The sequence below is a fragment of the Arthrobacter oryzae genome, assembly GCF_030812315.1.
In the GTDB taxonomy this organism is placed as follows: domain Bacteria; phylum Actinomycetota; class Actinomycetes; order Actinomycetales; family Micrococcaceae; genus Arthrobacter; species Arthrobacter oryzae_B.
This window is the reverse complement of the sequence record NZ_JAUSSM010000001.1, coordinates 398,806-456,476: the sequence shown is the minus strand read 5'-3', so window position 1 is coordinate 456,476 and position 57,671 is coordinate 398,806. Positions and strand designations below refer to the sequence as shown.

Here is a 57,671-nt window from a genome sequence, read left to right as displayed (position 1 = left end):
GCTGTTTACGGCGAAGGCGCCTGGCAGGATGCCGACGGCCGGATCTTCTACCCTGGGCAGCGGACGAGCGAAACCCTCGACAAAGCACAGTGGGATTTCCCGGACGCCTCGCCCGTCGCCATGAAAGCGTCCGAGACGTTCCCGGCGCCCGTGAGCGTCTACGGTGCCACCAAGCTTGCCCAGGAACATGTCCTGCAGGCGTGGGCAAAGTCCTACGGCGTCGAGACGGTGATCCTCCGACTGCAGAATGTCTACGGTCCGGGCCAGTCCCTGATCAACCCGTACACGGGCATCATGAGCCTCTTCTGCCGGATGGCAATGGGCGGCAAGTCCATTCCCCTGTACGAGGACGGCGAAGTGCGCCGTGACTTCATCCTGATCGACGATGTGGCCTCTGCCATCGTTGCCGGCGCTGTCTCCCCCACCGTCCAAGGTGAACCGATGGACATCGGATCGGGCGAGTTCCAGACCATCGGCACCGCCGCAAAGCTGATCGCTGAGCACTACAACGCTCCTGAATCGCACGTGACCGGCCAGTACAGGCAGGGCGATGTGCGGCATGCGTGGGCTGACATCACCGCCGCCGAAAAGGTGCTGGGCTGGACACCGCAATACAACCTTGCCCAGGGAATCGAACGGCTGGCCACGTGGATTGACGCGCAGCCAGACGTCAAGCCTGCCTGATCCGGCAAGCGAATGACGTCCAACGCGACCACTGCGGTTGTCAGCCTGTTCAATGCCGACCAGCACGTCCTGGCCAACGCCGCGGCACTTCTGGCTCAGGTGGATCGTGTGGTGGTCGTCGACGACGGCAGTCCCCAGGACCCCGGGCCGATCCTGCGCCAGCTGCGGGACCTAGGCTGCACCGTCGAGCGGCTCACCGAGAACTCCGGCATCGCAGCCGCGCTCAACGCCGGGATTGCAGCGGCGCTCGCGTCCGGGAAACGGCCCTCGTTTATCCTCACCATGGATCAGGACAGCCTGCTCGACGGCGGCTACGTTGCCGCCCTTGAGGAAGCGGCACGTGCCGCTGAACAGGCCGGAGTCAGGGTCGGCATGGTCGCTCCGGCCTCCATCCGGGGCCTTCCGACCCGGCGTGCCGGGGTAATGAACGGCGTCCAGCTAGGGGGCGAGCCGATCCAGTCGGGTCTGCTTCTGCCGGTTCCCGTCATTGAGGAGCTCGGGACGCTGCAAAGCGACCTGTTCATCGACGGCGTTGACACCGAATACTTCCTACGTTGCCAGTCAGCCGGGTTCAAGACCGTCGTCGCGCCGAAGGCCGCCCTTGACCACGCCCTGGGAAGCATGGCGCCAGCCCGCGTTTTCGGGGCGGACCTGGCTTTCCGTGGCCGGCAGATCAAAGTGCGGACGGCAGCCTCATGGCGCTACTACTACCTGTTCAGGAACCGCATCCTGCTGGCCAGGAAGTACGGACGCCGACACCTGTGGTGGGCCGTCAAGGGCTTCCTGGCGGACTATCGGCACCTGGCCATTGTGACATTGCTGGCACCGCACCGGTTCGAACGCTTGTCCTCCGCCGCTGCCGGGATTGCCGACGGCCTCGCAGGAAAGGCCGGAAGGCGCCGCGTCAGCTAGATTTGGCGGGGCGTCCATGTGGATGTTCCGGGAGTGACGCTGCTTTGCCTCCGGGCCCGGTCGTTCGCTGCACTTGGTGGTACGGGGGGAACCGCGGCAGAAATATGATTGGGGACAGGTCAGTGAGCACACGGTTGAAGCGGGCTACGCCTCCTCCACGCCGGGTTGCCGGAGCAAGCGGGAAGAGCTCCGCGACAAAGACTGAAAAGACCCTTCGGTTGCTACGCGGACCGGCTGCGTTTGTCATAGTGACATCGCTGGTCGTCGTCCTTCGCCTGAACGGCGTGCTCGACGGCATCCTTGGCCTGTGTTTTGGCGCCGCGCTGGTGCTCCTCTTTCCAACTGCGCGGCGCCTCTCTTTGAGACTGCTCTTGACTGGCCTTCTGGTGATGGGATTCGCGCCCCTGACTTGGTGGGTCCCGGATCGGATCCTCGGGACCGACCACGGCACGCTGCTTATGGCCCTGTCCGCCGGAATTCTTTCATGGTGGGTTCTTTCGACCAGGCCTGCAGGGCCAAGGCTCCGGCGCCTGATGCCGAAGGCGGAGTGGATCGACGCTGTTCCGTTCCTGGCCGGAGGGCTCGCCGCCAGCTCCCTCGGGACCATGCTGACGGTGAGGTCGTCCCTGGATGCCTTGTCGTTGATGACCAGCAAATGGGATTACCAGTCGCACTTCAACATCTACTTCATGATCCGCAATCACGGAGGGGTCATTCCGACCATTCCCCTCCCCTCGTCCGGCGGCACCTGGGGATTCTCCGAGTATCCCCAGGGGTTCCATGCCCTGCTGGCAACGCTCGCGGACCTGATTCGGCCGGATAACATCACGTTGGACGCCGAGTTGGTCTCGTACGTCAACCTCCAGGCGGTTGTCTGTGTCCTGACTGTTGTGCTGGTCGTGGCAGGGCTCTGTGCCCTGCCTGCGGTCCGTCGGCGTCCGGCGGCGACGGCTCCGGCCATTGCCGTAGCCGCAAGCGCCTGGATCTTCGGTCCGGGCTCGCTACCCGTGTACGACGGCTTCGCCAACTTCTACCTTGCATGTGGCCTGGCTACTGCCACGGTGCTGGCGATTCTGAACTTTAACCGCCGGATCCCGCTCTGGGGACTGGCTGCCATCGGCGCGGGACTCGTCGGCATCGCCAATAACTGGGTCCTTCTGATCAGCCTCGTTGCGGTGGTTTGCATCGGCAGGTTCTGGCATATTCTTCGGCGACCGGGGAACTATACCCGGTCCTGGTGGAGGCCGGCGTTCGTCGTGGCGGCAATTACAGCCGCCGGCGTGCTGCTGCCGGTAATCCAGATCTCCCCGCTGGTCCAACAGAGCGAGCAAATACTCGGTCTGACCGGAGGCATTGAACTTCCCGACTTCGGGATGGCCCTCGCTGTCGTCGCTCTGGTCGTTGCCCTCGGCTTCGCCAATATCGCGGTGCCCGCGGCCGATCCCCGGTTCGGAGCGGAGCGGCGTGGCACTGCCTTGGCATCGTTCGGGCTCTTCGTTCCCATCGGCCTCTGTCTGTGGCTGGCCATCTCGCAAAGCGCCAGCAACGGCGCCGTCTCCTACTACTTCTACAAATACGTGATTGCCGTGCTGCTGTTCGCGTGGCCGGTCGCCGTGGCCGCGGTAGCTTCGATCCTGCCACCGCGTTCAGCAACCGGGTTCACCAAAAGTAGGCGCAAGGGCCTGACCGCGGCACTATGCGTCCTGACTTTGGCGGCGACCCAGTTCTTCGGTTTCTCGGCGACAGGCCTGGCTGGCGCCGGACTTCCGCCGACAGCCCGGGCAATCACTGAAATGGAAAAGCAGGCAGCACGGCTAAAAACCACGCCGGATTACGTTGCGCGGCTCCTGACCAGTGCACACCAGACGCAACCGGAAGACTCCATCTACGTCGTTGCCCAAGGCACGATGGACAGGGTACTCGCCGCCCGGTGGCACTGGAGCATGCGCGGAAACTCCACTTCAAAGACCACAGCATTGAGCCCGGCGATCGGTGAAATCTACAGGGACTACAGCCGCGCACCCGAAATCATTGCCCAACTCCTGGCTGAGGATCCGGCTGCCTCAGTGATCGTCGACCCCGAACTCTACGAACCGGTCCGACAGCGCCTGGCGGAAGAGGGACTTGAAGGACGGCTGTTACGGCTCGCCGGAACCTAGAGGCATCAGGGTTGCAGCGGCGCCCGGACCCTATGGGCGGTATGGGTCCGTGGCGACGCAGCAGGTGTTAGACGCTCTTCTTCGCCCGCCGCATAACCGGCCGTTCGATGAACAGCCAGCTGGCGGCCGCCAACGGAACAGTGCAGAGTGTCGCGGCGATGGTGAACCACCAGACGCCCCAGTGGTAGGCCCCGAAGACGGCCAGCAGCTGCTGCACGGGAAACGCGTAAATGTAGGCCCCGTAGGAGATGTCATTCTTTGCGACGATGGCGGGCTGAGGCAGCCACGTGGAAATCCACAACAGCCCGTAGGCAATGAACGGCGCCGCGAGCTGGCCGCCGAACCCGGGAACCCACAGGACCATCGCGGCTGCTATGGCGAGAGACACTGGCCCGGCCACCTTATGGATACCGAGGCGTGAGCTCAGCACCTGAACCACAGCGCCGCCGAGGAAGTACGGGATCAGGCGGGCCGCCAGCTCAAAGTCCAGGTTGGACTGCATGTACGGCTTGAGCAGCCCAATATTCGCCCACAGGACAACGCTCAGTCCAAAGGCGACAACAATGGGCCACGGGGTCTTCTTGACGATGGGCAGGAAACCAAGGAAAGCCACCAGCAGGTAGCACATGAACTCGAAGTACAGCGTCCACAGGGAGCCGTTCCAGGCCCCCGGGTACGGGACCCCTGCGGGCGTGCCCGCAATGTCGTAGCTGACAATCCTGAGCGACAGGTTGGCGAAGACCGAGTTCAACGGCGTCGTGGGCGTGGACATGAAGCCCAGAAGGTTGCCGCGCTGAACCAAATAGGCGATCGGAGCAAACACAAAGGCCATCACAACGAGGCACACGATAAAAGCGGGGAAGATCCTGGCCACTCTGTGCACCAGATAGGGGCCGATCCGGTTACTGAACCTGCTGGCTGTGATCAGATAGCCGCTGATGCCAAAGAACCCTGCGACGGCCCACCCTCCCAGGTTCTCGCCCCGGAAGGTCGGCCCGTTGCCGGCGCCGACGACGTGCCAGCTGTGCGCGAACAGCACCGCCAACGCGAGAACCAGGCGGATGAGGTTGAGGCTGTTTCCCCTGGGGTCGAGTGCCCGCCCCAGTTGGGGCGCCGGAACGGCCTTGGGTTTCAGAGTGAGAGTGCTCAAACCATTGCTTCCTTTGGGTTTCGGCAGACGGTCCATTCTACAGCGTTTGGTGTCTCGGCCTTCGGTACGGGAGGATGGGGAGCATGCGTGGAATTATTTTGGCCGGCGGAACTGGGTCCCGGCTGCACCCGATTACTCTTGGCATCAGCAAGCAGCTCGTCCCTGTTTACGACAAGCCGATGATCTACTATCCGCTTTCCACGCTCATTCTCGCTGGCATTCGCGACATTCTCATCATCACCACTCCCCACGACGCAGATCAGTTCAAACGGCTGCTTGGCGACGGGTCCCAGTTCGGTATCAACCTTACGTACGTGGAGCAGCCCTCTCCTGACGGTCTTGCGCAGGCGTTTATCCTCGGCGCGGATCACATCGGCGACGAAACCGTGGCGTTGGTCCTGGGCGATAACATCTTCTACGGCCAGGGCATGGGCACCCAGCTCCGCCGCCACGCCGATATCAAGGGTGGCGCGGTCTTCGGCTACTGGGTCAATGATCCCAAGGCCTACGGCGTGGTTGAGTTCGACGACGACGGCAAGGCTCTCTCGCTCGAGGAGAAACCGGAAAAGCCGCGCAGCCACTATGCCGTGCCCGGACTGTACTTCTACGACAACGACGTCATCGACATTGCCCGGAACCTCAAGCCCTCCCCGCGCGGCGAGCTCGAAATCACCGACGTGAACCGCGCCTACCTGGAGCGCGGAGATCTTCAGGTGGAAATCCTCCCCCGTGGTACAGCATGGCTGGACACAGGAACGTTCAACGACCTCAGCGACGCCTCGAACTTCATCCGCACGGTTGAAAACCGCCAGGGGCTGAAGATCGGCGCCCCCGAAGAAATCGCCTGGCGCCAGGGGTTCCTGACCGACAACGAGCTCCGCGAACGCGCAGAACCTCTGGTCAAGAGCGGCTACGGTAGCTACCTTCTGGGCCTCCTGGAGGGCTAGGACGTCTCCGGCCAGCTGGCGGGACTACCGCCGTCGTATTTTCGAGTGGAGTCTCAATGAGTTGGTTTTCTACCGTGCCCGTCGTTCTGGCGTGCCTGGTTCTGCTGTTTGCACCGGGTACTCTCGTCCTCGCGGCGCTCGGTCTGCAGCGTTGGTCCTACGTAGCTGTCGCCCCGGTCCTGACCGTCAGCCTCGTCGCAGTCACAGCAATCGCCGCTCCTTATCTGGGAATCGGCTGGTCGCCCCTTCCAGTTCTGGTAGCCACCATGCTCGCCTCCGTCCTGCTGTTCGGCGTGCGCCTGGTCCGGCAGCGCCGTTCGGGCTCTGACGCGGCGCCCCGGGCACGTTGGGCCCTGCGTCGGCCCGCGAAGGCCGACGTCGTGGCTGCCGTAGGCTTCCTCGCGGGGTCGGCTGCCATCGCGTGGCAGCTCCACCGGGCCTTCGGCAGGCCGGAAAACATCTCGCAGACGTTCGACAACGTATTTCACCTCAATGCCATCCGGTACATCCTGGATTCGGGGAACGCGTCGTCCCTGACGCTTTCCGGCATGACAAGCGGTGACAGCCCGCCGTATTTCTACCCTGCCGCCTGGCACGGAATGACCTCCCTCCTGGTGCAAGTGACCGGCGCCCAGATCAGCGTAGCCGTCAACGTCCTGAACCTCTGCGTTGCGGCCGCTGTCTGGACCGCCGGCTGCATGTTCCTGGCCCGGACCGTCATCGGGCCAAACGCCTATGCCGTGGCCGCCGCTGGTGTCCTGGCTGCCGGCTTCGGCTCCTTCCCGCTGCTCCTGCTGGACTTTGGCGTGCTGTACCCGAACTTTCTTTCCGTCAGCCTGATCCCGGCCTCACTGGCCTGCGTCAGCATGTTTTTTGGCGTCAGCGACGCACCGGGATCAATGGGCATGGCCCGCTACATCCTGGCCCCTGTAGCCGCCATTGGGGTGGCTATAGCCCATCCGAACGGGCTCATGTCGCTCCTCGCCCTCTCGATCCCCATCCTTGTCGTCTCCTTCATCGGGTTCTCGTTGGCACGGTACAGGGGCGGCCACGGCCACACCGGCTCACTCCTGATGGGTGCTGGTTTGCTCGGCATCCTCGGCGTAGTGGCGGTGATGTGGAAGTACATTCGCCCGCCGGCTGCGGCGGCAACGTGGCTGCCTTTCCAGACGCCAGGCCAGGCCGTTGGTGAGATCCTCACCAACTCCGCAATGCAGCGTCCGCCCGCCTGGGCCGTCAGCATCCTGCTGGTCGCCGGAGTCGTGGTCCTGTGTCGCCGTCACAAGCGGATCTGGCTCCTGGGTTCGTTTGCCGTCATCGCCGCCCTCTTCATTGTGGTCTCTGCAGGCCCCACCGGCTGGCTGCGCAATACGCTGACCGGCGTCTGGTACAACGACAGTTACCGCCTTGCGGCCCTGTTGCCTGTCGCCGCCGTCCCGTTGGCCGCCGCTGGTGCAGGCTGGCTTGTCGGAAAGCTTCAGCACATCTGGGTCACGCAGCGTGACTCGCTGAGGTTCCTCCCGGGAGGACTGCGGAAATCCCGCGTCATGGTTACCGCTGTTGTGCCGCTGGTGATCCTCGCAGCGGTCCTGGTGGCCCAAACAATCCCACTCTCCGCTTCCATTCAGTCCGCAAAGGTCAACTATTCGACCACCCCGGAATCCGCGCTGGTCAGTTCCGACGAGATGGCCCTGATCGAGGAGCTGGATAGTTTTGTTCCGGCCGATGCCACGATCGCCGTAAACCCGTGGACCGGAGGGGCAATGGCCTTCGCTATTGCCGACCGCAACACGACGTCCAAACACACGCTGACCACGTACACGAAGGCCACGGAGCTGCTGAACGACAAGCTCCGGGAGGCCAGCACTGATCCCGCTGTGTGCCCCGCAGCACGGGCCGACAACGTCCGGTATGTGCTCGACTTTGGAACGCGGGAAGTGCACGGCGGAAACCACGGCTTCCAGGGTCTTCAGATTCCGGACGAAACGCCGGGCTTTGAACTGCTTGCCCGACATGGTGAGGCCAAGCTTTTTGAACTGACCGCCTGCAGCTGACTCGACACCTGACGCCACACCGTTGGCGGTGACCGCTCCATCCCTCGGCTGCCACCTGGAGGGCGTCGCTGCAGCATGTTTCCCAGCTACAGGCGAAGCATCCTGGCGAGGGGCGCAGCGAGTGTCCGGGCAAAGCTGTTGGTCATGTGGTTGTCCCGGTAGACCAGCACGTTGCCAACCACTGACGGGCAGGCGCCCTCGGCGCAGAAGTAGGGGTAGGGGTCGACAACCTCAACTCCGGGAACCCTTGCGGCAGCTGCGGCCAGCGGATCCTCCGGACGGTCCTCGGCGCGCTGGCGCCCCCGGCATGTGTCGGAGGTCGGACCGTGCGACTGGACGCAGTCCGGAACCGCAAAGTCAGGATAGGGAGTATCCATCACGACGGCGACCCTGATACCGGCGTCCCGGAGCGGCTTCAGCATGGCAACATACCCGGACACGAGCGCCTCCGGATCCTTCCATCCCCACTGCAGGGCCCTCCGGTAACCTGACGGCGTCATTCCGGACACCACCACCAGGTCGGGCTTGCGGTGGAGGATCCGCTCGAGCGACACACGGTTCTGGTTTGGGCAGTTGTGAAAGACCGTATCCGCGGATTCGGGCGGAGCAGCCGAAAAAGGACAGCCGTTCCGGACCATCGCCTGAACGTTCCAGCCGGACTGCTCCCCCACCAGCACCAGCGGGTCCACCAGCTGGGCCGCATGCGAGTCGCCCACGACGACCATCGTCTTCCCGGCATCCGGGCTGCCGTAGCGGCACGTCTCCTCCCCCATGGTCGACGGATCGAACGCTCCGCATTCGTTGCCGCCCGTGAGCGGAACGTCCTTCATCGCAACAGCAGGGTCGGGCCGCACTGCGAGCCCGGAGGGAACTGGCGCCGGCCGTTCCCTGTCGAGCGCCATCGCGCCCGGATACTGGCGGAGATTGAGTGCACTGTCCAGCTGCTGCGATTTCGCTTCGACGATTCCCCAGGGTGCGACAGCGGCAAGTACGGTCGCGGCCACCAGGCCGGACGCCAGGACAAACGCTCCCCGGTGCAGGCGCTGGCCGCGGCGGCCCTCTGCGGCACGTCGGCGGGGGTGCCGGAACCGTTGTTCGACGAGATGGTAGGACGCAACGGCGGCGGCCAGGCTGACGAGGGCTATTACGGACCCGTGAAGTAACCCCGGTGGCCTGCCCAGGCGGAAAACGTAGAAGACGACCACTGGCCAGTGCCAGAGGTACAGGGAATACGAGATGTCCCCCACGTACTTGGCCGGCCCGACGCCGAGCAACGCGGACGCGCCGAAGCGCCCGGCGTCGTCTGTCTTCTTCGGTGCGGTTCCAGCCGCCAGCACCAGGACAGTTGCCGCGACGGGCAGGACCGCCACATAGCCCGGAAAATCCATGGAGGTGGAGAAGGTAAATGCGCACCAGAAGACCGTCGCCAGCCCGGCCCATCCCAGAAGCCGCCCCATCCGCTCCCCCAGTTGCATCCGGAGGGCGGTCAGGGCCAGGATGCCGCCCAGGCCGAGTTCCCAGATGCGGGTCGTTGTGGCGAAGTACGCGACGTCATGATCGGACGCCGTGAAGGCAACGCTGTGGACAAATGACGCCGTTGACAGCGCAATGATGAGGTAGAGGCACACCGTTTTACGGGCCAGTCCGGACCTTCGCGCCCAGGCCGCCGCGGCCATCAGGCACAGCGGCACCATCAGGTAAAACTGTTCCTCCACGGCCAGCGACCAGTAATGCTGGACCGGCGACACGAGGGCAGTGGCTCCTTCATAGCTGCCGGAGCCGAAGGCCTGGTTCCAGTTCTGGACCTGCAGTGCCGCCATGACCACGTCAAAAGAGATTGATTGCCAGCGGCCCTGCGGGAGCAGGAACACCATCGCTGCCAGTGTCGCCAGCAGTACCAGGGTGGCCGCCGGGAGCAGCCGTCTGATCCGCTTCGCATAGAAGGACCCCACGGCGATCCGCCCAGTGGTTTCGACTTCCCGGACAAGCGATCCCACGATCAGGAACCCCGAGATGACGAAGAAGACGTCAACGCCGACAAAGCCGCCAGGCAGAACCTGCGGCCAGATGTGATAGATGATGACCAGGCCCACGGCCACGGTCCGGAGGCCTTGGATGTCGCGCCGCGGCGCTGGCCTTTTCGACGTCGGCGATGGGGCCTCCGGCCGATCCGGGACGGGAGCGACGGTGGCTGCGGGCACAGGCAAAGACGACACAACTATCCCTTCGGTTGAGAGCGACAGTTGTCCGCTCCGTTGCTGGACGAACCCTCCCGAAGGAGCGATGCCGCTAGGACCGCAGCAGCGCCACGGCGTCGTGAATCGAACCGTCGAACTTTACGTTGCCATGCTCCAGCAAAATGCCGCGGGCACAGATGCGGGAGACCAGGTCGAGATCATGGCTGACCACGACGAGAGTCTTACCGTTCCGCGCCAGTTCCTGAATCTTCTCGATGCATTTCCGCTGGAAAGGCTCGTCACCTACAGCGAGGATCTCGTCGATGAGGAACACTTCCGGATCCGTGTGGACGGCGACGGAGAACGCCAGCCTCAGGTACATACCAGAGGAGTAGAACTTGACCTCGGTGTCGATGAACTGGCCGATCTCGGAAAACTCGACGATGTCGTCGAAGCGTTCGTTGACCTGCTGCTCGGTCATGCCCAGGATGGCACCGTTGAGGTAGACGTTGTCGCGCCCGGAAAGATCCGGGTGGAAGCCCGCCCCCACCTCAATCAGTCCCGCTACGCGGCCCCGCGTCCGTACCGTGCCGGAGTCCGGCAACATCACGCCTGAAATGTGCTTGAGAAGCGTGGATTTGCCGGAGCCGTTCAGTCCCAGAAGGGCGACCGTCTCGCCCGTCTTCACATCCACCGAGACGTTCTTCAAGGCGTGGAACTTCTCGGACAGGTCGCCCTTCCGTCCCTTGGCGAGCCAGACGACGGCTTCCTTGATGGACCGGGTATGCCGCAGCACAAACTGCTTGCTGATGTCAGAGACTTCGATTGCGTTGACCACTCACAGCTCCTGGGCGAAGCGGCCCTCGAGCCGCCGAAAGGTGAATTGGCCCAGGACCAGGACCAACAGGGCAATTGCCAGGCCCACGGGTGTCCAGAGGCTGAACAGATTCGGAGGTATGGCCGCGGACCCGTCCGTCGTTGGGAACCAGAAGGCATAGTGGAAGAGTTCGACGCCGATTGTCACCGGGTTGGCCTGGTAGACGGCGAAAGCCGTGGCTCCCAGCTTTTCCTGCACCATGGTCCAGGCGTACATCACCGGCGACGCCCAAGTGGCCACCATCAGCAGCATGTCCACCAGGTTTTCGGAGTCGCGGAAATAGACGTTTGCTGCGCCAAACAACAGTCCCAGGCCGGTTGCCAGCAGGCCGACAATCACAAAGCCTGCGACCGCGGCGAGGAGCTGCAACCCGTTCGGATGCCATCCTGCGACGAGGCAGCCAGCCACCAGCACTACTAGTTGCGGGAAGAAGTGGACACCTGAAACCCACACGGACGCCACGGGGAACAGTTCGCGGGGAAGATAAATCTTCTTGATCAGGTTTCCGTTGTTGACTATCGACCTCGCCGCATTACCCAACGCCTCGGAGAAGAAGTTGATCAGGACGATGCCCGAAAAAAGGTATACGGCGTAATTTGAAAGCCCCTCGGGGTTCCTCGGACTGCGCTCCAGTCCGAGGAAGACCCCCAAAGCCACATAGAAAACGATGAACTGCACGCCGGGCTTCACGTAGGACCACAGGAGGCCAAGAACGGAACCGCGGTAGCGGACCTTGAGTTCCTTGCGGACCAAGAGTTTCAGCAGGAAGCTCGACTGGCGGAGATCGCGCAGGCCGCCGCCCAAACCGGGCGTGGTTAGTTCTGCAGGACTGGTCCCACTCACTTGATCTCGTTCTGAGTGTGCTGCTCGAACGTCTTCCTCCAGGACTCAATCGACGTGAGGTCGTTCATTGCAGCCTTGTACTTCTTGCTCAGCGCAGGCCAGTCCTTCAGGAGTTCGGCGTGAAGGCGTGCGCTTTCAGCCAGCATCTTCCGAAGCTGTTTCGGATCGCGCCGGTACCAGGACGCACCCGTTCCCTCAGCGTTGGACACGACGGCACTGTCATACTGCGCCATCCGCCACCAGCGGTTGTCCTGGTGGGCGACAGTCGCCTGCGGCCGCTCGGCGCTGGAACCGCTTACCGGGCTGGCAAGCTGCCGGATGACGGTTTTTGCGGCCCACGGCAGGAGCGACACCTTGGACGGCTGCGCGATCCCGTGTCCCCGACGAGGGGGCTTGTCCATTTTTGGTGCAGGAAATTCATCCGGGTCAGGGCGGAACACTGAATCCGAATAGCCGGACATCATTTCGCGGATCTGCGGCAGCTTGGACGGGAGCAGTTCCCGCAGTGCCTCAGGGCCCTTCAGGATGTCTTCGAGCGCCCAGCCACGGCCGTGTGCTGTGGCATACTGCATCGAGACCAGGTGTTTCACGTCGATGTACTGGGACTCGCGGACCACGCGTCCGCCATGTTCATAGGGGCTGTGCAGCAGGGCCGCAATGACACGGTTGCGGGCGTGGAAGTAGGCCTGCCAGCCCACGAGGTCGTCCTTGTCGATCCAGGAGACATGCCACACGGCTGAACCCGGCAGGGAGACCGTCGGAAAGCCGTGGGCCTTCGCCCGGAGTCCGTATTCGGAATCGTCCCACTTGATGAACAGCGGAAGGGAGAGCCCGATTTCGCGAATCACCTTCGTCGGAATCATGCACATCCACCAGCCGTTGTAGTCCACGTCGCAGCGGCGGTGCAGCCAGGAGGTCTGGCGGAGGTTTGACGACATGAAGTCGTGTCCGAGGATCATTTCCTCGCTGGGCAGCGACGGCTGGAACCGGTAGGGGTTCACGGTTTCACCGAACGTGTGCAGGACGGTCCGGTTGTACAGGTCGAACATGTGTCCGCCGACAATGGTCGGCGTCTTGCAGCGGTCCGCGAACGTCAGCAAACGGATGATGCTTTCGGGCTCGACGACGACGTCGTCATCCATCAGCAGGACGTAATCGCTGCCGTTCTCCACAGCCTCGAACATCCCCCGGGCAAACCCGCCGGAGCCGCCGAGGTTGGATTGGTTGATAATCCGCAGTTTCCCCTGCAGGGAATCCCGGACCTCCTCGAAGCCTTCCGCGTCCGCAACCTTCTGGGATCCCTGATCCACGATCAGGATTTCCTTGACGTGATCCAGTGCCTCCCCGTTTTCAGCGAGGAGCCGCAGGTTGTTGAGGCAGAAGTCGGTCTTGTTCAGCGTCGTGATCTGGAGCGTCACCGAACCAGGCTGGCTGTCGGACGCCGGGCCCTGCCATTCCGCGTCCAGCATGACGAGCGGTTCGGAGCCGGCCACGAGGTCGAACCAGTACCAGCCGCCGTCGCCGAACGGTGCCAGGGACAGATCGAAGAAGTTCTCCGAAATCCCTTCAACCCTGCGGGTGTCCACGCGCTGGAGCGATCCGCGTGCATTGGACTTGTAAACGATGACGGACCCGACACCCTGGGTGCGGACATGAAGGCGGATTTTCTCCACCGTGGTCCACCGCCGCCAGTAGCTGGCAGGAAAGGCGTTGAAGTAGCTGCCGAAGGAGACCCGTTCCCCGGATCGCACTGATGTGGAGAAGCGGGACAGGAAGTCCTCGACGTGCGCTTCCTTCGTGGGACTGCTGAAGGCCTGGGGCTTGCTGGCCTTTCCGTCACGGTCGCCAACCGTGGGCAGCTGGATGCCGGTGGCGGTGCCCATGTCCATGTACAGCGGCACCGTGTCCATTTGGCTGGAACTGGGCAGGATAACGCGCTGGAGCGTGTCCCAGCGCTGTTCGCCCGCTTTGGGGCTTTCGGTGCCCTTCGGGCTTTGGGTTGAGACACTCATGCGTCTACACCTCCGCTTTCAAGCTTCGCTCCACCCTCAAAATGCGGCCGGATCTGGTTGTCAAACATGGTGAGGGCAGAGCCGATCGCCATGTGCATGTCGAGGTATTTATACGTACCCAGGCGTCCGCCGAAGAGGACATCCTGCTCCGCAGCCGCGAGGTCGCGATACTTGAGCAGGCGTTCGCGGTCGGCGGCGGTGTTGATCGGGTAGTACGGCTCATCACCCTTCACTGCGGCCCGCGAGAACTCCCGCATGATGACGGTCTTCTCCGTCTGGTACTCGCGTTCCGGGTGGAAGTGGCGCGGTTCGATGATGCGCGTGAAGGGGACGTCGTCGTCGTTGTAGTTGACGACTGACGTTCCCTGGAAGTCGCCGACGTCGAGGACTTCCTCTTCGAAGTCGATGGTCCGCCAGGACAAATCGCCTTCCGAGAAGTCGAAGTAGCGGTCCACCGGGCCGGTGTAGATCACCGGGATGTTGCCGACAACTTTGTTCTTGCTGTATTCGTGCGACTCATCAAAGAAGTCTGTGTTGAGCCGGACCTCAATGTTCGGGTGCTCCGCCATCTTTTCGATCCACGCGGTGTAGCCGTTGGTCGGCAAACCCTCGTACTTGTCGTTGAAGTAGCGGTTGTCGTAGTTGTAGCGCACCGGGAGCCGGGAAATGATGCTCGCCGGCAGGTCCTTGGGATCCGTCTGCCACTGCTTGCCGGTGTAGTGCTTGATGAAGGCCTCATAGAGGGGGCGTCCGATGAGCTGGATGCCCTTGTCGTTGAGGTTCTGGGGATCCGTGCCCGCCAGCTCGCCGGCCTGCTCCTTGATGAGGTCCTGAGCCTCCCCCGGGGTCAGGTTCGCGCGGAAGAACTGGTTGATCGTTGCGAGGTTAATCGGCAGGGAGTACACCTCGCCCTTGTGGACGCCGTAGACCTTGTGAACGTAATTCGTGAACGTCGTGAACCGGTTGACGTACTCCCAGACGCGTTCGTTGGACGTGTGGAACAGGTGTGCCCCGTAGCGGTGCACCTCGATGCCGGTTTGCTCTTCCTTTTCGCTGTAGGCATTGCCGCCGATATGGTGGCGGCGGTCGAGGACAACGACCTTCAAGCCCAGCTCAGTGGCGGCCTGTTCTGCGATTGTCAGGCCGAAAAAGCCCGACCCTACGATGACGAGGTCAGCGGTCACAAAATCTCCTGATTCGAATGCGGGCAGCCCAATGTTGTGCATTGGCTGCTGCTCTAGCCTACCCGAGACTATGCCGGCACTCGTGAATCCAGGGTACGGACCGGGCTTATCCACATAGTCCGTTGAGGACGGTGCCCACGGGTTGGACCCGCCGGTAGCTTAGGCAGAAACCGACTCCTTCCCAAGGGAAAGTTCCCGATGACGCTCCACTGCACGCTGGTTCGCGGACCCCATGCCGGCAGCCCTGGCCCGCAGCTCGAACTCACTATTGAGGCCGGGCATGGAGCAGCTGGCCTCCTGGTGCAGCAAGCCATCGCGGAGCAATACGGTGCAGGGGAACTGACCGTACAGGGGGTGCCCTTGTCCGGTCTGGCCGTCGGCGTTCCTCCGTTTGTTACCGGGGCGGTCATCGTGGACGGTGAGGGAGATCGTCCGTCGGAACCCGGCGACGGCACGGACGCCGGCCTGCTGATCGCCGTACACAGCGGACCCGCCGCCGGGACTGTACTGCCCCTGCGGCGCGGCAGGTATCGGATCGGCCGGAGCGGAACTGAAATCGCCCTGCCGGATGCTGCCCTCTCCCGCGAGCATGCCCGGCTCGACGTGACGGACACTGCGATCACCATCACGGACCTTGGCAGCGCCAACGGAACCCTCGTGGACGGGAAGAAGGTAGGCCGCTCCGCCGTTTCGACAAATTCGCTGATCAGTTGTGGCAATTCAACGCTGTCCATCGTCTTTGGCCCTCCCCCCGCAGGACAGATCACCGAGTGGGAAGCTTCCGGATCCAGCGTCAAGGAGCCCTTGAAGGTCCCGCACAAGGCCGACGGCGGCAACCGGGGCGTTCTGCTTCTCACCGCGGCGCTGCCGCTGCTCATCGGCGTGGGCCTCGCCGTGATCACCGGAATGTGGATGTTCCTGGCCTTCACGGCGGTTTCTGCCGTTTCCGTGCTCGTTCCCTTGGTGGCTGGCCGCCGCCAGCGCCGCCGGCTCAAGGCATCGGTGGCCGCCGCCGTTGAAGAAGACAAGGAACGACGACGCCGGTCCGCACCATCCGCCGCCGCGCTCGTCCTCAGGGGATATCCGGAACACGCTGTCCGGCCAGGAGAAACTGCCGCGCCGGACCATCCTGGGCTGCGCCTCGGGCTGGCGGATCAGCAGGCAAACATCAGCCTGGACCCCGCCGACCCTGACTTCGAGCCACCCGCGGCCGGCCGCCTGCCGTTCATCCTGCATCTTTCAGACCTGACATTTGTCCGCGGGCCCAGGCAGGACGTCGCCGGCCTTATCCGGTTCATGGTCATGCAGCTCACAAGCGACGGGAATGCGGCACGGACGCGGATCCTGCTGCACGGCCGGCCCGGGTTCCTGCCGTTGGCGGCCCGCTATCTCACCCCGGTGTCGCTGTCGTCGAATGCGACAACGACGGCCGAGCTACTGGACCGCGGCATCGACCGGAGCCGGGACCGGGGCGTGCTGATGCTGATTGATGGCGTCGACGATGAGGCGGGATTTTCCGGTCTGGCTGGCACCGCAATCCGCCGGGGCTGGCACGTTCTTGACTGCACCCGGGATGGCTCCGCGGAGGCGGGCGCAGTCATCGAACTCGGCAGAAACGCCGCCCGGCTCTGCGCCGCGGACTCCGCGAAAGACTTCCTCCCTGACCTTGTTCCGGAGCGCGTGTTCGACCGGTACTGCCGGGACATGGCACCGGCGCTTGAACGCCGCCCGGCTACCCAACCGGCAGTGCCGCTGAATTGTTCACTGGCCGATGTCCTGCCGGCGTCGGCAGCGGACACGTCGGTCCGCTGGCTTATGGGACGCCGGGCGCCCGGCCTGGCAGTACCCATCGGAATGGCAGAACAAGGACCCCGCATGCTCGACCTTGAATCGGACGGTCCGCATCTGCTGGTGGCGGGAACCACCGGTTCCGGAAAATCCGAACTCCTCCGGAGCCTGGCGGCCGGGCTGGCGCTTAGCTACCCGCCGGACCGGATCAACATGCTCTTTCTTGATTTCAAGGGCGGATCGGGCCTGGGACCGCTGACGGGCCTGCCTCATTGCGTGGGGATGCTCACAGACCTCACGCGGGATGAACTGGACCGCTCGCTGATTTCCCTGCGCGCCGAAATCCGGCGCAGGGAGGAATTGCTGTCCGCCGTTCAGGCTCCGGACCTGGCTGGCTACAGGGCGGCGGGTGCCGCGGGCGGTCCGCTCCCCCATCTGGTCCTCGTTATCGACGAATTCCGCATGCTCGTCGAAGACGCCCCCGAAGCACTGGCGGAACTGATGCGGATCGCGGCCATCGGACGGTCGCTGGGCATACACCTGATCATGGCCACGCAGCGACCCCAGGGCGCCCTCACCGCGGACATCCGCGCGAACGTCACCACCAGCATTGCGCTGCGGGTCCAGTCTGAGATGGAATCGGTCGACATCATCAATTCCAGGGTCGCCGCCGGCATTGCGGTGGCCAATCCCGGGCGCGCGTACCTCGCCCGCGGGACGGAAGACCCGGTCGAGTTCCAGACGGCGTCGCTGACCGGTGCTCCAGCTGGGCTCACCGCGTCCGGTGTCAGGGTCCGCCTGACCGCCGAGGCGCTGGGGGACGCCGCAAGGGAACCTCAGGGGCAACCGGACCCCGGGCTGCAGCCGTCTCCGGCGCAGGCTGCAGCCCCCATTATTGAATCGATCGTGGAACTTTGGAACGGCATGGGAGGCACGGCTCCGCACCGCCCCGTGGCCGCACCGTTGCCCCGGACGGTTTACCGCCCCGGGACCCGGGCCCCGGCCGATGGCGGGACAGCGATTCACCCTGAAGCCGAACCGTTGGTGGTGAATGCGGGCGACCCCTCTCCCGGTCTCTGGTCCGTCCAGCTCGGCTTAGTGGATGAGCCCGACCGGCAACGGATCTCCCGGTTAACGTGGCAGCCCTCAGGTCATGGCCATCTGGCACTGGTTGGCGGGACAGGCAGCGGGTCAGACGACGCAGTGGCCCTGGTCCTGCAGCAACTGATCGAACACGTCGAGGAATCGCACCTTTATATCCTGGATGCCTGCAATTCGTTCCACGCCGCACGCCCGGAGCCCCGTGTGGGCGCAGTGGCAGGCCCGCATGAACTGCGTCGGGCCGTTCGCATCCTGGAACGTATTGTCGTCGAACTATCCCTGCGGCTCAGCCGTCCTGCAGAAGCGCGGGCCCCGCAGCTCGTCCTGGTTCTTACCGGCTGGGGCTCGTGGGTCTCTGCGTTCCGGGCCGGCCCCCTGGCCTGGGCGGAAGACCTGATCCAGGACATCGTCCGCGACGGCGCAAGGGCAGGCGTCACGGTGCTCATTTCCGGGGATCGGGAAGTTGTGACGGCGCGGTACTTCGCGGCCGTCCCCAATCGGGCTTTCTTCCCCAAGGGGTCTACCGAAGAGAGCCGACTGGCGTGGCCACGGATCCCGGTCGTTGCCCGGATCCGCGGACGGGCGCTGGTATTCGGCCCGCTCACGGGGAGCCCGGGGTCGGTGGCCCAGTTCTATGCAGAAGCCGCGGCGGCAACGCCCCGGACAGAATCGCCGAAGGAACCGGCGATCCGGCCTTTCAGGATCGAGGCGCTGCCCCCGCGCCTGAGTGTGTCCGACGTCCAGGCACGCACGGCAGCGTCACCCGTGGATGCAGGTGCTGGCACCGGATGCGGAACAAAACACCGCAAGATCGTCATCGGCATCGGCGGCGACGAACTCGTTCCTGCAACTGTCCGGTTTCCGCCGGGAAGTGTCCTGCCGGTTCTGGGCGGTCCATCATCCGGCAAAAGCTCACTACTTGCAGCCCTTCCCCAGCTGAACCCGCACGTGACCGAGTGGCTCTCCCCCGGTATCGATGCGGCCGCCGACAGTTACTGGGCACGCATCCTGTTGAGCGCTGAAACCGGCACACTCAGCAGGGACGCGGTCCTTCTCGTGGACGATGCCGACATGCTGACACCGGAGGCCACCCGGCATCTTGTGGAACTGCATGGTCTGGGGTGGACGGTACTGCTCACCGCCGGGTTTAGCCCGACACTCGTTCAGCGGGTGCCGCTGGCGGCACACGCACGCGGGCACGGCACAGGAATCCTGATCGCGCCGCGGAACATCATGGACGGCGATTTCTTCGGCGTTCGTTTTGAAGTGGATCCCAGCCCGCCGCCCGGAAGAGCGGTCGTCATTTCCGGGGGCCGGGCCGTGCCGGTGCAACTGGCAGCTGGTTCCGACGCCGGCGTCACAGGGCGGGGGGTGCCCCACCAGCACGCGAAGCAAAGCTGATCACGCTCTTGTTGAACAGCAGGACCAACGCGACCGCGGCCGGAACCAGCATGGCAAGGCCAGCCACAATATAACCGCCGGTAAGCGTCGGAAATCCGATCGTCATCACAAACAACTGGGCAACCAGCGCCCCAGCCCGGGGCCAGCGGAATCCGCGGAAGAGAAAATGGGCAACGGCAAAAAGCCAGGCCGAAAAAGAAAGTAGGAGCGCCAGTGTAAACACAGCGCCCCAAAACGAAAGCACTGGCGCCCCGGTGGTCAGTTGAATGGCGTACCAGCCCGCTGCCACCAGAAGGGCCGTTGCTTCAGCCGCGACGATCAGGCTCAGCGCACTCACCGCGCGCGGCCGGGCGGCCGGAACACGCCGGGAAACGGAGCCGGGGGAAGCATCCGAACCATCTGCGGAACCTGTCCCGCTGGGCTCAGGAGTGAGGTCGGAGGGGTTCTCTGGGGGTCTTGACACACTGGCACCCTACCGGACATAGTCGACTAGCGGGGAGGGCGCTGGCGACCTATGTGACGTATCGCTCACGCTTAAGAGGCACTTCTTAGACGATTACCCCTTGTTTACACAGCGTTAACATGACACGCTTAATTCAGATGACCAAGGGGACCCGGCAGGGTCCCTTTCTTATGTAGCCTCTAGTGAATATTTTCACAAGTCGGCTTTCAACGAGTTCCCAGGAATGGAGTGACTGATCAGCATGGATTGGCGTAACCGCGCAGCGTGCCTCGACAAGGACCCGGAGCTGTTCTTCCCAGTAGGAAACACCGGGCCTGCTCTCCTGCAGATCGAGGAAGCCAAAAGTGTGTGCCGCCGTTGCCCGGTGGTGGACACCTGCCTCCAGTGGGCCCTCGAATCCGGACAGGACGCCGGCGTTTGGGGCGGCATGAGCGAGGATGAGCGTCGCGCCCTCAAGCGCCGTGCCGCACGCGCACGTCGCGCTTCCTGACCGGACAGCTCCTGGCTTAGAAAAGTTTAGATAAATACGAAGCGGCCGCGGACTTAACAGTCCGCGGCCGCTTCGTATTTAACGGTGCTGCTTTGTGCCTCCCGCTTACCGTTTCTGCAGGTTCAGGACAATCTGCACAGCGGTTCCGCCGCCCTCACGGGGCTTCCACTGGATGCTACCGCCGAGTTCACTGGTCACAAGAGTCCGGACAATCTGCAGTCCAAGGCCCTCCACATGGGGTGTCTCCGGCAACCCGACACCATCATCAGCCACGGTCACGGTCAGGAGCTCGTCCCCGTCGTCGCCCTCCGAACGGTCGGCCAGAAGCCAGACAGTTCCGGTCCGCCCCTCCAGACCGTGTTCGACGGCGTTCGTCACAAGTTCGTTGATCACCAGGGCAAGCGGGGTAGCGAAATCGCTGGGCAACTCCCCGAACAATCCGGACCGTGCCGTCTTGACCTGCTGGGACGGCGAGGCGACTTCGGCAGACAGCCGGAACTGGCGGCCGATGAGTTCATCGAAGTCGACGCTTTGCGTCAGCCCCTGGGACAGGGTCTCGTGGACAAGGGCAATGGTGGCGACTCGCCGCATGGCCTGCTCGAGACCCTGCTTGGCTTCATCGCTGACCATCCGGCGCGACTGCATCCTCAACAGGGCAGCAACAGTCTGCAGGTTGTTCTTCACCCGGTGATGGATCTCCCGAATCGTGGCGTCCTTGGTCACGAGTTCCATTTCGCGCCGCCGGAGCTCGGAGACGTCGCGGCACAGCACCAGGGCCCCGAACCTCTGCTGTTCGTCGCGCAGCGGGATCGCCCGAAGGGACAGGCTCACTCCGCGGGATTCGATTTCGCTGCGCCACGGCATCCGGCCGGTCACCACGAGCGGCAGCGTTTCGTCCACCATGCGGCGGTCCCGCAGCAGTCCCGCTGTTACTTCGGCGAGCGACCTGCCTTCGAGGGATTCACCGTCCCCGAGGCGCCGGAATGCGGACACACCATTGGGACTGGCGTACTGCACGATTCCGTCGGCATCGAGCCGGATGAGGCCGTCACCCACACGCGGAGCTCCGCGGCGGGATCCGGTGGGCGATGCAAAGTCGGGCCACAGGCCCAGTGTTCCCATCCGGAGCAGGTCGTAGGCGCATTGGCGGTAGGTCAGCTCGAGTCTGGAAGGCATCCGTGAACTGGACAGATCCATGTGGGTTGTCACAACGGCCAGCGTCCGGCCATTCCTGACCATGGGGACAGCTTCAACCCGGAGCGCCATGTCGCTGCTCCAGTTGGTTTCGCTGGACCGCTCAATGGTCCGGCTGGCCCAGGCCTTATCCACGAGCGGCTGCAGGTCCGACCTGATCCCCTCCCCCACGAAGTCGGCATGGAACACCGTATGCGTGGTGGAGGGGCGGACGTGGGCCAGCGCCACGTACCCGAACTCAGGATGCGGAAACCACAAAGCAAGGTCAGCGAAGGCAAGGTCGGCGACCATTTGCCAGTCGCCCACCAGGAGGTGCAGCCATTCGGCATCCCCCGGCCCAAAATCAGCGTGTTCCCTGATGGGGTCCGTAAAGATTGCCACTACACCTCCAGATTCGACGCTTGGGACGGGTCCCTAGCGTCGGACGATTGACCTCAAGAGCCTCAATGCTACCGACAGTGACGCCATATCGTCCGCTTCGAGCGAGTTCACCTCGTCAAACATGCTCCTGGCACGGCCGAGCTGCTCTGCGTTCAAGCCTTCCCAGCCCAGGACACGGTCCTCCGCGGGTGTTCCGGACGGCGTCGATTCAAGGACCGACATCGTGATGTCCGAAATGGTCGAGTAGAGGTCGTCTCGGAGGGCGGCGCGGGCCAGCGCCTGCCAGCGGTCCCGCCTCGGAAGCTTTGTAATCCGCTCCAGGAGGGAATCCGCATGGAAGCGGTCGAATATCGTGTAGTAGACGTGCGCGATGTCTTCCACCGGCTCCGCGTTGGCGTGGGCGATCTTGGCGATGTCCAGCAGCACGAAGCTTTCGAACAGTTCGGCCCAGCGGTGGGCGAGATCCTCCGGAAGTTCCCAGCTGCGGGCCTTTTCGAGCCATGAGGCAACGCGGTCGCGGTCCTCTCCGCGCAGGTAGTCAAGGAGACGGGCGCGCATCGGATCCATCAGCGGTTTGAATTCGCCCACGATCTCGGAGATCGGCCGGGAGCCGCTGCCTTGGCTGAGCACCCACCGGACAGCACGGTCCAGGAGCCGCCGGATGTCCAGGTGGACGGTGCTCCAGTGCTCCGTCGGGAAGGACGCAGGCAGTTCGTTGAGCTCGCCCACCATGACGTCAAGCTCATAGATTTCGCGAAGGGCGACGAAGGCCTTGGCAACCGCGGCTTCGTTGGCTGAGGTCTCTTCGATGGTGCGGAACGCAAACGTGATGCCGCCTAGGTTGATCATGTCGTTGGCCACGACGGTTGCGATGATCTCGCGCCGCAGCGGATGCGTGTCAAGCTCGGCGTCGAACTTCTCCCGGAGCTGCTTGGGGAAGTAGGACCGGAGGGTTTGTTTGAACCACGGGTCGTCGGCGAGATCGCTCTCGCGCAGTGCCGTCGCGAGTTCGATCTTCGCGTAGGCCGCCAGCACGGAGAGCTCCGGCGAGGTAAGCCCCTGGCCCTGTTCAAGGCGTTCCCGGAGCGTTGCGGTTGTTGGCAAGGCTTCCAGTTCCCGCTTGAGGTCTGCGGATTTCTCCAGCCAGTCCATGAGCCTCTCGTAACTGGGGCTCCACTCGGCAACACGGATGCGGTCGTTGAGCAGAAGGATGTTCTGGTCAATGTTGTCTTCCAGCACGAGGCGTCCGACTTCGTCCGTCATGGATGCCAGGAAGTCCGCCCGCTCGGCGGACTCGAGCTTGCCGGCCGCGACCATCCGGTCAACAAAGATCTTGATGTTGACTTCGTGGTCCGAGCAGTCGACGCCGGCCGAGTTGTCGATGGCGTCCGTGTTCAGGATGACTCCTTGAAGAGCGGCTTCGATACGTCCGCGCTGGGTCATGCCGAGGTTTCCGCCTTCACCGACCACCTTGACGCGAAGGTCGCGGCCGTCGACGCGGATTGCGTCGTTCGCCTTGTCCCCTACCTCCGCGTGCGTTTCGGTACTTGCCTTGACGTAGGTTCCGATGCCGCCGTTGTAGAGCAGGTCCGCAGGCGCCAGCAGAATCGCGCGCAGGAGCTCCGGCGGGCTCAACTCGGAGGTGCCGTCCGGCAGTCCCAAGGCAGCCCGAACCTGGTCGGAAACAGGAATGGACTTTGCCTGCCGCACGAAGACGCCGCCGCCTTCGCTGATGAGGGATTTGTCGTAGTCGTCCCAGGAGGAGCGGGGCAGTTTGAAGAGCCGTTCACGCTCTGCGTAGGACACGGCCTCGTCGGGGTTCGGATCCAGGAAGATGTGGCGGTGGTCAAACGCCGCGAGCAGCCGGATGTGCTTGGAAAGGAGCATGCCGTTGCCAAAGACGTCGCCGGACATGTCGCCGACGCCGACCACTGTGAACGGCTCCGATTGCGTATCGAGGTCCAGCTCGCTGAAGTGTCGCTTGACCGATTCCCAGGCGCCGCGGGCAGTGATACCCATCGCCTTGTGGTCGTAGCCCACCGAGCCGCCTGAAGCGAAGGCATCCCCCAGCCAGAAGCCGTATTCGTCCGACAGCCCGTTGGCAATGTCCGAGAACGTCGCCGTTCCCTTGTCTGCCGCAACGACCAGGTAGGAGTCATTGTCGTCATGACGAACGACGTCGGCCGGCGGAACCACAGCTTCCCCGTCGGGAGTTGTGATCAGGTTATCCGTGAGGTCCAGCAGGCCGCGGATGAAGGTCTTGTAGCTTTCCACGCCTTCCGCCATCCAGGCTGCCCGGTCGGCGGCAGGGTCGGGGAGCCGCTTGGCGAAGAATCCGCCCTTGGCGCCGGTGGGCACAATGACGGCGTTCTTCACTGTCTGTGCCTTAACAAGGCCCAGGATTTCGGTCCGGAAGTCCTCGCGGCGGTCCGACCAGCGCAGCCCGCCTCGGGCCACCTTGCCGAAGCGCAGGTGCACGCCCTCCACCCGGGGCGAGTAGACCCAGATTTCAAACATGGGACGCGGGAACGGAAGGCCGTTTATGGCTGCCGGATTCAGTTTGAAACTGAGGTATGGCTTCTGCTGGTAGAAGTTGGTCCGCAACGTGGCCTCAATGAGGTTCGCAAAGGTCCGGAGTACTCGGTCCGCGTCCAGAGTGGCAACCTGTTCGATGGCGGCTGCCAGCTCCGCACGGACTGCTGCCTGCTGCTCCGCCCGGACGTCGTCCCCGAGGGAGGGGTCAAAGCGGGCCGCGAACAGGGCACTGAGTGCACGTGTCACGTCGGGATTGCCCAGCAGGGTGTCGGCAATGAATCCAAACGAATTCGTGTTGCCCATCTGGCGCATGTATTTGGCATAGGCGCGCAGGACCACGATCTGGCTCCAGTGCATGCCCTCGCGCAGGACAAGCCGGTCAAAAGCGTCAGACTCCACTGCACCGGAAACGGCGGCGCCAAACGCTTCCGCCAGTAGCTGGCCCGTCGCGAGAGGGGCCACGCCCGCAGGATATTTCAGCCCCAGGTCGTAGAGGAAATAGTCCCGTTTGTCCGCGGTTTCGATTTCGAAGGGCCGTTCATCGAGGACTTCAAGACCGAGGTTGTGGAAGTACGGGAGGATTTGGCTGAGGCTCTTGGGCTCAAGCATGTACAGCTTGACGCGCGCGTCCTCTTCGAGCGTGGCTCCCGCCCCCTCCGGCAGGTAGACGTGCACTCCCGGCCGTTCCTGCTTGGCCCCCTCTGCCCGCTCGGCGGCTGCCCCGTATTTCTCGAAACGGGCAATATCTGCCAGGGCATCTTCGACCTCGTAGTCGACGCGGTAACTGGCCGGAAACGCCTCCGCCCACGCCGAAGCCAACGACTTGCTCTCTTCGTCGGCGGCATTCGCCCGCAGGACCTCCGTGATGCCCTCGCTCCACGACCGCGCTGCCCGGACAAGCCGCTTCTCCAGCTCTTCGACGTTGACGTCGCTGACGTCGGCATCCTTGGGCAGCCGGATCCGGAAGAACAGCCTGGCCAGCGCGGATTCCGTCATCCTGGCTTCGTAGTCGATAGACACGGCGTGGAAGGTCTCGCGCAGTTCCTGTTCGATGCGGAGGCGGACGTTTGTGGTGTAGCGGTCACGCGGAAGGTAGACCAGTGCGGACAGGAACCGGCCGTAGATATCAGGCCTCAGGAACAGCCGGGTGCGACGCCGTTCCTGCAGCCGCTGGATCCCGGTCGCCGTCGCAGCAAGGTCGGAAACCTCGATCTGGAACAGCTCATCCCGAGGGTATGTTTCGAGAATACCCAGCAGGTCCTTTCCGGAGTGGGAGTGCGGCGGGAATCCGGCTTTGCGCAGGACGGCTTCGACCTTCTCGCGGACGATCGGAATGTTGCGGACGGATCCGGCATAGGCGCTGGTGGCGAACAGGCCGATGAAGCGCTGCTCGCCGTTGACGTTTCCGGCGGCATCGAAGCTCTTGACGCCGATGTAGTCGAGGTAGGCCGGCCGGTGCACTGTGGAGCGGGAGTTGGCTTTGGTAATGACCAAGGCGCGCTTTTCACGTGCCTTCTTGCGGCCGGCAACGGTGAGGTGCTGGACGTGGTGTCCATCCGCACCGCTGCGCAGGAGGCCGAGGCCGCTTTCCTCCCGGAGTTCCAGGACGTCCTCCCCGGATTCATTCACCAGGTCGTATTCGCGGTAGCCAAGGAAGGTGAAGTTGCCCTCGTCGAGCCACCGAAGGAGGTCCTGGGCCTGGCGTAGCTCCTCGATCTGCGAAGGATTGGCCACGTTGTCCAGGTCCTTGGCGATCTGCAACGCCTTATTACGCATCTTCGGCCAGTCCTCGACAGCCGCCCGCACGTCCCCAAGCACACGTTCAATGCCTTCGATCAGCTGTCCATGCATTTCCTCGCTGGCAAGGTCGATCTCGACCGCGATCCAGGACTCCATGTGGGAGGCGTTGTCGCCCTGGGCAATCAAATGGGACAGGCTCGGCATTGCGGCGGTGTCGCCGCTGGAAATGCCAATGCTGGACGGGACCCGGTCCACTTTGGTCAGTTGCGCGGTTTCCCGGTTGCGTGTCACGACAAACAGCGGGTGGAGGACAAGGTGGATTGCAGAGTTCTGACGAACGAGCTCGGCGTTGACTGAATCCACCAGGAAGGGCATATCGTCCGTGACGATATACACGACGCTCCGGTCGGTTTCGTCCACGATTCTGATGTTGGCCGTTCCCGGAACGCGGACCGCGGCCACTTCGCGGTGGGTCTCAGCGCGGGCGGCCAGGAGGTCAGGCGAATAGGCCCGGGAGTCCTCCTCCGCAAGGTGCTCGTAATAGTCTCCGAAGTACCCCTCACGGGCTCCGAGTAAAACGGACTGATCCTCCACGCTGGACCCAGACGACATCGACAAACGCCTCCATCACAAGTTCATAGCTGCTTCTTTGCAGCCCTTATGGCGAGCCTAGCCCTTTAGTCGACGCTTCGCTGTGGAAGATAAGACAGAGGATCTGCGATTTCGCTGGGCGGGTGCACAAACCAAATCTGCGATTGCGAGTCGCAGTCCCGAGTGGGGTGCAGCCTCAAGCAGGAGGCACCCCGACAACAACGCCGAATCGCTTGCTGCGCTGTCTGAAGGCAGGAAGGCGGCGATGGGCGCTGCCGGTCCGTACCTTTCCCAGGCGTCCCTGAGCTGGCGTTCCGGGGACCGTCCTGCGGCCGAGGCACGCACCTTGTTCAGGATGACTCGTGGAGCGGCCTGCGGCACCGCAACCTCAAGCTCCGAAAGGCCCCGGACCAGTCGCGGCACCCCGATGGAGTCAGCCGACCCGATTGCATAAACGGTGTCTGCCAGTTCCAGGCTCCGGAGGGTGGCGGCGTTCCTGCGCGGAGCCATGGTGTCAAAACTGAGTTCCTCGTCTGCCTCGAGGCAGAATCCGGTATCCACGACGACGTAGTCCGCGATCTCCCGGGCTTTCTCAAACACGGCACCAAGGGCGGACGCGCGCAACTCCGTCCAGCGGTCCGCGCGCGTGATCCCCGTCAGGACCCGGAGCGTCCCTGATTTGAGGGCGACGGGTGTGGCAACTTTTTGCAGCGCCCCGGCATCCAGCTGACCCAGGTCGGCCAGCCTGCAGGCCTGCGCCAGCCCCGCGGCCTCATCCAGAAGTCCCAACAGCCCTGCGACGCTCGCCCCATAGCTGTCGGCGTCGATCAGGAAGACTGAATTGCCCGCTGCAGCCAACTCACCCGCCATGTTCGCCGCTACGAGTGTCCGTCCGGGAGACCCGGCCGGACCCCAGACGGCAATGAGTTGTCCGGCACCGGACGGCTCTGCCGGAACGTCGTCTTCCGCACCCAGCTGAGTCCGGAGGGCCGCCCCGGTGTCCGCGAAGCCGCCGTCCCCCGTCTGAAGTGGCTTGGGACGGGACCATTGGTCCACCGCGCCGGAAATCCTCCCGGCCAGCGCCGCCGAATCTACTCCTGCCGGCGCTGCCGTAACACCGATCGCCGTCAGCCTCGCGGTTTCCGATGCGCTGTCCGTCAGGGCAACGATCACGACGCCGACCGCGGCGAGCCGGTCCACCAGGGAAGCAGTCAGTTCGTCGCTACCTTCTGCGACGACGGCGGCCCGGGCAAGGCCACTCTGGCAGGCGGCCAGCAACTCCGCCAGTTCCGAGCATCTCCTGACGACAGTCACCGGTCCGTGCAGCCGTTCCAGGCCGCCGACCAGGTCTTCCCGCGACTGTCCGACCGTGACTACCGGGATGCTCACGGCGTGCCGCCGCCGGGGTTCCAGACGACGGAGATCTTGGCCTTGTTTGCCTGGGCGCCGAGCAGCTTGGGCATCTGTTCATCCGTGACGAGCACCAGCACCACTGTTGACCGGGAAGATCCAAGCGTGGTTGATCCCGGCGTGACTTCAGCGATTTCGGCGCCCGGAAGCAGCAGCTTCGGCTCACTGAATCCGTTGCGGGCATCAGGGAGGGCCACCCAGGCATCCACACGCGAACCGGCGGCGGCCTGTTCCGGCAGGGCTTCGTCGATGGTGATTGCTACCGGCTTGCGGTTGAGCGCATCGGGCCTTCCGAGGCTTCCCCGTGGCACTAGCTCATCCGGGCCAATGCGCTGCACAGCAACCATGCCCTCGGGGAGTCCCGCTTCAGCCGTGACGTAGTGCGATTCCACGTCACCGAGCCTGACCTTCACCCGGTTGACACTCTCAGCGGTCAGCTTCTCCCCAACGGCAATCGGCCCTTTCGCCGCGTACACCTCGGTGGTTTGGTCGGCAGCACCTATCAAGGACACAACACCTGCCACGGAAGCCAGAACCAGCAGGAAACCGAGCAGGAGCCGGGGATCCTTCCATGACGGCTTCTTGAGCCGGACCCCCGCGGCCGTTGTGCTTGCACTCATCCGTACTGCTCCCCCCATCGGTGCTGACCGGACCGGTTCATGCGCCGGACTCCCTCATTCTTACGGCAAAACAGCCGGATCGAAAGTCACAGGACCAAACAACGCCAAACTGTGGATAACCGCACCACTTGACCTCACCGGTGGCAAAATAGAACCATGCCCCGATTCCTAACCCTCGCAGACGTAGCCGAACAGCTGCAGATCAATTCCCCCGCAGCCTATGCACTGGTCCGGAGCGGCGAGCTCAAGGCCATCCAAGTGGGCGGCCGCGGGCAGTGGCGCGTGGAAGAAAAGATGCTGGAGCAGTACATCGAAGAGCGTTATGCGGAGGCTGAGCGCATGATTCAGGAAGCGAAGTCCAAATCCGTCTGAGGCCATACATGTCCGCGGTTGAGCTGCCGTCCATTCGGCCTGTCCTCCTGCAAGACCTGCCCTCCGTGAAGGGGCGTGCATTCAGAGTTCGCCGCGGCGCAAGGACCTCAGAGCACCCAATGAGGAAAATGGCACCGTGGCGACTTGGCTGACGTTGACGGCGCGGCGGGCCTCCCCGGGCCGTGTCACGGCCAGATCGAAATAGTCCCGCCCCACGCGGTCAATGACGCCGCTCAGTTCTGCCGCGCCATCCGCACCGCCGACTAGGCACACTGAGAGGTCGGCCCTGTCGCGCGCCAAACCGCGCAGTGCGCTGGCCAGGCCCAGCTTCCGCCTGACAGATGACGGCTCCACCATTGCGAGCCTCCCCAGTCCCTGATAACGGGAGACCGCTGCATACGGAATCAGCACCTGCTGATACGGATCGCTAAGTACCAGGGTCTCGGCGCCCACGTGGCTCAGAGTTCCGTCGAAAAATGAGCCGGACGCCAGGTGGACTCCGACCCTGAGGCCCCGGGATCCGCGCAACCTGTCTGCCAGTTCCACCCCTGCGACGTCAGCCCGCGACCGCTCAGCGATTTCCGCCTCGAGCTCCAGCCGCTCAACCGACGCCAGCTGCGCCTCCATGTCATCAAAAAGGGCATCCCAACGCATGCCGCAAATCTAGGCCCGCTCCGGGCAGGGGTCAATCCGCAGACTTATCAGCGGACCTAAAAACAAATCACTGGACAAAAGTCGGAAAATGGGTTCAAACTAGGCTCAACTACATCAAACGATATCAAACAGCATCAAATGGGAATGGGGAACCTGATGGAACGTTCGCAGCGCAGGCCGCTCGGTCCGGACGCCGCACTGGCGGCGGCGATACTTCTCCTGGGTTCTGTCCTGGCGGCGACGGGCGCCACTCTTGTGGAGCGCTGGCAACGGTCCTCGGCGAGGGGCCAGTCACTGGCCTTCGAAGACCTGCTGGGAATTTCCGTCAACACGGTGGGACTCATCACCGTGGCCTGGTGGATCCTTTCGATGCTGATCGCCCTTGCCTCTGCCGTCCTCGAGCGCACCGGAAACGGCCGGGCAGCGGAAGCCACCGGCAAGTTCAGCCCCGCGTTCATGCGCCGCCTCGCCCTCGCCGCAGTCGGTGTGCAGCTGCTGGGCGCGCCGATTGCCCATGGCGCTGCGGATCCCGGGGATCCTGGCTGGGGCCCTAACCCCACGACGGCAACTTCGGCGATGTGGACACCAACGGAACATGCGGCCGGTGGAGACGGCGCGAGTCCGTCAGAGCCAGCTGCATCCGTCCCTGCAGCGATTGGAGGGGCGGGGACGGAGGCAGCTTCGGATTCCGCATTGCCGGCAACCTCGGCGGCCGGTGACGGCGTGGATCCACGGTGGCGGCCAAGCGCCCCTGTCGTAGATCCAGGCCCGCTAGCGGCTCAACCCGTGAGGTCCGCCCGGCAGCAATCAGTTACGGAAGCCGGCCACGTCACGGTAGTGGCCGGGGACTCGCTGTGGAGCATCGCAGCCAGGGGGCTGGGCGGCTCCCACGCTTCTGACGTCGACGTCGCTATGGAATGGCCACGTTGGTATCAGGCCAACAGGGCCGTCGTGGGAGACAACCCCGATGTCCTTCTGCCGGGCCAGGTTCTCAGGCCTCCGTCCGGCTCATAATCCGCCGGTTTCGCACACTCTTCAGATATCCGACATCAATCAGAGGAAACGTCATGAGCGCATTGCATTTGGTCCCCGCCACTCCTTCGACGGAACGATCTGCCCCGGGTGGCCCGCCGGTCCGGCGGCTGGCGGCGGTCCCTGAACCGGTCAGCACGCCGGACGCAGCTCCGCTTCCTGTTGGCGCTCCTCCGGCGTCGGGGGCGGCCAGCCCTGGTCGGCCGGCCGGCAACGTGCGGACCCTCAAGGCAGCGGGTGAAAGCAGGGAAGTTTGCGCGATCACCCGCGGCACAGTGCAGGCCGCCATTGAAGTATTGGCGGGAACGCGTCCGATCCACCAGCTCTCGCGGCGCCTGGACCAACGCTGCCTGGCCTCACTGCAGCACCGGGCTGCACTCACCCGCCGGCTCGCGTCCGGGTCCTCACCTACGGCAGGCCGCCTGCACCGTAATCCCGCTGTCCGGTCGGTCCGCGCCTGCGAAGTCGCAGAGGGAGTCTACGAGGCAAGCGCCGTGGTGGTGGATGAATTAAGGGTCCGCGCGGTGGCGGTGAGACTTGAGCGCAGCAACCAGGTGTGGCGCGTCACGGCGCTGGAAATCGGCTAACCCATCCTTGAGCCGACGTGAGCTGCCCTCCGACAATCCAAGCTATCCCGAGCGGATACGGATGAGGGCCGGAACATGTGTTCCGGCCCTCATCCCTGACTAAGATGACTGCCGTTTCGGCAGTCATCAGTGCCTAGCGCTTCTTCTTTTTCGGGCCCTGTTTCCGGGTGCCGTCCTGGGCTGCAGCCTTCGCCGGATTTCCCGAACGGCCCGATGACCTGCCCTCGATGCGCGTCTGGCTGGCGCCGTCCTCGCCCGGCGCGGTGTACTGCAGCTGGGCGGGCTTTTCCGGGGCTTCCAGGCCGGCTGCGCGGATCTGCGGCTCGTGGTGCTCCGTGTGTTCCCCGGCGCCGTCGGCGACAACGACGTCCTCCGCGGGAGTCACCTCGACCTCCAGGTTGAACAGGAAACCTACGCTTTCTTCCCTGATGGCCTCCATCATGGCCTGGAACATGATGAATCCCTCGCGTTGGTATTCAACGAGCGGATCGCGCTGGGCCATGGCCCGGAGACCGATGCCTTCCTTGAGGTAGTCCATCTCGTAGAGATGTTCCTGCCACTTCCGTCCGATCACCGACAGCACTACGCGGCGTTCCAGTTCACGCATGCTCTCCGATCCGATGGCCTCTTCCCTGGCTTGGTAGACGAGGCGTGCATCGGAAAGGATCTCTTCCTTCAGGAAGTCCACGGTGATGCGGGACTTGCCGCCGGCCTCGTCAATGACGTCATGCGAGGTGATGCTGACGGGGTACAGAGTCTTGAGGTTTGTCCAGAGCTGGTTGAAGTCCCAGTCGTCCCCGGTGCCTTCGGCGGTTGCTTCGTCGATGAGGGCCGTGATGGTGTCCTCGAGGAAGAACTGCACCTTCTCGTGCAGGTCATCGCCCTCGAGGATGCGGCGCCGGTCTCCGTAGATGGCTTCGCGCTGGCGGTTGAGGACGTCGTCATACTTCAGGACGTTCTTGCGCTGTTCCGCGTTGCGGCCTTCCACCTGGCCCTGTGCAGATGCAATGGCACGCGACACCAGCTTGGATTCCAGTGCAACATCGTCCGGGACCGAACTGTTCATGAGCCGCTCGGCCGCGCCGGAATTGAAGAGGCGCATCAGGTCATCCGTCAGGGACAGGTAGAACCGGGACTCGCCCGGGTCGCCCTGGCGGCCGGAACGGCCGCGGAGCTGGTTGTCGATGCGGCGGGACTCGTGGCGTTCGGTGCCCAGGACGTAGAGTCCGCCGAGGTCCAGCACCTCCTCGTGCTCGTCCTTGACTGCCTGTTTGGCCGCTTCGAGTGCTGCGGGCCAGGCGGCCTCGTACTCTTCCGAGTTTTCTTCCGGGTCCAGGCCCCTGGCGGCCAGCTCGGCGACTGCGGTGAATTCGGCGTTTCCGCCCAGCATGATGTCAGTACCGCGACCGGCCATGTTCGTCGCGACGGTCACGGCGCCCTTACGGCCTGCCTGCGCGACGATCGCGGCTTCACGGGCGTGGTTCTTTGCGTTCAGGACCTCGTGCCGGATGCCCTCCTTGGCCAGCAGCCGGGAGAGATATTCGCTCTTTTCGACGCTGGTGGTGCCCACCAGCACAGGCTGGCCCTTTTCGTGGCGCTCGGCGATGTCCTTGACGACGGCGTCGAACTTGACCGCCTCATTCTTATAGACGAGGTCCGACTGGTCGATGCGCTGCATGTCCCGGTTGGTGGGGATGGCCACCACGCCGAGCTTGTAGGTGCCCATAAACTCCGCGGCTTCGGTCTCGGCGGTGCCGGTCATCCCCGAAAGCTTTTCGTACATGCGGAAGTAGTTCTGCAGTGTGACGGTTGCCAGGGTCTGGTTCTCCGCCTTGATTTCGACGGCTTCTTTGGCCTCGATCGCCTGGTGCATGCCCTCGTTGTAACGGCGGCCGGCCAGAATGCGGCCGGTGTGCTCATCGACGATCAGGACCTCGCCGTCGAGAATGACGTAATCCTTGTCCCGCTTGAAGAGCTCCTTGGCCTTGATGGCGTTGTTCAGGAAACCGATCAGCGGCGTGTTGGCGGACTCGTAGAGGTTGTGGATGCCGAGGTAGTCCTCGACCTTTTCAATACCCGCTTCGAGCACGCCCACGGTGCGCTTCTTCTCGTCGACCTCGTAGTCCGTGTCGGCTTGGAGCCGCAGGACCACCTTGGCGAACTCGCTGTACCAGCGGTTCGTGTCACCCTGGGCAGGACCGGAAATGATTAGTGGCGTACGGGCCTCATCGATGAGGATGGAGTCCACTTCGTCAACGATCGCGAAGTGGTGGCCACGCTGGACCAGTTCTGACTTGTCCCACGCCATGTTGTCGCGCAGGTAGTCAAAGCCGAATTCGTTGTTGGTGCCGTAGGTGATGTCCGAAGCGTACTGCTCGCGGCGCACGGCGGGGTCCTGGTTGGACAGGATGCAGCCGCTGCTCAGGCCGAGGAAGCGGTAGACCCGTCCCATGAGGTCGGACTGGTATTCGGCGAGGTAGTCGTTCACGGTGATGACGTGGACGCCCTTGCCGGCGAGGGCATTGAGGTAGGCCGGAGCGGTGGCCACCAGGGTCTTACCTTCACCGGTTTTCATTTCGGCGATGTTGCCCAGGTGCAGGGCGGCGCCACCCATCATCTGAACGTCGAAGTGGCGCATTCCCAGAGTTCGTGACGAGGCTTCGCGGACGGCTGCGAAGGCCTCCGGCAGGAGATCATCCAACTTCTCGCCGTCCTGGTGGCGTTCCCGGAGCCGGTCGGTTTCTTCACGCAGTTCGGCGTCCGTGAAGGTCTTGAGGGAGCTCTCCAGGGCATTGATGGAATCGGCATAATTCCTCAATTGCCTCAGGGTTTTTTTGTCACCCGTACGGAGAAGTTTTTCGATAAGTGATGCCACGTGAAGTTGCTCCCAGTCTCAAGCTGCCGAATTCTGGCGTGTTCAGTCTACGGGAGAGACGAACGGCACGTTACGCCTGTTCCCTAAGAGCGGATACACGCGTTCCGCTCGCAGCGACTGCCTCGGCAAGCGCCGGCGCCAGGTCGCCCGCCGGAGTAACGACCACGCGGTCAAGCTCGAGCCATTCGGCCATGAGCTGGAGTTCTGCGGCCAGTTCGACGGCGGTGTCCGCCGGCGCGTTCGGTTCGGCGTGCGCTGCCCTCGCCAGGAGGTGGCCGGCGGCCCTGTCGGCCTTGAGGTCGACGCGGGCCACGATGCCATCCCTCAGCAGGAACGGAAGGACATAGTAACCGAAACGCCGTTTGGCCTCCGGTGTGTAGATCTCAATTCTGTAGTGGAAGCCGAAGAGCTCTTCCAGCCGCCGCCGCTCAAATACGAGTGAGTCAAACGGGCTCAGAAGGGCGCGCCCGGTTGCCGCGCGGGGCAGCTTGGCGTCGACATGCCGGTAGACCGGCCTGTCCCAGCCCCGGACGGAGACAGGTTCCAGCGTGCCGAGGTCCACCAGGTGCTGCACGGAAATGGCGGCTGCACGCAGGGGGGTACGGAAGTAGTCGGCGAAGCAGCGCACGGTTCCGATGCCGTGAGCCCTCGCCGCGGCGGCGATGAGGCGGTCCATTGCGGCCGCAGGATCGGCGCCGGAGTCTCCCCCGCCGTCGAGCGGGGAAAAGACCTTGCCGGTGGGCGTGTAGCGGCGTTCGAACTGCTCGGTCCGCGAGGAAGCCGAGACGAGCCCTTCCTCGAAAAGGTGTTCCAGGACGCGTTTGACCGCGTTCCAGTTCCAGCCCCAGTTGTCCGTCCGCCGGTCCTCAACATGTCCGATCCGGACCGTGAGTTCGGCGGCGGTCAGCGGTTTGCTATTTGCCAGCTCCTCGAGGACTTTCGCGGCCACGCCCGTACGCAGTTCCGGGTCCATGGCTGAGGCACCGACCCATTTCCTGCTCTGCCAGAGCAGCAGGTCCGGGAAGTGGTCCGGCCGGATGAAGCTGGCCTCGTGTGCCCAGTACTCCATCATCCGGCGCGGGTGCCTCGAGGCCATCCGGTGAAGGATGGCGCGGTCGTAGTTTCCGAGCCGCGAAAAGAACGGCAGATAGTGACTGCGTGCAAGGACGTTGACGGAATCAATCTGGACCAGGTGCAGCCGGTCAAAGGTACGGCCCACCGCCCGTGCAGTCACGGGTCCGGCGGGCCGTCCTTTGTCCAATCCCTGGGCTGCCAAAGCGATCCGCCGTGCCTGGTTGAGGCTCAGCGATGCGCTCATGTCAGTCCTTCCCTTGGCTGGTCACCACCAGCTTAGGCGACTTCTCTGCTTAGGCGCGTGCAGGCTCATCCTCCGAGCGGTAGGCGAGGATCTTCTCTTCCAGGGGTGCTTCGCCTGGTTCGCAGGTCTGGTCCAGGCTAATGACGCCGTAGGTCCATCCGTCGCGCCGGTACACCACGGACGGCGCTTTGGTCTCCTTGTCCACAAACAGGTAGAAGGAGTGACCCACAAGTTCCATGTTGTCGACGGCGTCGTCGAGCGTGAGGGATGCCGCCGGGAATACCTTGCGGCGGATCAGGACCGGAGAATCGCCCGCAGGGATGTCGTTGTCGACATCGTACGGCGACTTTTCCACGGGGGCCGGCTGTGGCTCCTGGTGGTTGCTGGCCTCGACATACAGGGGCTCGGTGGTACTCGCCGGTTCGAGGCTGGCCGTCGCCTCGCGGACGGCTTTCGGGGTGTGCCGCCCGTGGTGGACCTTCTTGCGGTCCTTGGCGCGGCGCAGGCGCTCAAGAAGCTTGTTGTAAGCGAGATCGAACGCGGCGAACTTGTCGGCGGCGCTTGCTTCCGCGCGGATTACGGGGCCGCGGCCCAGGACAGTCAGCTCAACCGTAAGCAAGTCTGCGGTCTGGCGTGCCTTGGTCTCCTTGGACACCTTCGCGTCCACCCTTTGGACCTTGTCTCCCAGCGATGCGATCTTTGAGATCTTCTCGTCGGCGTATTCGCGGAAGCGGTCCGAAACCGTCAAATTCCGTCCGCTGATCATGAACTCCATGGTGCCCTCCAAATGACTTCGGTGACACGACGGCGGCACTTCCCGGGGCCGATCTGACTGACAGTCGAGCCCCTTTCCGAGCCGCTATCGACAGGTACAACTGATCTTGGTACCCACAACCGACGTTAGTTCATCGCTACCCGTTATTCACCTTTTCTTCGTTTATTTTTTTCCGAGTCAGGCGTCCCTCCGCGCTGTGGCGCCGCGGGCGCCAGCTGGATCGGCGCGTCGGGCGGGCGTGTCGCTGCCAACACAACGGCACCAACGACGACCCCTCCCGCCTGATGGACGGCCCGGGCAGCTTCCGCAAGCGTGGCGCCCGTGGTGAGGACATCATCCACAATGATGCAGGAGCGCCCCCGGATGGCCGGTGCGAAGAGTGCTCCCGCCCGCATCGAGCCCCGTACGCGCTTGACGCGTGCCCCTCGCCCCAGCCCCTTTTGCCCTCCGGCCATCGCAGGAGTCGGCATCACTGCACGGATTCGTTCCCGGAGATCACCGGCAGCCCATTGCCGGGGAGCGGCTGCCCTCCCCTTGCGGAGCGCGCAGGCAAGGGTGCCGGCACCAAGGCCGCCGTTGCGGGCCAGGTTCCGCAGCATGAGATGGACCGGACTGAAACCGCGTTTCCTGAACGCGCTGGTTGTGGTGGGAACCGGTATCAGGCAGAATCCCTGCATTGTCCCGGCGGCCCCCTGGATGGCCCTTCCAAGTGCTTTGGACAACACCGATTCGAGCTGGCCCTGGCCGTGTTTCTTGAACGACAGCACGGCCTGGGCGAGTTCCTCGCGATATACCCCGGCAGCCACGACCGGAAGGATGACCGAACCGTTGACGTCCATGAGGGCAGGAGCCTGCCCTTCAGCCCGGAATGGGGCCCTCGTGAGGGTCCGCACCGCCCGTTCGCAAGGGCCGCAAAGCGAGAAATCCTCCGTTCCACAACAGACACATTCGACCGGGGCGGCCAGCGCCAGGAGCTCGCGGCCCGCAGTTGCTGCCCGGTCCGCGGCCCTCAGAAACCATTGTGAGTAATCGCTGCGGTGCTTTGCCGGCGTGGCTGCAGGCGGCGCCAGATCGGGATCGGGGCTTCGCATCACATGCTAAGGCTGCCTGACGGGACACCCGGCCGGTAGCGCCCGTGGCGCCTATGTGGATGAAGGCACCTATGTGGATGAAGGCCCCCGTCCTAAAGGTGACGCCTGCGTGAACACCGGGCTTTGGGCCTGGCCCGCCCTGCTGCGTGCCAGGGAACACCGCGGCGTCAGCCCGGGAACGACGGGTCCACTGGTCCCTTCAGCTGTGGCGACCAGCCGTTTCCGAGGCGCTGGAATATACCGTCGGCGGACTGCCCGAAAATTTCCTCCGGTCCGTTCCCTGCGCTGATCGCAGTGAGGCCGGGCCAGGGGGCCAGCTGCTGGGGCTGAGAGGCCGTCAGGGAGAGCAGTTCCGGTGTGACGTTATCGGTGGCCGATCCTTTCATGACCGCGACGGTGGTGTCGCTCACCCAGACACCCTGGTCCGGTTGGCGGTCTGTCAGGAGGGTCGTCGGCGCCGTGAGGTCCCGGGGCGTGCCGTCTGCATTGCGGACAATTCCCGTCACCTGCACGCGGGTTTTCCCGTTCTGCTCCGAAATCACCAGTGCGCGTACCCCCTCACGGGATATTCGGAACTCCTTGACCGTGCGGCCGGCAAGCCAGGCGGGTGCCAGTGTCACGGTGGGCATCGCGGCACCTTCGGCGATTCCGGTTGGGCGGTACGCAAGGACTTCGGTGGCGCCGTTGGCCCCGGGTCCGGCGGTCCAGACCCAGTCCTCCTGGCCAAACGACGGGTGGGTGAGGGTGGCACGCGTAGTCAGCGCCCTGGCTGGCTGTCCCGGCACGATCGAGTACAGCGTTGTCCTGGTGCTGTTGAGGAAGGCCACGGACTGCGACACCGGCGATTCGGCCGGGGAATCAGGACCGAGGGCCCCCACGGACTGGATGTCCGGAAGCGGAGAAATCCTGTTGTTCTCATAGCGGACCAGCTGGCCGTCGTTCACGGCAATCTGCCGGGCAGGAACGTTTTTATCACGGACGGGAGGCAGCACGGACCCATTGTCCTCGACGCGGACCAGGTCCTGGTTCGCCCTGAGCTCCACGTTGACGACGTCCGGCTGACCGCGGAAGGTGAGGGCAAGCTGGGTCTGCATCCGCAGCCTGTCTTCGCTGGAAGCCTCCACCAACTCCTTGGCCGTAAGGTCCACCTGGGCTGCGCCGGAAACAACCGGAACGGACTCGCGCGCCAGCTTCATCCCGGAGGGGAAGGCGCTGACTACGGCTCCCTTGAGGTATGGGGCGGGTCCACTGAGCAGTGCGCTGGTCATGGCCTTGACGGTTTTCTTCTTGATAAACCATCTCACGTCCGGCACCGCGTAGGTGAAGCTCGGATCATAGAAGTAGATGGGGTAGGCGCCGTAAATCACCTTGAACGTCTGTTCGGGAATGGCGGTCCCGTCCGGGATTCCGGAGATCCGCCACTCGCCGTCCACCTGCGTCAGGGTGACCTGGACAGTTTCCTTGGTACCTTCGGGAAACTGTGTGGCGATGCCGTCCGCATCGACGGAGTACGCCACATCGAGTTCGTAGTTGTAGACGTTTTCGACGCCGGTCCGGACCACCCTGGTTGACCGGAAAACCAATGTCCGCTGGTCCGGTTTCCAGGAGACGGAAGCTGCCTGGGTCAGGTACTCGCGTGCCACGGCATAGTCGTCTTCGTAGCCGCTGCCTGCGAGATAGAAGTCATCGATGATGGATTCGGGCCCGGCGCCTTCACGTGGCGCCACCGGAAAGAAGACGGGAGCGTTGTTGGGCTTGCCCGCGCTCTCATCCGTGCTTTTCCCGACGGGTCCGGAGCGCGGAATCTGGGCGCAGGAGGTCAGCAGCAGGAGCAGGACGGCCAAAAGCGCGGCGGCCGCGGTGCCTGGCCTTCGGTTTGTGCCGTTCATTTCGCGTCCTCCGCGCCGGTGTCCGGTTTCACGGCCGACGAGGCCGCCGGTGGCCTATCAGGCTCCGGCTCCGCAGCCGGACCGGTGTCTTCGGAATCCGGCGGCATGACGGTTCCAAACAGCAGCATGGTGCCCTGCCCTGTGCTGCCAGGCAGTGCGACGTCGGCAGGTTCGAGCTGGAGCGGCGACTTGACGATGGCGTCGCCCTGCTTCAGCGGTAGCGTCAGCCTGAAGTTTGATCCCGTTCCCTTACTGCCCCAGGCCTGAAGCCATCCGTTGTGGAGTTTCGTGTCTTCCGCGGCTATGGAAAGGCCCAAACCGCTGCCGCCGGTGGTGCGCGCCCGTGCGGGGTCCGCCCGCCAGAAGCGGTCAAAGACCCTCGCGGCCTCGGACTGGGTCATGCCGATACCGTGGTCGCGGACTGCAACGGCCACGGCGGTATCGTTCGCGGCGACGGAGATGTTGACCGGTTTGCCTTCGCTGTGTTCCAGGGCGTTGAGCACCAGGTTGCGAAGGATCCGCTCGATCCGCCGGTCGTCCATCTCCACCACGATGCTCTTTTCCCGGGAATTGATGGTGACCTCCGAACCGTATTCGACTGCCACAGGCCCCGCGTCATCGACGACATTGGCGACGAGCTGCAGGATATCGGTCGGTTCGGCGTCGAGCACGGCCACGCCCGCATCGAAGCGGGAGATCTCCAGGAGGTCGGCCAACAGGGACTGGAAGCGCTCCACCTGGTTGTACAGGAGCTCGGCGGAGCGCTTGTTGATGGGGTCGAATTCATGGCGTGCGTCGTACAGTACTTCCGCGGCCATCCGCACAGTGGTGAGAGGCGTGCGAAGCTCATGGGACACATCGGAGACGAAGCGCTGCTGCATTTGCGACAGCGTGGCCAGCTGTGTGATCTGTTCCTGCAGGCTGGCGGCCATGTGGTTGAACGATGCGCCGAGCCTCGCCACCTCGTCCTCGCCCTTGACCACCATCCGCTCCTGGAGCTGGCCGGCCGCCAGCTTCTCGGAGACTACGGCTGCATGGCTGACCGGGCTGACCACGTTCCGCGTCACATACCAGGCAATCGCCCCAATGATCAGCACCAGCACGGCGCCGCCCGCCAGCAGGACGTTCTGGATTTCGTTGAGCGTTTTCTGCGCGGTGTTCAGGTCATAGATGAGGTACAACTCGTACACGGTGCCGTTAAAGGTGACCTTGTTGCCCACCGCAATGCCGGGCCGGTCCTCGGTACCCACCGGGAACTCTGTAGATGCCCAGAACTGGTCTTTACCGGACTCCTGAACGGCCTTCCGCAACTCGGGAGGGATGACGCTGACGGTGAGCTGGTCCGATGCCCGCGATTCCACCCAGCGGTTGCGGGGTTTGGTCTGTTCCGGCATCGCTTCAAAGACATATCGACGCTGGATCACGTTTCCGCGTCCCTCAACGGCGTTCAAAGTGTCGTAGACGAGGGTAATGACGCTCGATTGATCAGTGACTTGGGCGCCGTCAAACGTGTCCTGGACCTGCTTAACGTTGTACAGCGTCTCCGATTCCGCCTGGGCCAAACGTTCCTGGAACAGATTATTGGCGATCTGGTTCGACAGGTAGGCACCCACCACGGCGAACGAACCAATCGAGAGCAGCAGCGTGGTGAGGACTGTCCGGAACTGCAGGGACCTGCGCCAGCGCCGGTGCAACGCGCGCAACAGGAACCGGACACCGGGCAGGAGCCGGATCAGCCCGGTCCGGACGAGCCGTGAGACCCGGAGTCCTACGATCCTGGCGCGGCGCAGCCAGATGCGGGTCCGGAACGGCAAGCCGGAGATCACACCGGCAATTGCGTCAGTATGCTCCGGAGCGCCGTGGACGTGGGCGTGTTCCGTTTTTGGCGGGCGAGGTACTTCCGGCCCGCTGCCGGCTTCGCCGCTGGACGGTTCAGGAACCTGCTTTGTAGCCGACACCACGGACCGTCAAGACAACTTCGGGGGCTTCGGGGTCGCGCTCGATCTTTGACCTCAGCCGCTGGACATGGACGTTCACGAGCCGTGTGTCTGCCGCGTGCCGGTATCCCCAGACCTGCTCCAGCAGCAGCTCGCGGGTAAAGACCTGCCACGGTTTGCGGGCAAGGGCGACGAGCAGGTCGAACTCCAACGGTGTCAGCGAAATGCGTTCGTCGTTGCGGCTCACCAGGTGCCCGGCCACGTCAATGGTGATGTCGGCAATGCGCAGTGTTTCCGGGGCCTTCTGGTCGCCCGGGCGGAGCCGTGCCCTCACCCGCGCAACCAGTTCAGCTGGCTTGAACGGCTTGGGTACGTAGTCGTCCGCACCGGATTCCAGGCCGCGGACCACATCCGAGGTATCCGACTTCGCGGTCAGCATGACGATCGGCGAATCCGACTCAGCTCGGATCTGCCGGCATACTTCAATGCCGTCAACCCCCGGGAGCATCAGGTCCAACAGCACAAGATCCGGCTTTGAGGAACGAAAAACTTCCAGCGCCTGTCCACCGTCTGCGCAAAAGACCGGCTCGAAGCCGTCATTGCGCAAGACAATTCCGATCATCTCGGCCAGCGCCTCGTCATCGTCCACTACCAGAATGCGTGCCTTCATAGTTATATATTCGCCTATTGAATGGGCTTTGTCCCGTTGAGCGCCGACACGGCATGGCGCGGTCACCCGCCGGGAGGGGTGAGGCGCGCCGCCCGAACCGGCGCGACACCGCGAAGAATCAGCCGGAGGCTATGAGGCATGCGGGCAAAACTATAGGCTGGGAGCGGGCCGGACGGTGCACGACACTGCCTGCCCGGAGCACCGGGCCGGAGTCTCGGCCGGGCGGCTCGCGGACAGCATCTTTTGGGGAGGAACAAGTTGTCAGAGCAGGATCCGAACGCGCGACCCCGGGAGGGACAGCCGCAGCCGGTGGAACCACCGCGCTGGGGCGGGCCGCAGCAGTGGAACGCACCGCCGCCGCACCAAGGAAGCCAAGCGCAGTGGAACTCACCGGAGGCTACCGGCAACGGAAATCAGCCACAATGGGGGGCGCCGCCGCAATGGAACACACAGCAGCCTGGCCACGGTGGTCAGCCGCAGTGGGGCTCCCCTTACGCGGGGCCACCGCCTTCCTCCAATCAGCCGGGTTTTGTTCAGCCGGGTTACGTTCAGCCGGGTTACACGCAGCCAGGTTACGTTCAGTCGGGGTACGTCGCCCCGCCAAAGCCCGGGATAGTTCCGCTCCGGCCGCTGATGTTCGGCGAAATCCTGGACGGCTCGTTTCAGACCATCAGGCGGAACGCCGCCGCAATGCTGGGTGCGGGATTACTGGCACAGACCCTGGGAACCATTGTCGGTGCGGTCATAACGGCGCAAGCCGGAGCGGGGGGCGAATCCGTTGGACTGTGGCTGGAAAGCCTGAGCCCTGCGGAAATGGTCGGCCTGGGTCTCGGCGTCATGGCCGGTGGCGTGATCCTCGGACTGGTGTCCGTCTTCATCTCGCTTGTGCTCCAGGGTGTAATGGTTGTGCCCGTGGCCCGGTCCGTCCTCAATTGGCGCACGGGTTTCAAGGAGATGTGGTCGCTGTCGCGGTCCAGAATCGGCTCGTTGCTTGGGCTTGGTGTGCTCCTGTTCCTGGCCAGCGTCGCCGTCGTCGCCGTTCTGGTGGGCGGAACCTGGCTCCTGGCCGATTCCATGGGCGGAATGTCTGCGCTGATTATCGTCCCCCTTTTCCTCGGGACCATGGTGACCCTGTTGTTTCTCTCCATCCGTTTCCTCGTGACGCCAGCTGCGATTGTTGTCGAGGGACTCGGCGTACTTGACGGCCTCCGGAGGTCCTGGCAGCTGACGCGTCACAACTGGTGGCGGATCTTCGGCATCACGCTGGTCGTTTCCCTCCTCATCGGCATCATCAGCCAGATCGTCCTTGTCCCCATCACCCTCGTTTCCGGCGGATTCTCCTCCGTCGTTGCGCCCCATAGCGGCGACGACGGGCAACGTGCCCTCGCGGTAGGCGTCGGAATCGCCTCGCTCATCGTCTCGGCCCTGATAGGGGCAGTGGCATACGCCTTCCAAACCTCCGTGATGGGCCTGCTCTACATGGACCTTCGCATGCGGAAGGAAGGCCTCGACCTCGCCCTTCTCCGGCTGCTCGAATCGGGCACGGAGGCCAACGGCGTCCCCGGACGCGGCATCGCCCCGGAGGGGAACGCAGGCAGCCCTGCCCCCGGCGGCTGGCCGCAGACCCCCTCCGGCCCGCCACCGGGCTACGGTCCGCCACAGGGCTACGGCCCGCCACCGGGCTATCGACCGCCCCCGGGCGCCGGATGAGCCGGCATACCTTTTTCGAAACGGCGTCAGCAGTGGATACGGTTCCGTATTGGACCGCCGGCCGGACGCCGGTTGAGCCTCCCGTGGAGCCCGACAGGCAGGAGGCCAGCAGGTGGGCCGCCGAGGAACTCAGCAAACCCGAGTATCGCGACGCGCAACCGGACTGGTTGACCGAGCTCTGGCGGCAGTTCATCGACTGGCTGCGATCGCTCAATACCGGCGACCCTGCAATTGACAGCGGCGTCGCCGTGCCGGCAATCGGAGTAACCATTGTCATCCTCATCGCAGTGGCCATCCTCCTTGCGCGTCCCCGGCTGAACGCACGCCGTCGTCCGGCCGGAGACGTCGTCGACGCCGATCCTTCCATCAGCCCGGCGGAATACCGGCGGCTTGCGGCAGCCGCGGCAGCACGTTCCGACTGGCCCACCGCCGTCGTCGAACAGTTCAGGGCGATCGTCCGGTGCGCCGAAGAGCGCGCGGTAATCGACCCGCTGCCTGGCCGGACGGCGGACGAGGTGGCCGGCCAGTTGGCGGGTGCCTTCGGAAGCTGTGCCGCGCAGCTGCGGCGGGCCGCGGATAAATTCGACGCCGTCCGATACGGCAGCGAAGAGGCCACAGCCGGAGACCACGCCGACATGGCGGAACTGGATCAGCTCCTGGAGTCAGCAAAGCCCGACTTTGGCCAGCCTGCCGCGGACCGCCTGGCGCTGCCGCTATGACCCCCGTTCTTGAGTCGACGAGCCAGCCGGCATCGGAGCGGCCCGCCGCCGGAGTTCGCATCGCGGGCCCAGCCGTCACGGCTTGGATCCGCCGGCATCGGACGTGGACCCTCATCGGCTTGGTCTTCGCGCTGGGTGTGGCTCTGACGATTATTGCCCAGCTTTCGCCCGGCCGCGACGACGCTCCCCTGTCCACCCGAAACGCGGCACCGGACGGGGCAAAGGCCGTCTCCGTAATACTCGGAAACCAGGGCGTGGATGTCCGCCAGACGGACAACTTCGCGGCAACGATGTCGGCCCTGGAACGTGCGGACGGGCACAGTGCGTCCGGGGACAGGACCACCACCTTGCTCCTTTTCGACCGAAACGGCTACCTGGACCGCGGGCAGCTTCAGGAGTTGCAGCGGGCCACGGACAGGCTGGTTGTAGTGACTCCCCGGCTGAGCGCGCTGACGGCCCTCGGAGGCGACATACGCCCCGCTGGTGTTGTGCCGGAAGGGGTGTCCACATTGGAACCCGGCTGTGGGCTGGAGGATCCCGCTGTCGCCGGAGCGGTCACCGCGGAGTCCGCGTACCTCTACCAGGCCGGCCGCCCTTGCTACGAGCCCTCGGAAGGCCTTGGCGGGCTGTATGCCAGCAGCGGCGACGGCAGGCTGGTGGTGCTGGGCAGTACGCAGCTACTTAGCAACGCCCGGCTTGATGAGCATGGCAACGCGGCCCTTGCACTCCGGACCCTCGGGGCCTCGGAGCAGCTCGTCTGGTACCTTCCCGGCATCGCGGACGTCACCACGGCAGACGCGCCGAAGACCCTGGATGAACTAGCCCCGCCGTGGGTGGCCTTCCTCGGTCCGTGGCTCGCCCTGGTGGCGGTGCTGGCCATGGTCTGGCGGGGGCGGCGGCTGGGACCCCTGGTCTTCGAGCCGCTGCCTGTCGTAGTCAAGGCTGTTGAGACTGCTGAGGGCCGCGCCCGGCTCTATCACGACGCCCACGCAGTGGACCGGGCGGCCGAAAACCTCAGGGCGGGCACGCTGGTCCGCCTCGCGCGGATCCTCCGGCTGGGACCGGACGCTGAGTCCACGGCCATCGTCGACGCCGCTGCCCGGCACCTTGGGCGGACGACTGAACAGACTTCCGGCGTGCTGGATGCCCGTCCCCGGACTGAAAGCGAGCTGGTCCACTGGGCCCAGCAGCTGGACACACTAGAGAAAGAGGTAACCGCCCGATGAGTGAGCAGACCAACGGATTCATCCAGGGCGGCCCGGGTGGCCCTGCCCTTGCAACGGCGGAGGCCACGACAGGCATTGATCCCGTCCGCCAGGCCCTGCTCGATGTGCGGCACGAGGTGGCCAAGGCTGTGGTCGGCCAGGACTCCACCGTCACGGGGCTGCTGATCGCCCTGCTGTGCCGCGGGCATGTGCTGCTCGAAGGGGTTCCCGGCGTGGCCAAGACCTTGCTGGTCCGCACGCTGTCCGCGGCCTTGAGCCTGGACACCAAGCGGGTTCAGTTCACCCCGGACCTGATGCCCGGCGACATCACCGGGTCGCTGGTCTTCGACTCCCGGTCCTCCGAATTCAGCTTCCGGGAAGGCCCTGTGTTCACCAACATCCTGCTGGCAGATGAAATCAACAGGACGCCGCCGAAGACGCAGGCTGCCCTGCTGGAAGCCATGGAGGAACGCCAGGTATCGGCGGACGGCATCTCACGGCCGCTTCCCGTGCCGTTCATCGTCGCCGCCACCCAGAACCCCGTGGAGTACGAGGGCACCTATCCCCTGCCGGAAGCCCAACTGGACCGTTTCCTCCTCAAGCTCGCCATGCCGCTGCCGGGCCGGGCTGACGAAATTGAGGTCATCCGCAGGCATGCGGCCGGTTTTGACTCCAGGAACCTGGCCGCGGCCGGCGTCCGCGCGGTGGCAGGTGCGGCGGAGCTGGAGCAGGCCCGCCAGGCAGTGGCTGCGGTGGAGGTGGCGCCGGAAGTCGCGGCCTACATCGTGGACATTGCAAGGGCCACCCGCGCGGCACCGTCCTTCCAGCTGGGTGTGTCCCCCCGCGGTGCCACCGCCCTGCTGAGTGCCTCCCGCGCGTGGGCGTGGCTGTCGGGGCGGCATTTCGTGACCCCGGACGACGTCAAGGCACTGGCCCTCCCCTGCCTGCGGCACCGTGTAGCCCTGCAGCCGGAAGCACAGATGGACGGCGTGCACGTTGACGGCGTCCTCGCCAGCATCCTGGCGTCCGTGCCCGTTCCGCGCTGATGGCCATTTCCGGACGGTTCGTACTTCTGGCACTGACGGGGTTGGTGCCGGTGATGCTGTTTCCCGACTGGGGCACCGTTCTGCTGGTCTGCCTGCTCCTCTGCGCAGCCTTGCTCCTGGACCTCTCCGTGGCCGCGACGCTTAGGAAGGTCAAGCTGGACCGCACGTTGCCGGGCAATGTCACCCTCAGCGGAAGCGCCGAATCCGTCCTGACCATCGGGAACACCGGTACGCGCCGGCTCCGTGCCGTGGTCCGGGATGCGTGGCAGCCGTCGGCGGGGGCGCAGAATCCACGCCAGCGGCTGGACGTTCCGGCTGGCGAGCGGCGGCGCATGACGGTCCTGCTTCAGCCTGCCCGGCGGGGCGACCTCAAGGCTCCGCATGTGACGCTGCGCGCCTTCGGGCCGCTGCGGCTGGCCGCGCGGCAGCGGACACTCCCCTGTCCCGGCGCCGTCCGGGTGCTCCCGCCGTTTCATTCACGGCGCCACCTTCCGTCCAAGCTCCGCAAGCTGCGCGAGCTCGATGGAAAGGCCGCGGTGCAGATCAGGGGCGCCGGCACCGAGTTCGATTCGCTCCGCGACTACGTCCGCGGTGACGACGTGCGTTCCATAGACTGGCGCGCCACGGCGCGGCGGTCCGCCGTCGTCGTCCGTACCTGGCGGCCCGAACGGGACCGGCGCGTGGTGATCATGCTGGATACCTCCCGGACGGCTGCTGCCAGGATCGACGACGAACCGCGCCTTGACACCGGAATCGAGGCGGCCTTGCTGCTGGCCGTCCTGGCGGAACGTGGCGGTGACCGGGTGGACTTCTTCGCGTTCGACCGGCGGACCCGGGGCCGGGCGGGCTCTGCGTCAAAGGGCAACCTGCTCGGACAGCTTGTGCAGGCCATGGCGCCGCTGGAACCGGAACTCATCGAGCTGGACTGGAGCCAGGTCCCGGGCCAGATCCGGCAGATCTCCGCGCACCGCTCCCTCGTGGTGCTGCTGACCCCGCTGGACGGCGGCGCACCCGAGGAAGGGCTGCTCCCGATGGCGGCACAACTGGCGCAGCAGCACCTTGTGGTGGTTGCCTCGGTGCGGGACCCCATGCTGGGAACCATGCAGAAGGAACGCGCGACGGCGGCACAGGTGTTCCGCGCGGCGGCCGCCGAACGCGCCCTGCTCGAACGCGAGGCCGTGGCCATCCAGCTCCGCCAGATGGGCGTCGAAGTGGTGGACGCCGAGCCGCACCAACTGCCGCCGGCCCTCGCGGACGCGTACATCCGGCTCAAGGCGGCGGGGCGGCTGTGACTTATCTGACGAAACTGTTCTGTCGAAAAAGCAGGAGGCCAGCTTGACCATGCCTATCTATGAACGTGCCCTGGGCAGCGATTTCGCCCGGCTACAGCCCGAGCTGCAGGAGTACTTTTCCCTTGCTCCCGGGTCCGGACGCTACGGCGTCGGCGAGGGGGTGTTCGACGTCGTCGGATGCCGGCAGCAGTGGCTGCGGCCGTTGCTGCGTCTCACCAGCGGGGAGGAGGCGTTCTTCCCGGAGTACGGTGAGCGGGTTCCGTTCCGGATCGAAAACCACGCCCACCTCGACCCGTTCGGCCGGTCGAGCCTCACCGCCAGGCGTGAGATCCATTTCCCCGGACGCACGCGGCTGTTCCATGACACCACCAGCTTCGACGATTCCCGAAGCACCCCGGGACTGGTCGATTACGTGGGCCGCTACCGGCGGCTTGTCACCGACCTGGATCTCAGCGTGACCGCCGACGGGCGGCTCAGGGGTGTCTCCGAAGGATCCCGGCTCTTCCTGGGCCCGCTGCGGATCCCGCTGCCGGCCGCCGTGGACGCCAAAGCCTACGCGGAGCAGTGGTGGGAACCGTCGGAGGGCAGGCACGGAAAGCACCGGATCCAAGTCAAGGTCATCCAGCCGCAGCTGGGCCTCGTCCTCGTCTATGCCGGGAGCTTCGACTACCGGCTCCGCTCGTACCCCGGCGCCGCCACGGCGCCGGGCCACCTGCCGGGCTACGCCCGGCCGGACAGGTGGGAGAGCCGCGTCTAGCCGAGCGCCAGCTGGTTGAGCCCGTCCGCCACCTGCGTCAGCCGGGTCAGGACGGCAGTTGCGGACGACGGCGTGTACCCGGCCAGACCCCCGGAGGGCGTCACGCGGATGGAGCTGAGTGACGAGGCGGGGAGACCCAGCTGACGCCACGGCCGCCACACGTTCTCCACGGCTTCCTGGACACGCGGCAGCGCCGCCGACGCGTCGTTCACCGGGAGCACACCGGCCCAAAGGCTCTTCCCCGCCTCGACCGCACCCGCGAGCTGTTCCCATTGGCGGGATGTGAGCGCCTTCAACGGGACAGCTATCCCGTCCGCCCCTGAGGAGAGAATGCGCTCGAACGGCGCCTCAACTTCGGCAACCGCAATCACCGTTTCCACAGCGCCGGCGGCCCTGATCGCGTCGGTCACCAGCCGCCACGATTCTGTTACTTCCTGGCCCGGCACAGACCGCAAGGTCCGGTAGCCACTGGACGTTGGAATCGTACCGGCGAGGACAGCCGCGATATCAGGCTCATCTATCTGGACAACCAGCCGCGCCCCGGGAACAGCCGTACGGACCCGGCCCAGGAAATCACCAATACCGGCTGCCAGCGACTCAGCGATGTCCCGTCGGGCGCCGTAGTCGATCAAGGCCCGTTCACCGTTGTGGAGGTGCAGGCCCGCGGCCAGGCTGAGCGGTCCGCGCAGTTGGACCTTGAAGTCCTGCGCCGGACTCTCTTCCGTCCCGGCGACATCGGCGAGGACATTGACGTCCGTGGAGAGAGCAGACTTTGCCTTCATCAGGTCCCGCCCGGGGCGGTCCACGATCCGCCATCCATAGGGCTGGACGTCGACGGAAAGGTCAACCAGCAGTGAAGCCGTCCTGCCGAGCGCATCCGAACCGACGCCGCGGTCCGGGAGCTCCACAAGGAACGGCAGGTGCGGGCTGCCGAGCTCACCTCGGACTATCCGTGCGGCCTCCAGCGGGTCTTCTCCCGGCCACGGCCCCAAGGCGGTGGCTGTTACCTGCGATTCCGGCATGCCTAGGCGTCGACGGCGGTGGACGGGGCGGCCGGCGAAAGCCGCGGCTGGCTGGCAGCGGCTCCGTTATTCTCCGACGCCAGGTGGTCTTCGGCGATGGCTTCATGGTGCCTGATGACCTCGCCGATGATGAAGTTCAGGAACTTTTCCGCAAAGGCGGGGTCCAGGTGCGCTTCCTCGGCAAGGCGGCGCAGCCGTGCGATCTGGGCGGTCTCGCGGCCGGGGTCGCCCGCGGGCAGCTTGTGCGCTGCCTTCAGGAAGCCGACCTTCTGGGTGGCCTTGAACCGCTCGGCCAGGAGGAAGACCAGGGTGGCGTCGATGTTGTCGATGCTGGACCGGATGGACAGCAGTTCCGCCATCACCGATTGGTCCACCTGTCCGGCCAGGGAGCTGGCTGAGGGGTCGTAGGATTCGGTGTCTGGAAGATCTTGGTTCTGCTCGGTCATGGCTCCAGTCTATGGGCACCGTGCTAAATCCCTGTGGCTGTTAAGCGTCCGCGAAACGTTGCCGGAGGCAGGGAAAAGCCCGCCGCCCACAGTGGACGGCGGGCATGTCCAGCCTGAAATGGAACTAGCCGGCGAGCAGCGAGCGGTTCGCTTCCCGGCGCCTCGCCTGCTCGTCCGGATCGGGCACGGGCAACGAGGCGATAAGCCGCCGCGTGTAGTCATGCTGCGGGTCGCCCATGACCTGGGTGCCAAGTCCCTGCTCCACGAGCTTGCCCTTGTAGAGCACACCAACCCAATGGGACAGGATGTCCACTACGGCAAGGTCGTGGCTGATGAACAGGGCGGCGAACCCGAACTCCTGCTGGATGTCCTTGAACAGTTCCAGCACCACGGCCTGCACGGACACGTCCAGGGCCGAGGTGGGCTCGTCGGCAATCAGCAGTTTGGGGTTCAGGATCAGGGCCCGGGCCAGTGATGCGCGTTGCCGCTGCCCGCCGGAGAGTTCGTGCGGGAAGCGGTCAGCGTACGACGCCGGCAGCTGCACAGACTCGAGCAGCTCGCCCACGCGCTTCCGCGCCTGGGCAGGCGTCGGATTGCTGTGGATGACCAGCGGCTCGGCAACACAGTCACCGATGGTCAGCTGCGGGTTGAACGAGGCCGCCGGGTCCTGGAACACGAAGCCGATCTCCTTGCGGAGGGGTTTGAACGTCCGCTCCTTGAGGTTCAGCATCTCGTAGCCCAGCACCTTGAGGCTGCCGCCGGTGGTGCGGTTCAGGCCCGCGATCGCACGACCTATGGTGGTCTTGCCGGACCCGGATTCGCCCACCAGGCCGAACACCTCGCCCTCGGACAGCGTGAAGCTGACGCCGTCCACCGCCTTGAAGCTTGGGCTGCCGAGCCTGCCCGGGTATTCAATGGTCAGGCCCTTGGCCTCCACCAGGACCTTCCGGTCCTGGTGTGCCCGCGTGGTCATGCCCTGGGACGCCGAGTTCCGGCCCAGGTGCGGCACGGCGGCCAGCAGCTTGCGGGTATATCCCTGCTTCGGCTCCGCAAACAGGACCTTGGCCGGCGCCTCTTCGACGACGTCGCCCTGGTACATCACCACCACCCGGTCGGCAAGGTCGGCCACCACACCCATGTTGTGGGTGATCAGGACGATCGAGGTGCCGTATTTGTCCCGCAGGTCCCGTAGCAACTGGAGGATCTCCGCCTGGACGGTGACGTCCAGGGCTGTCGTGGGTTCGTCGGCCACGATCAGCCCCGGATTGAGTGCGAGCGCCGCGGCGATGACAACACGCTGTTTCTGGCCGCCGGAGAACTGGTGGGGATAATAGTCCACGCGGTCTTCAGGGTCCGGGATGCCCACTTTTCGGAGGGCCTCGATGGCCCGGGCCTTGGCTTCCTTGGCCGAGACGCGTTTGCCCTCACCGCCCGCATGCGCGCGGATGCCTTCGGCTATCTGCCACCCCACGGTGAAGACGGGGTTCAACGCCGTGGAGGGCTCCTGGAACACCATCGCCACGTCCCGGCCGCGGATCTGCCTCAACTTGGAGGCGCTGACGCTGATGACGTTGTTGCCGTTGATCAGCACCGCACCGGAGCTGATCGCGGTCTCCGGAAGGAGGCCGAGGATGGTCTTCGCCGTGACGGTCTTGCCGGATCCTGACTCGCCGACGATCGCCACCACTTCGCCCTGGTTGACCTCGAGGCTGACGTCCTTGACCGCATAGACGTCCCCGGCGTCGGTGGCGAAAGTGACCTTCAGGTGGTCAATGTCCAAGACCGGACCGGTGCCGCGCTTGTCGATGTTGATGGTCATGAGCCTCTCACTTCTGCTTGGAGCGCAGCCTGCGTGCCTGCGGTAGAAGCAGGCCCGCCCTTGCCGGAAGCGGCCTTCTTGCGTCCGCGCAGCCGCGGATCGTTGAGGTCGTTGATGCTTTCCCCCATGAGCGTGAGGCCGACGACGGTCAGCACCGTGGCCAGGCCAGGGAACACGCCCGTCCACCAGATGCCGGAGGTGGTGTCGGCAAGGGCCTGCTTCAGGTCAAAGCCCCACTCGGCGGCAGAGCTTGGTTCGATGCCAAAGCCCAGGAAGCCCAGGCCCGCAAGGGTGAGGATTGCTTCGGAGGCGTTGAGCGTAAAGATCAGCGGCAGGGTGCGCGTGGCGTTCTTGTAGATGTGCCGGCTCATGATGCGGATGTTGGACGCCCCGACCACCTTGGCCGATTCCACGAAAGGTTCGGCTTTCAGGCGGATGGTCTCGGCCCTGATCACCCGGAAGTACTGCGGGATGAAGACCACCGTGATTGAGATTGCGGCGGCCATGATGCCACCCAGCAGGCTTGACTGCCCGCCGCTGATGACGATGGCCATGACAATCGCGACGAGCAGGGAGGGAAAGGCGTAGATGGCGTCCGCGATGACGACGAGGATCCGGTCCAGCCAGCCGCCGATGTAACCGCTGACCAGTCCCAGGATGACGCCGATGAAGATCGACATCAGGACGGCCACAACGATGACCATGATGGCCGTCTGCGATCCCCAGATAACCCTGGACAGCACGTCGTAGCCGCCTACTGTGGTCCCCAGCAGGTGCTTGCCGCCAGGTGCCTGCTGGGCAGGGAAGTTACCGTCGGCGTCGGAGAGCTGGGAGTACCCGTAGGGGGCCAGTAGCGGGGCGAAAATCGCCGTCAGCAGGAAGGCGCCGGTCAGGATCAGGCCTGCCACGAGCATTCCGCGCTGCAGGCCAACGCTCTTGTTGAAGTGCGAGATGACCGGCAACCGGCGGATGAGCGAGGCGCGGGGATCCGCCGTGGGTTCAACAGTTGTTGGGGTGGTCATGTCAGTACCTCACGCGGGGGTCGATCAGCGCGGCGACAATGTCCACGATGAAGTTGGTCACGGCCACAATCACGGCAAGAAGGACCACGATGCCTTGGACTGCGACGAAGTCTCGTGCCGTGAGATACGTCGCCAGCTGGAATCCCAGCCCCTTCCATTCGAAGGTGGTTTCCGTCAGCACGGCCCCACCGAGCATCACTGCAATCTGCAGGCCCATCACCGTGATGATGGGGATCAGGGCAGGTTTGTAGGCGTGCTTTGTCACCAGCCGGAATTCGCTGACGCCTCGGGAGCGGCCGGCCTCGACGTAGTCCCTCCCCAGGGTTCCGATCACGTTGGTGCGGACCAGGCGGAGGAAGATGCCTGCGGTCAGCAGTCCAAGGGCAACGGCCGGCAGGACCGCGTGTGCCATGACGTCGCCCAGTGCCGCCATGTTGCCGCTGCGGATGGCGTCCAGCCAGTAGATGCCTGTTGGCGACTGCAGGGAGGTAAGCTCCAGCTCGCTGGATGTCTTTGCGCGGCCTGCCACGGGCAGCCACCCGAGCCAGACGGCAAACGTGAGCTTCAGGAGCATGCCGGCGAAGAACACCGGCGTTCCGTAGCAGACGATGGCGAAGACGCGCAGCACGGCGTCGGGCGCGTGGTCCCTCCGGTACGCGGCGATCATGCCCAGCGGAATGCCTACCAGCAGGGCGACCAGCAACGCGTTGATGGTCAGTTCCAGGGTGGCCGACCCGTACGTGGTCAGCATTTCCGTGACCTGGCGGTTGTCCGAAAGGGTGGTGCCGAAATTTCCGGTAAGGAGATGTCCGAGGTACTCGAAGTACTGCACGAGGATTGGCCGGTCATACCCTGCCGCGGCAATCCGCTCCGCGAGCTGCTCAGGAGGCAGCCTGCCGCCCATGGCCGCCGTGATGGGGTCGCCGGTGATGCGCATCAGGAAGAACACCAGCGTCACCAGGATGAAAATTGTAGGGAAGATCAGCAGGAACCTGATCAGGATGTATTGGCCCAGTCCCCCGCCGGACGACTTCTTCTTTGACGGCAGCAGGCCGTCGGCGTCGGTTGGCGGCGCCTCAATCAATGTTGTCATTGGTACCTAAATGTGTGCTTCCGGCGGCCTCGTGAGCCCCGGAATCTGTTGCCCTGCTTCAGCACGAAAGGCGGGACGCCGTGCAGGCGCCCCGCCTCCTCGGCCGGTCAGGACCGGATGGAGAACTGGACCTACTTGGAAATTACGCCAAGCCTGGTCTTGAAGGATGCGTCGAGGGTCTGGTCGACGCCCTTGACATCCTTTCCGGCGACCATCAGCTGGGCGCCCTGCAGCAGCGGCAGCGTGGAGAGGTCTTTCGCGACGGCTGTCTGGGCCTCGCCGAGAACCTTTTCGCGTTCTGCCTTGTCAACCGTGGTGAGCTGTTCCTTGATCAGCTCGGTGACGGATGCGTTCTCGTAGTGGTTCTTGAGGAAGTTGCCCGGAACAAAGAACGGGGTCAGGTAGTTGTCCGCGTCCGAGTAGTCGGGGAACCAGCCCAGCTGGTACACCGGGTAGGCGTCGGCCGTGCGGTCCTTGGAATAGGTGACCCACTCGGTGGACTGCAGGTCGACCTTGAACAGGCCGGACTTTTCGAGCTGCTCCTTGATCATGGCGTACTCGTCACCCGAGGACTTGCCGTAGTGGTCCGGGTTGTACTGCAGCTTGATGTTCACCGGTGCGGTGACTCCTGCGTCGGCGAAGGCCTTCTTGGCCTTGTCGAGGCTGGGCTTGCCGTTGCCGTCGCCGTACATTTCCTTCAGCGGCTGGATTGCGCCGACGAATCCGTCGGGCACAACGGAGTACGCCGGCAGGTATGTGCCCTTGTAGACCTGGGTTGCGATGGCGTCACGGTCCACGACGTTGGCCATGGCCTGGCGGACGGCCAGGGCCTTCGCGGGATCAGCGTCGGCAGCCTTGGCACCGAAAGGCATGGTGTCGAAGTTGAACACGATGTAGCGAAGCTCCCCGCCGGGGCCCTTGTGGACCTTGACCTTGGCGTCCTTCTCAAGGTCGGCGGCGTCTGTTGCGGTGAGGCTGCGGCCGGCGACGTCGATGTTGCCCTGCTGGACGTCCAACTTGAGGTTGTTCGAGTCGGCGTAGTACTTGATGGTGGCGCCGTCATTCGCGGGCTTGCCGAGGAGGCCCTTGTAGTCCGGGTTGGCCTTGAGGCTGACCAGTTCGTTCTTCTTGTAGCTCTCGATGGTGTACGGGCCGGCGAACGGTTTGCCCTTGACGATCTCGTCGTCAGTCATCAGCTTGTCCGCCGGGAAGACCTCTTCATCGACAATCGGTCCGGAGTTGGCTGCGAGGACGCCCGGGAAAACCTGGTCGTTGCCGGCCTTGAGGGTGAAAACCACCGTGGTGTCGTCCTTGGCGGCCACGGATTCAAGGTTGCCAAGGAGGGAGGCCGGACCATTCGGATCCGCGATGCTGACAACGCGGTCAATGGAGAACTTCACGTCGGAGGAGGTGAGGGCGTGGCCATTGGCAAATTTGAGGTCCGACTTGAGCTTGACGGTGTACTCCGTGGGGCTCGTGAATTCCGCGGACTCTGCGATGTCAGGCGTAGCGTCTGCCGTGCCGGGCTTGGCGTTCAGGAGGAAAGGGTAGATCTGGTTCATCACCATGAAGGAGCCGGCATCATAGGAGCCCGCGGGGTCGAGGGTGACGACCTTGTCCGTGGTGCCGTAGGTAATGGTTCCGCCTCCGGCGCCGCCGGTGGTAGTTCCGCCGCCGCCGGACGGGCCTGTGCAGGCTGTCAGTGCAAACGCGGAAACACCCGCAAGCGCGATGGCGCTGTGCAGGGCTTTTTTGTTCATAGCCATCTGTGGACTTTCTGTTCGATGAGTACACACCTTCCGCCCGGCAACTGGATGAGTTGGACTCGGTGGGCGGAGTGTTGTCCTGATCACATGATTCAATCAGACAGCAGGCCAATGAATCGTTTCATCCTGTGAGTTGAGACACAAAATTTACCTGATTGGGGCAAAACTATCGTTTTCTTCTGCGTTCGTGCCGGATCGGCCTCCGGCCGAACGATTGCCGGCTGCCATTGAAGAGCCTCCGCCCCGGGAATAGAGTGGGATTGCGTTGACCGCGTCACCGGAATCCTTGCAATACCTGGCTGAAGGAAACACGTCATGAGCAAAGCTGCCCTCTGTGTGGGAATCAACGAATTTGAACACCTGCCAAAATCCAGCTGGCTGCAGGGCTGCGTCAACGACGCCCGCGACCTTGCCGGGCTGCTCCAGGCGGACTACGGATTCGCCGAGGCCGACATCTCGATCCTGCTGGACGCGCAGGCCACGAAGGAGCAGGTCGTGGCGCAGCTGAATTCGTTGCTGGACCGCGCAGCGTCGGGCGAGCTCCAGCACATCGTCTTCACGTTCTCCAGCCACGGAACACAGATACCGGACGCCAGCGACGATGAAGCAGACCGTTTGGACGAAGCCTTCGCCTGCTACAACATCAACAACTCCGGCGACACCTGGGACCCGGCCACAGTCATTTCGGACGACGAGCTGTTCACCCTTTTTGCGCGGCTGCCGGACGGCGTACTGATGGACGTGGTGCTGGACACCTGCCACAGTGGCACGGGCCTGAAGTCACTGGACCTCCTGCCCGGCCGGCGGCCCCGTTTCCTGCCTGCACCGACAGCGCGCGGGGTAGCGGCGACCGAGTTCAGCGACACCCGGGCGCTTCGGGACCTGGTGAAGGCCGGCAGGGGCGTCAAGCCGGTCCTCCTGGCGGCCTGCCGCGCTGACCAGACGGCAGCCGATGCGTTCCTGGAGGGCCGCTACAACGGCGCGTTCACCTACAACTTCATCAAGGCCATCAGGGGCGACGGCACCCTTGGCCGGGCGGATATCCTGAAGCTCGTCAGCAAGGGCCTCAGGGCTGGCGGGTTCGACCAGGTTGCGCAACTGGAGGGCACGACGGCGGCGCGGAAGGCTTCCTGGGGAAGCTGACGGAGGCTCACTCCCGGCGGTCATCCTCCGGGTGGAAAGTTGCCGCCGGCATCTTAATCCCGGCTTCCCTTTTGATGATTTCCAGCTTTTCCTGCTGCCACTCCGCGTCCATGACCGGCTTGAGCGCGGCGAAACACAGCCGTCCGCCCTCATCAAAACGCAGCAGTCCGCCGCCACGGACAGTGTAATAGTCGGTCTCGACCCGGAGCCCAAGCTTGTTCCTGGCTTCGGATTTTGACATCGTGACGGACTGCACGTAGGAAGCGCCAATTTCGGACACCACGAAACCATCCGGCCCCACACGTGTACTGGGGCGCACCCTGTTCACAACGATGCTCGTGTTCTGGTCGATACCAGCCGCCTCGATCAACCGCGGATTCTCCCACATGAACCGGTTGATCTCCTCGGGATCGGCGGCCAGGGCAGATAACCGGACCGGATAGCGAAGATCGCGAAGATGCTTCAGCCCGTCCAGAAGTTCATCGGGTTCCGTGGAAAGGTCTATGTCCCAGAAGGCGTCCCGCACGGCTTGCCGGTATCCCATCATGTCCGTCGGTACCAGCACGGCATCAGCTGCGAGGATGCCGCGCAGCAGGTCCTCCCAGTTCGGGTCCACCGGCGGCATGTAGGCGAGCCCCCGCAGTACCATGCCTAGCATCTGATGCCCAAGATGCGCTCCGGCTTCGGCCACCTGATATCGGCTTGAACGGCCGCCCGG

Annotated in this window: 43 protein-coding genes (2 of these 43 only partly in view); 17 read left to right on the top strand and 26 right to left on the bottom strand. The window is 64.4% G+C overall.

Annotated features, from left to right (window positions below):
* The 3 genes from J2S97_RS02110 to J2S97_RS02100 all read left to right on the top strand — a co-directional run.
* Positions 1–684, top strand: partial view of an NAD-dependent epimerase/dehydratase family protein gene (locus tag J2S97_RS02110; protein WP_307046103.1) — the 3' portion only. 411 nt of this gene lie to the left of the window's left edge; only the last 684 of its 1,095 coding nucleotides appear in the window; the start codon falls outside the window, past its left edge; the stop codon is at positions 682–684.
* A 12-nt stretch (positions 685–696) separates the two neighbouring features.
* Positions 697–1,596: a glycosyltransferase gene (locus tag J2S97_RS02105; protein WP_307046101.1), complete on the top strand. Its 900-nt coding sequence runs from the start codon at positions 697–699 to the stop codon at positions 1,594–1,596.
* Positions 1,597–1,844: 248 nt separating this feature from the next.
* Complete coding sequence (locus J2S97_RS02100) at positions 1,845–3,755, top strand: DUF6541 family protein (protein ID WP_307046099.1); 1,911 nt, start codon at positions 1,845–1,847, stop codon at positions 3,753–3,755.
* Positions 3,756–3,822: 67 nt separating this feature from the next.
* Here J2S97_RS02100 and J2S97_RS02095 read toward each other — a convergent pair whose 3' ends face one another.
* On the bottom strand, positions 3,823–4,905 hold the full coding sequence (locus tag J2S97_RS02095; protein ID WP_307046097.1) for an acyltransferase family protein: 1,083 nt from the start codon (positions 4,903–4,905) through the stop codon (positions 3,823–3,825).
* 83 nt (positions 4,906–4,988) lie between these two features.
* Between J2S97_RS02095 and rfbA the strand changes: the two genes are divergently transcribed.
* A complete protein-coding gene (gene rfbA / locus J2S97_RS02090; RefSeq protein ID WP_307046095.1) occupies positions 4,989–5,852 on the top strand; it encodes a glucose-1-phosphate thymidylyltransferase RfbA in 864 nt (287 codons plus the stop codon).
* Between the two features lie 56 nt (positions 5,853–5,908).
* Positions 5,909–7,906, top strand: a complete 1,998-nt coding sequence (locus tag J2S97_RS02085; RefSeq protein ID WP_307046093.1) for a DUF6541 family protein — start codon at positions 5,909–5,911, stop codon at positions 7,904–7,906.
* 86 nt (positions 7,907–7,992) lie between these two features.
* Here the strand turns inward: J2S97_RS02085 and J2S97_RS02080 are convergent, their stop codons facing one another.
* The 5 genes from J2S97_RS02080 to glf all read right to left on the bottom strand — a co-directional run bounded on the left by J2S97_RS02080 (position 7,993) and on the right by glf (position 14,999).
* Positions 7,993–10,122 (bottom strand): acyltransferase family protein, encoded by a 2,130-nt coding sequence (locus J2S97_RS02080; protein WP_307046091.1) that lies wholly within the window; start codon positions 10,120–10,122, stop codon positions 7,993–7,995.
* Positions 10,123–10,195: 73 nt separating this feature from the next.
* A complete protein-coding gene (locus J2S97_RS02075) occupies positions 10,196–10,921 on the bottom strand; it encodes an ABC transporter ATP-binding protein (protein ID WP_307046089.1) in 726 nt (241 codons plus the stop codon).
* Positions 10,922–11,803 carry an ABC transporter permease gene (locus tag J2S97_RS02070; RefSeq protein WP_307046087.1) on the bottom strand — a complete coding sequence of 294 codons (882 nt, stop codon included), beginning with the start codon at positions 11,801–11,803 and terminating at the stop codon, positions 10,922–10,924.
* Positions 11,800–13,815, bottom strand: a complete 2,016-nt coding sequence (locus J2S97_RS02065; RefSeq protein ID WP_307046085.1) for a glycosyltransferase — start codon at positions 13,813–13,815, stop codon at positions 11,800–11,802. The genes J2S97_RS02070 and J2S97_RS02065 overlap by 4 nt, the downstream gene beginning before the upstream one ends.
* The gene (glf, locus tag J2S97_RS02060; protein ID WP_307046083.1) at positions 13,812–14,999 is read right to left on the bottom strand and encodes a UDP-galactopyranose mutase; all 1,188 of its coding nucleotides are present in this window, start codon (positions 14,997–14,999) and stop codon (positions 13,812–13,814) included. Before glf ends, J2S97_RS02065 begins: the two co-directional genes overlap by 4 nt.
* Before the next feature lie 198 nt (positions 15,000–15,197).
* On the opposite strand from glf, the gene J2S97_RS02055 reads away from it, so the two are divergent.
* Complete coding sequence (locus tag J2S97_RS02055; RefSeq protein WP_307046081.1) at positions 15,198–19,289, top strand: FtsK/SpoIIIE domain-containing protein; 4,092 nt, start codon at positions 15,198–15,200, stop codon at positions 19,287–19,289.
* On the opposite strand, the gene J2S97_RS02050 is transcribed toward J2S97_RS02055, so the two are convergent.
* Positions 19,246–19,617 carry a hypothetical protein gene (locus tag J2S97_RS02050; RefSeq protein WP_373460484.1) on the bottom strand — a complete coding sequence of 124 codons (372 nt, stop codon included), beginning with the start codon at positions 19,615–19,617 and terminating at the stop codon, positions 19,246–19,248. The two genes, J2S97_RS02055 and J2S97_RS02050, sit on opposite strands and share 44 nt — an antisense overlap.
* Before the next feature lie 376 nt (positions 19,618–19,993).
* Between J2S97_RS02050 and J2S97_RS02045 the strand changes: the two genes are divergently transcribed.
* Positions 19,994–20,242, top strand: coding sequence for a WhiB family transcriptional regulator (locus tag J2S97_RS02045; RefSeq protein ID WP_003804966.1), 249 nt, complete (start codon positions 19,994–19,996; stop codon positions 20,240–20,242).
* Positions 20,243–20,347: 105 nt separating this feature from the next.
* Here J2S97_RS02045 and J2S97_RS02040 read toward each other — a convergent pair whose 3' ends face one another.
* From J2S97_RS02040 to J2S97_RS02025, 4 genes are read right to left on the bottom strand one after another with little or no spacing between them, the layout of a single operon-like run.
* Positions 20,348–21,817, bottom strand: a complete 1,470-nt coding sequence (locus J2S97_RS02040) for a sensor histidine kinase (protein WP_307046076.1) — start codon at positions 21,815–21,817, stop codon at positions 20,348–20,350.
* Between the two features lie 33 nt (positions 21,818–21,850).
* Complete coding sequence (locus tag J2S97_RS02035; protein ID WP_307046074.1) at positions 21,851–26,704, bottom strand: NAD-glutamate dehydrogenase; 4,854 nt, start codon at positions 26,702–26,704, stop codon at positions 21,851–21,853.
* 57 nt (positions 26,705–26,761) lie between these two features.
* The gene (locus J2S97_RS02030; RefSeq protein WP_307046072.1) at positions 26,762–28,072 is read right to left on the bottom strand and encodes an AAA family ATPase; all 1,311 of its coding nucleotides are present in this window, start codon (positions 28,070–28,072) and stop codon (positions 26,762–26,764) included.
* On the bottom strand, positions 28,069–28,713 hold the full coding sequence (locus J2S97_RS02025) for an SAF domain-containing protein (RefSeq protein WP_307046070.1): 645 nt from the start codon (positions 28,711–28,713) through the stop codon (positions 28,069–28,071). The genes J2S97_RS02030 and J2S97_RS02025 overlap by 4 nt, the downstream gene beginning before the upstream one ends.
* Before the next feature lie 156 nt (positions 28,714–28,869).
* Between J2S97_RS02025 and J2S97_RS02020 the strand changes: the two genes are divergently transcribed.
* Positions 28,870–29,085, top strand: coding sequence for a helix-turn-helix domain-containing protein (locus J2S97_RS02020; protein ID WP_028270184.1), 216 nt, complete (start codon positions 28,870–28,872; stop codon positions 29,083–29,085).
* Between the two features lie 81 nt (positions 29,086–29,166).
* Here J2S97_RS02020 and J2S97_RS02015 read toward each other — a convergent pair whose 3' ends face one another.
* Entirely contained in the window at positions 29,167–29,739 is a 573-nt protein-coding gene (locus J2S97_RS02015) for a hypothetical protein (RefSeq protein WP_307046068.1), read from the bottom strand.
* A gap of 156 nt (positions 29,740–29,895) precedes the next feature.
* Here J2S97_RS02015 and J2S97_RS02010 point away from each other — a divergent pair, with 156 nt between their 5' ends.
* Positions 29,896–30,753, top strand: coding sequence for a LysM peptidoglycan-binding domain-containing protein (locus tag J2S97_RS02010; protein WP_307046066.1), 858 nt, complete (start codon positions 29,896–29,898; stop codon positions 30,751–30,753).
* Positions 30,754–30,806: 53 nt separating this feature from the next.
* On the top strand, positions 30,807–31,358 hold the full coding sequence (locus tag J2S97_RS02005) for an Rv3235 family protein (protein ID WP_307046064.1): 552 nt from the start codon (positions 30,807–30,809) through the stop codon (positions 31,356–31,358).
* A 133-nt stretch (positions 31,359–31,491) separates the two neighbouring features.
* Here the strand turns inward: J2S97_RS02005 and secA are convergent, their stop codons facing one another.
* The 7 genes from secA to mtrA form a co-directional block, all read right to left on the bottom strand.
* On the bottom strand, positions 31,492–34,233 hold the full coding sequence (gene secA, locus J2S97_RS02000) for a preprotein translocase subunit SecA (protein ID WP_307046062.1): 2,742 nt from the start codon (positions 34,231–34,233) through the stop codon (positions 31,492–31,494).
* 70 nt (positions 34,234–34,303) lie between these two features.
* Positions 34,304–35,551 (bottom strand): winged helix-turn-helix domain-containing protein, encoded by a 1,248-nt coding sequence (locus J2S97_RS01995; RefSeq protein WP_307046060.1) that lies wholly within the window; start codon positions 35,549–35,551, stop codon positions 34,304–34,306.
* Positions 35,552–35,600: 49 nt separating this feature from the next.
* The gene (gene hpf / locus J2S97_RS01990) at positions 35,601–36,326 is read right to left on the bottom strand and encodes a ribosome hibernation-promoting factor, HPF/YfiA family (protein WP_104172251.1); all 726 of its coding nucleotides are present in this window, start codon (positions 36,324–36,326) and stop codon (positions 35,601–35,603) included.
* A gap of 143 nt (positions 36,327–36,469) precedes the next feature.
* Positions 36,470–37,165, bottom strand: coding sequence for a ComF family protein (locus tag J2S97_RS01985; protein WP_307046058.1), 696 nt, complete (start codon positions 37,163–37,165; stop codon positions 36,470–36,472).
* Positions 37,166–37,584: 419 nt separating this feature from the next.
* Positions 37,585–39,306 (bottom strand): LpqB family beta-propeller domain-containing protein, encoded by a 1,722-nt coding sequence (locus J2S97_RS01980; protein WP_307046056.1) that lies wholly within the window; start codon positions 39,304–39,306, stop codon positions 37,585–37,587.
* A complete protein-coding gene (gene mtrB / locus J2S97_RS01975) occupies positions 39,303–41,132 on the bottom strand; it encodes an MtrAB system histidine kinase MtrB (protein WP_373460480.1) in 1,830 nt (609 codons plus the stop codon). Before mtrB ends, J2S97_RS01980 begins: the two co-directional genes overlap by 4 nt.
* Positions 41,133–41,238: 106 nt before the next feature.
* Positions 41,239–41,913, bottom strand: coding sequence for an MtrAB system response regulator MtrA (mtrA, locus tag J2S97_RS01970; RefSeq protein ID WP_307046054.1), 675 nt, complete (start codon positions 41,911–41,913; stop codon positions 41,239–41,241).
* A gap of 633 nt (positions 41,914–42,546) precedes the next feature.
* On the opposite strand from mtrA, the gene J2S97_RS01965 reads away from it, so the two are divergent.
* The 6 genes from J2S97_RS01965 to J2S97_RS01940 are packed head-to-tail and all read left to right on the top strand — an operon-like array spanning position 42,547 to position 48,642.
* The gene (locus J2S97_RS01965; protein WP_307046052.1) at positions 42,547–43,623 is read left to right on the top strand and encodes a DUF7847 domain-containing protein; all 1,077 of its coding nucleotides are present in this window, start codon (positions 42,547–42,549) and stop codon (positions 43,621–43,623) included.
* Positions 43,620–44,342, top strand: a complete 723-nt coding sequence (locus J2S97_RS01960; RefSeq protein ID WP_307046050.1) for a DUF4129 domain-containing protein — start codon at positions 43,620–43,622, stop codon at positions 44,340–44,342. The genes J2S97_RS01965 and J2S97_RS01960 overlap by 4 nt, the downstream gene beginning before the upstream one ends.
* Positions 44,339–45,568 (top strand): DUF4350 domain-containing protein, encoded by a 1,230-nt coding sequence (locus J2S97_RS01955; protein ID WP_307046049.1) that lies wholly within the window; start codon positions 44,339–44,341, stop codon positions 45,566–45,568. Before J2S97_RS01960 ends, J2S97_RS01955 begins: the two co-directional genes overlap by 4 nt.
* Positions 45,565–46,593, top strand: coding sequence for an AAA family ATPase (locus tag J2S97_RS01950; protein ID WP_307046046.1), 1,029 nt, complete (start codon positions 45,565–45,567; stop codon positions 46,591–46,593). Before J2S97_RS01955 ends, J2S97_RS01950 begins: the two co-directional genes overlap by 4 nt.
* Positions 46,593–47,885, top strand: a complete 1,293-nt coding sequence (locus tag J2S97_RS01945) for a DUF58 domain-containing protein (RefSeq protein ID WP_307046044.1) — start codon at positions 46,593–46,595, stop codon at positions 47,883–47,885. Before J2S97_RS01950 ends, J2S97_RS01945 begins: the two co-directional genes overlap by 1 nt.
* Before the next feature lie 43 nt (positions 47,886–47,928).
* Complete coding sequence (locus J2S97_RS01940; RefSeq protein ID WP_307046042.1) at positions 47,929–48,642, top strand: DUF4166 domain-containing protein; 714 nt, start codon at positions 47,929–47,931, stop codon at positions 48,640–48,642.
* On the opposite strand, the gene J2S97_RS01935 is transcribed toward J2S97_RS01940, so the two are convergent.
* The 6 genes from J2S97_RS01935 to J2S97_RS01910 form a co-directional block, all read right to left on the bottom strand.
* Entirely contained in the window at positions 48,639–49,664 is a 1,026-nt protein-coding gene (locus J2S97_RS01935) for a hypothetical protein (RefSeq protein WP_307046040.1), read from the bottom strand. The two genes, J2S97_RS01940 and J2S97_RS01935, sit on opposite strands and share 4 nt — an antisense overlap.
* 2 nt (positions 49,665–49,666) lie before the next feature.
* Positions 49,667–50,110, bottom strand: coding sequence for a chorismate mutase (locus tag J2S97_RS01930; RefSeq protein ID WP_307046038.1), 444 nt, complete (start codon positions 50,108–50,110; stop codon positions 49,667–49,669).
* A 124-nt stretch (positions 50,111–50,234) separates the two neighbouring features.
* The gene (locus tag J2S97_RS01925) at positions 50,235–51,929 is read right to left on the bottom strand and encodes an ABC transporter ATP-binding protein (protein ID WP_307046036.1); all 1,695 of its coding nucleotides are present in this window, start codon (positions 51,927–51,929) and stop codon (positions 50,235–50,237) included.
* Complete coding sequence (locus J2S97_RS01920) at positions 51,926–52,951, bottom strand: ABC transporter permease (protein WP_307046034.1); 1,026 nt, start codon at positions 52,949–52,951, stop codon at positions 51,926–51,928. The genes J2S97_RS01925 and J2S97_RS01920 overlap by 4 nt, the downstream gene beginning before the upstream one ends.
* A 1-nt stretch (position 52,952) precedes the next feature.
* Positions 52,953–54,044, bottom strand: coding sequence for an ABC transporter permease (locus J2S97_RS01915; protein ID WP_307046032.1), 1,092 nt, complete (start codon positions 54,042–54,044; stop codon positions 52,953–52,955).
* A gap of 131 nt (positions 54,045–54,175) precedes the next feature.
* A complete protein-coding gene (locus J2S97_RS01910; protein WP_307046030.1) occupies positions 54,176–55,810 on the bottom strand; it encodes an ABC transporter substrate-binding protein in 1,635 nt (544 codons plus the stop codon).
* A gap of 315 nt (positions 55,811–56,125) precedes the next feature.
* Between J2S97_RS01910 and J2S97_RS01905 the strand changes: the two genes are divergently transcribed.
* Positions 56,126–56,953: a caspase family protein gene (locus J2S97_RS01905; protein WP_307046028.1), complete on the top strand. Its 828-nt coding sequence runs from the start codon at positions 56,126–56,128 to the stop codon at positions 56,951–56,953.
* Positions 56,954–56,960: 7 nt separating this feature from the next.
* On the opposite strand, the gene J2S97_RS01900 is transcribed toward J2S97_RS01905, so the two are convergent.
* Positions 56,961–57,671, bottom strand: the end of a protein-coding gene (locus J2S97_RS01900; RefSeq protein ID WP_307046026.1) for a hypothetical protein. It continues 930 nt past the right edge of the window; the window shows 711 of its 1,641 coding nt (coding positions 931–1,641); its start codon lies beyond the right edge, outside the window — the gene reads right to left on this strand; it ends in the stop codon at positions 56,961–56,963.

Bases quoted from the DNA above. Each gene is read 5' to 3' on its own strand.
- J2S97_RS02105 (WP_307046101.1), top strand. From the start codon at position 697: ATGACGTCCAACGCGACCACTGCGGTTGTCAGCCTGTTCAATGCCGAC.
- rfbA (WP_307046095.1), top strand. From the start codon at position 4,989: ATGCGTGGAATTATTTTGGCCGGCGGAACTGGGTCCCGGCTGCACCCG.
- J2S97_RS02085 (WP_307046093.1), top strand. From the start codon at position 5,909: ATGAGTTGGTTTTCTACCGTGCCCGTCGTTCTGGCGTGCCTGGTTCTG.
- J2S97_RS02065 (WP_307046085.1), bottom strand. From the start codon at position 13,815: ATGAGTGTCTCAACCCAAAGCCCGAAGGGCACCGAAAGCCCCAAAGCG.
- J2S97_RS02055 (WP_307046081.1), top strand. From the start codon at position 15,198: ATGACGCTCCACTGCACGCTGGTTCGCGGACCCCATGCCGGCAGCCCT.
- J2S97_RS02045 (WP_003804966.1), top strand. From the start codon at position 19,994: ATGGATTGGCGTAACCGCGCAGCGTGCCTCGACAAGGACCCGGAGCTG.
- J2S97_RS02035 (WP_307046074.1), bottom strand. From the start codon at position 26,704: ATGTCGTCTGGGTCCAGCGTGGAGGATCAGTCCGTTTTACTCGGAGCC.
- J2S97_RS02025 (WP_307046070.1), bottom strand. From the start codon at position 28,713: ATGAGTGCAAGCACAACGGCCGCGGGGGTCCGGCTCAAGAAGCCGTCA.
- J2S97_RS02020 (WP_028270184.1), top strand. From the start codon at position 28,870: ATGCCCCGATTCCTAACCCTCGCAGACGTAGCCGAACAGCTGCAGATC.
- J2S97_RS02015 (WP_307046068.1), bottom strand. From the start codon at position 29,739: ATGCGTTGGGATGCCCTTTTTGATGACATGGAGGCGCAGCTGGCGTCG.
- J2S97_RS02010 (WP_307046066.1), top strand. From the start codon at position 29,896: ATGGAACGTTCGCAGCGCAGGCCGCTCGGTCCGGACGCCGCACTGGCG.
- J2S97_RS02005 (WP_307046064.1), top strand. From the start codon at position 30,807: ATGAGCGCATTGCATTTGGTCCCCGCCACTCCTTCGACGGAACGATCT.
- J2S97_RS01995 (WP_307046060.1), bottom strand. From the start codon at position 35,551: ATGAGCGCATCGCTGAGCCTCAACCAGGCACGGCGGATCGCTTTGGCA.
- hpf (WP_104172251.1), bottom strand. From the start codon at position 36,326: ATGGAGTTCATGATCAGCGGACGGAATTTGACGGTTTCGGACCGCTTC.
- J2S97_RS01985 (WP_307046058.1), bottom strand. From the start codon at position 37,165: ATGGACGTCAACGGTTCGGTCATCCTTCCGGTCGTGGCTGCCGGGGTA.
- J2S97_RS01980 (WP_307046056.1), bottom strand. From the start codon at position 39,306: ATGAACGGCACAAACCGAAGGCCAGGCACCGCGGCCGCCGCGCTTTTG.
- mtrA (WP_307046054.1), bottom strand. From the start codon at position 41,913: ATGAAGGCACGCATTCTGGTAGTGGACGATGACGAGGCGCTGGCCGAG.
- J2S97_RS01965 (WP_307046052.1), top strand. From the start codon at position 42,547: ATGTTCGGCGAAATCCTGGACGGCTCGTTTCAGACCATCAGGCGGAAC.
- J2S97_RS01960 (WP_307046050.1), top strand. From the start codon at position 43,620: ATGAGCCGGCATACCTTTTTCGAAACGGCGTCAGCAGTGGATACGGTT.
- J2S97_RS01955 (WP_307046049.1), top strand. From the start codon at position 44,339: ATGACCCCCGTTCTTGAGTCGACGAGCCAGCCGGCATCGGAGCGGCCC.
- J2S97_RS01950 (WP_307046046.1), top strand. From the start codon at position 45,565: ATGAGTGAGCAGACCAACGGATTCATCCAGGGCGGCCCGGGTGGCCCT.
- J2S97_RS01945 (WP_307046044.1), top strand. From the start codon at position 46,593: ATGGCCATTTCCGGACGGTTCGTACTTCTGGCACTGACGGGGTTGGTG.
- J2S97_RS01935 (WP_307046040.1), bottom strand. From the start codon at position 49,664: ATGCCGGAATCGCAGGTAACAGCCACCGCCTTGGGGCCGTGGCCGGGA.
- J2S97_RS01930 (WP_307046038.1), bottom strand. From the start codon at position 50,110: ATGACCGAGCAGAACCAAGATCTTCCAGACACCGAATCCTACGACCCC.
- J2S97_RS01925 (WP_307046036.1), bottom strand. From the start codon at position 51,929: ATGACCATCAACATCGACAAGCGCGGCACCGGTCCGGTCTTGGACATT.
- J2S97_RS01920 (WP_307046034.1), bottom strand. From the start codon at position 52,951: ATGACCACCCCAACAACTGTTGAACCCACGGCGGATCCCCGCGCCTCG.
- J2S97_RS01915 (WP_307046032.1), bottom strand. From the start codon at position 54,044: ATGACAACATTGATTGAGGCGCCGCCAACCGACGCCGACGGCCTGCTG.
- J2S97_RS01910 (WP_307046030.1), bottom strand. From the start codon at position 55,810: ATGGCTATGAACAAAAAAGCCCTGCACAGCGCCATCGCGCTTGCGGGT.
- J2S97_RS01905 (WP_307046028.1), top strand. From the start codon at position 56,126: ATGAGCAAAGCTGCCCTCTGTGTGGGAATCAACGAATTTGAACACCTG.